40 protein-coding genes, 2 pseudogenes, 3 riboswitches and 2 other annotated features (1 of these 47 running past the window's edge) are annotated in these 57,671 nt (G+C 29.1%); of the genes and pseudogenes, 32 read left to right on the top strand and 10 right to left on the bottom strand.

Annotation, left to right across the window (positions count from 1 at the left end; translation table 11 throughout):
• The 16 genes from BUA90_RS05705 to ybaK form a co-directional block, all read left to right on the top strand.
• A protein-coding gene (locus BUA90_RS05705) for a vWA domain-containing protein (RefSeq protein ID WP_072966528.1) crosses the window boundary here: on the top strand, positions 1-362 show its end. Its footprint begins 1,339 nt before the window's first position; only the last 362 of its 1,701 coding nucleotides appear in the window; its start codon lies beyond the left edge, outside the window; its stop codon occupies positions 360-362.
• The gene (locus tag BUA90_RS05700; RefSeq protein ID WP_072966526.1) at positions 352-2,874 is read left to right on the top strand and encodes a VWA domain-containing protein; all 2,523 of its coding nucleotides are present in this window, start codon (positions 352-354) and stop codon (positions 2,872-2,874) included. The genes BUA90_RS05705 and BUA90_RS05700 overlap by 11 nt, the downstream gene beginning before the upstream one ends.
• 23 nt (positions 2,875-2,897) lie before the next feature.
• Positions 2,898-4,514, top strand: a complete 1,617-nt coding sequence (locus tag BUA90_RS05695) for an S-layer homology domain-containing protein (protein WP_159430003.1) — start codon at positions 2,898-2,900, stop codon at positions 4,512-4,514.
• A 256-nt stretch (positions 4,515-4,770) separates the two neighbouring features.
• Positions 4,771-4,963: riboswitch (cobalamin riboswitch) on the top strand.
• A 139-nt stretch (positions 4,964-5,102) separates the two neighbouring features.
• Positions 5,103-5,264, top strand: a complete 162-nt coding sequence (locus BUA90_RS05690) for a DUF2292 domain-containing protein (protein WP_072966522.1) — start codon at positions 5,103-5,105, stop codon at positions 5,262-5,264.
• Between the two features lie 158 nt (positions 5,265-5,422).
• Positions 5,423-6,190: a DUF4430 domain-containing protein gene (locus BUA90_RS05685; protein ID WP_072966520.1), complete on the top strand. Its 768-nt coding sequence runs from the start codon at positions 5,423-5,425 to the stop codon at positions 6,188-6,190.
• Positions 6,191-6,352: 162 nt separating this feature from the next.
• Positions 6,353-13,348 (top strand): S-layer homology domain-containing protein, encoded by a 6,996-nt coding sequence (locus tag BUA90_RS12260; protein ID WP_072966519.1) that lies wholly within the window; start codon positions 6,353-6,355, stop codon positions 13,346-13,348.
• A 108-nt stretch (positions 13,349-13,456) separates the two neighbouring features.
• A riboswitch (cobalamin riboswitch) is annotated at positions 13,457-13,642 on the top strand.
• Between the two features lie 148 nt (positions 13,643-13,790).
• Positions 13,791-16,331: an S-layer homology domain-containing protein gene (locus tag BUA90_RS05675; protein WP_072966517.1), complete on the top strand. Its 2,541-nt coding sequence runs from the start codon at positions 13,791-13,793 to the stop codon at positions 16,329-16,331.
• 83 nt (positions 16,332-16,414) lie between these two features.
• A complete protein-coding gene (locus tag BUA90_RS05670) occupies positions 16,415-17,368 on the top strand; it encodes a DUF4430 domain-containing protein (RefSeq protein WP_072966516.1) in 954 nt (317 codons plus the stop codon).
• Positions 17,369-17,387: 19 nt separating this feature from the next.
• Positions 17,388-18,302: an energy-coupling factor transporter transmembrane component T family protein gene (locus BUA90_RS05665; RefSeq protein WP_072966514.1), complete on the top strand. Its 915-nt coding sequence runs from the start codon at positions 17,388-17,390 to the stop codon at positions 18,300-18,302.
• The gene (locus BUA90_RS05660) at positions 18,275-19,942 is read left to right on the top strand and encodes an ABC transporter ATP-binding protein (protein ID WP_072966513.1); all 1,668 of its coding nucleotides are present in this window, start codon (positions 18,275-18,277) and stop codon (positions 19,940-19,942) included. Before BUA90_RS05665 ends, BUA90_RS05660 begins: the two co-directional genes overlap by 28 nt.
• A gap of 29 nt (positions 19,943-19,971) precedes the next feature.
• A complete protein-coding gene (locus BUA90_RS05655) occupies positions 19,972-21,501 on the top strand; it encodes an S-layer homology domain-containing protein (protein ID WP_072966511.1) in 1,530 nt (509 codons plus the stop codon).
• Between the two features lie 16 nt (positions 21,502-21,517).
• The gene (locus BUA90_RS05650; protein ID WP_072966509.1) at positions 21,518-22,198 is read left to right on the top strand and encodes an ECF transporter S component; all 681 of its coding nucleotides are present in this window, start codon (positions 21,518-21,520) and stop codon (positions 22,196-22,198) included.
• Between the two features lie 140 nt (positions 22,199-22,338).
• On the top strand, positions 22,339-22,689 hold the full coding sequence (locus tag BUA90_RS05645; protein WP_072966507.1) for a hypothetical protein: 351 nt from the start codon (positions 22,339-22,341) through the stop codon (positions 22,687-22,689).
• A complete protein-coding gene (locus BUA90_RS05640) occupies positions 22,686-23,546 on the top strand; it encodes a GGDEF domain-containing protein (protein WP_072966505.1) in 861 nt (286 codons plus the stop codon). Before BUA90_RS05645 ends, BUA90_RS05640 begins: the two co-directional genes overlap by 4 nt.
• Before the next feature lie 105 nt (positions 23,547-23,651).
• Entirely contained in the window at positions 23,652-24,599 is a 948-nt protein-coding gene (locus tag BUA90_RS05635) for a metal ABC transporter substrate-binding protein (RefSeq protein ID WP_072966504.1), read from the top strand.
• A gap of 59 nt (positions 24,600-24,658) precedes the next feature.
• Positions 24,659-25,129: a Cys-tRNA(Pro) deacylase gene (gene ybaK, locus BUA90_RS05630; protein ID WP_408608441.1), complete on the top strand. Its 471-nt coding sequence runs from the start codon at positions 24,659-24,661 to the stop codon at positions 25,127-25,129.
• 45 nt (positions 25,130-25,174) lie between these two features.
• Here the strand turns inward: ybaK and prxU are convergent.
• Both prxU and BUA90_RS05620 read right to left on the bottom strand, forming a co-directional pair.
• Positions 25,175-25,759 (bottom strand): annotated as a pseudogene (gene prxU, locus BUA90_RS05625) (thioredoxin-dependent peroxiredoxin); the annotation flags it as partial.
• A gap of 186 nt (positions 25,760-25,945) precedes the next feature.
• Positions 25,946-27,517 (bottom strand): Na+/H+ antiporter NhaC family protein, encoded by a 1,572-nt coding sequence (locus tag BUA90_RS05620; RefSeq protein WP_072966501.1) that lies wholly within the window; start codon positions 27,515-27,517, stop codon positions 25,946-25,948.
• Between the two features lie 142 nt (positions 27,518-27,659).
• Positions 27,660-27,846, bottom strand: a riboswitch (Lysine riboswitch).
• A 185-nt stretch (positions 27,847-28,031) separates the two neighbouring features.
• Here BUA90_RS05620 and BUA90_RS05615 point away from each other — a divergent pair.
• The 3 genes from BUA90_RS05615 to BUA90_RS05605 all read left to right on the top strand — a co-directional run bounded on the left by BUA90_RS05615 (position 28,032) and on the right by BUA90_RS05605 (position 31,028).
• Entirely contained in the window at positions 28,032-28,721 is a 690-nt protein-coding gene (locus BUA90_RS05615) for a response regulator transcription factor (protein WP_072966499.1), read from the top strand.
• A 4-nt stretch (positions 28,722-28,725) separates the two neighbouring features.
• On the top strand, positions 28,726-30,141 hold the full coding sequence (locus BUA90_RS05610; RefSeq protein ID WP_072966497.1) for a sensor histidine kinase: 1,416 nt from the start codon (positions 28,726-28,728) through the stop codon (positions 30,139-30,141).
• A gap of 137 nt (positions 30,142-30,278) precedes the next feature.
• Positions 30,279-31,028, top strand: coding sequence for an SIMPL domain-containing protein (locus BUA90_RS05605; protein WP_094756752.1), 750 nt, complete (start codon positions 30,279-30,281; stop codon positions 31,026-31,028).
• Between the two features lie 84 nt (positions 31,029-31,112).
• Here BUA90_RS05605 and BUA90_RS05600 read toward each other — a convergent pair whose 3' ends face one another.
• On the bottom strand, positions 31,113-31,289 hold the full coding sequence (locus tag BUA90_RS05600; protein WP_072966495.1) for a small, acid-soluble spore protein, alpha/beta type: 177 nt from the start codon (positions 31,287-31,289) through the stop codon (positions 31,113-31,115).
• A gap of 322 nt (positions 31,290-31,611) precedes the next feature.
• Between BUA90_RS05600 and BUA90_RS05595 the strand changes: the two genes are divergently transcribed.
• Positions 31,612-33,012 carry a rhodanese-like domain-containing protein gene (locus BUA90_RS05595; RefSeq protein ID WP_072966494.1) on the top strand — a complete coding sequence of 467 codons (1,401 nt, stop codon included), beginning with the start codon at positions 31,612-31,614 and terminating at the stop codon, positions 33,010-33,012.
• 53 nt (positions 33,013-33,065) lie between these two features.
• Here the strand turns inward: BUA90_RS05595 and BUA90_RS05590 are convergent, their stop codons facing one another.
• Both BUA90_RS05590 and gpmI read right to left on the bottom strand, forming a co-directional pair.
• On the bottom strand, positions 33,066-34,046 hold the full coding sequence (locus BUA90_RS05590) for a YeiH family protein (protein ID WP_072966493.1): 981 nt from the start codon (positions 34,044-34,046) through the stop codon (positions 33,066-33,068).
• Positions 34,047-34,311: 265 nt separating this feature from the next.
• Complete coding sequence (gene gpmI, locus BUA90_RS05585) at positions 34,312-35,874, bottom strand: 2,3-bisphosphoglycerate-independent phosphoglycerate mutase (RefSeq protein ID WP_072966492.1); 1,563 nt, start codon at positions 35,872-35,874, stop codon at positions 34,312-34,314.
• 174 nt (positions 35,875-36,048) lie between these two features.
• On the opposite strand from gpmI, the gene BUA90_RS05580 reads away from it, so the two are divergent.
• Entirely contained in the window at positions 36,049-37,008 is a 960-nt protein-coding gene (locus BUA90_RS05580) for a 3'-5' exoribonuclease YhaM family protein (RefSeq protein WP_072966491.1), read from the top strand.
• A gap of 11 nt (positions 37,009-37,019) precedes the next feature.
• Here the strand turns inward: BUA90_RS05580 and BUA90_RS05575 are convergent, their stop codons facing one another.
• Positions 37,020-37,253, bottom strand: coding sequence for an alpha/beta-type small acid-soluble spore protein (locus BUA90_RS05575; protein WP_072966490.1), 234 nt, complete (start codon positions 37,251-37,253; stop codon positions 37,020-37,022).
• A 176-nt stretch (positions 37,254-37,429) separates the two neighbouring features.
• Here BUA90_RS05575 and BUA90_RS05570 point away from each other — a divergent pair, with 176 nt between their 5' ends.
• From BUA90_RS05570 to ileS, 4 genes are all read left to right on the top strand, one after another.
• Complete coding sequence (locus tag BUA90_RS05570; RefSeq protein WP_072966489.1) at positions 37,430-38,215, top strand: threonine/serine exporter family protein; 786 nt, start codon at positions 37,430-37,432, stop codon at positions 38,213-38,215.
• Positions 38,202-38,651, top strand: coding sequence for a threonine/serine exporter family protein (locus BUA90_RS05565; RefSeq protein WP_072966488.1), 450 nt, complete (start codon positions 38,202-38,204; stop codon positions 38,649-38,651). The genes BUA90_RS05570 and BUA90_RS05565 overlap by 14 nt, the downstream gene beginning before the upstream one ends.
• A 79-nt stretch (positions 38,652-38,730) precedes the next feature.
• Positions 38,731-38,980: a binding site (T-box leader), on the top strand.
• A 179-nt stretch (positions 38,981-39,159) separates the two neighbouring features.
• A complete protein-coding gene (asnS, locus tag BUA90_RS05560; RefSeq protein WP_072966487.1) occupies positions 39,160-40,551 on the top strand; it encodes an asparagine--tRNA ligase in 1,392 nt (463 codons plus the stop codon).
• A 57-nt stretch (positions 40,552-40,608) separates the two neighbouring features.
• Positions 40,609-40,826: a binding site (T-box leader), on the top strand.
• Between the two features lie 89 nt (positions 40,827-40,915).
• Positions 40,916-44,026, top strand: a complete 3,111-nt coding sequence (ileS, locus tag BUA90_RS05555; protein WP_072966486.1) for an isoleucine--tRNA ligase — start codon at positions 40,916-40,918, stop codon at positions 44,024-44,026.
• Between the two features lie 129 nt (positions 44,027-44,155).
• Here ileS and BUA90_RS05550 read toward each other — a convergent pair whose 3' ends face one another.
• The 3 genes from BUA90_RS05550 to BUA90_RS05540 form a co-directional block, all read right to left on the bottom strand.
• Positions 44,156-45,193: a dipeptidase gene (locus BUA90_RS05550; RefSeq protein ID WP_072966485.1), complete on the bottom strand. Its 1,038-nt coding sequence runs from the start codon at positions 45,191-45,193 to the stop codon at positions 44,156-44,158.
• A 39-nt stretch (positions 45,194-45,232) separates the two neighbouring features.
• Positions 45,233-46,279 carry a DmpA family aminopeptidase gene (locus BUA90_RS05545; RefSeq protein ID WP_072966484.1) on the bottom strand — a complete coding sequence of 349 codons (1,047 nt, stop codon included), beginning with the start codon at positions 46,277-46,279 and terminating at the stop codon, positions 45,233-45,235.
• 376 nt (positions 46,280-46,655) lie between these two features.
• Entirely contained in the window at positions 46,656-48,374 is a 1,719-nt protein-coding gene (locus tag BUA90_RS05540) for a methyl-accepting chemotaxis protein (RefSeq protein WP_072966482.1), read from the bottom strand.
• A gap of 484 nt (positions 48,375-48,858) precedes the next feature.
• Between BUA90_RS05540 and BUA90_RS05535 the strand changes: the two genes are divergently transcribed.
• The 7 genes from BUA90_RS05535 to BUA90_RS05505 all read left to right on the top strand — a co-directional run bounded on the left by BUA90_RS05535 (position 48,859) and on the right by BUA90_RS05505 (position 57,273).
• Entirely contained in the window at positions 48,859-50,130 is a 1,272-nt protein-coding gene (locus tag BUA90_RS05535) for an efflux RND transporter periplasmic adaptor subunit (RefSeq protein ID WP_072966480.1), read from the top strand.
• A gap of 2 nt (positions 50,131-50,132) precedes the next feature.
• Positions 50,133-53,234: an efflux RND transporter permease subunit gene (locus BUA90_RS05530; RefSeq protein WP_072966478.1), complete on the top strand. Its 3,102-nt coding sequence runs from the start codon at positions 50,133-50,135 to the stop codon at positions 53,232-53,234.
• Between the two features lie 120 nt (positions 53,235-53,354).
• Positions 53,355-54,032, top strand: coding sequence for a Crp/Fnr family transcriptional regulator (locus tag BUA90_RS05525; protein WP_072966476.1), 678 nt, complete (start codon positions 53,355-53,357; stop codon positions 54,030-54,032).
• 361 nt (positions 54,033-54,393) lie between these two features.
• Positions 54,394-55,245, top strand: a complete 852-nt coding sequence (locus BUA90_RS05520) for a transporter substrate-binding domain-containing protein (protein WP_072966475.1) — start codon at positions 54,394-54,396, stop codon at positions 55,243-55,245.
• A 69-nt stretch (positions 55,246-55,314) separates the two neighbouring features.
• Complete coding sequence (locus BUA90_RS05515) at positions 55,315-55,965, top strand: amino acid ABC transporter permease (RefSeq protein WP_072966473.1); 651 nt, start codon at positions 55,315-55,317, stop codon at positions 55,963-55,965.
• The gene (locus tag BUA90_RS05510) at positions 55,949-56,671 is read left to right on the top strand and encodes an amino acid ABC transporter ATP-binding protein (RefSeq protein WP_072966471.1); all 723 of its coding nucleotides are present in this window, start codon (positions 55,949-55,951) and stop codon (positions 56,669-56,671) included. The genes BUA90_RS05515 and BUA90_RS05510 overlap by 17 nt, the downstream gene beginning before the upstream one ends.
• A 188-nt stretch (positions 56,672-56,859) precedes the next feature.
• Positions 56,860-57,273, top strand: coding sequence for a bacteriohemerythrin (locus BUA90_RS05505; RefSeq protein ID WP_072966469.1), 414 nt, complete (start codon positions 56,860-56,862; stop codon positions 57,271-57,273).
• A gap of 187 nt (positions 57,274-57,460) precedes the next feature.
• Here the strand turns inward: BUA90_RS05505 and BUA90_RS05500 are convergent.
• Positions 57,461-57,671, bottom strand: a pseudogene (locus tag BUA90_RS05500) (hypothetical protein); the annotation flags it as partial.

Raw genomic sequence — 57,671 nt, 5'->3', positions numbered from 1 at the left:
CTATAGAATGGCTGCTTGATGGTTACAATAGAAGTTATATTTCGGGAGATAAAATATATTTTACAAATGATAAATATAAGAAAGCAGACTTGTTTTTATGGAATAAAAAAATAGCTGAAATAAAGCCAAATATTCCCTATATTTTAAATGAAATAGGAATATATACCTTGAAAAATCAAAATGAAGAAATACAGTCATTTGTTGTAAATATACCAAGCAAATTCATATTTGGAGAAGAAGTTAGATTTGAAAGTAAAAATAAGAGCATGAAATATGGGATAAAAGATTTAAGCAATATATTTATATTATTAGCCCTTTTTCTATTGGTGATTGAGTGGGAGGTATATAAGCGTGGCTATTGATAGTGAAATAAATATTATAAATATATTTATTTGTTTTTGTATAGTAGTTTATTTTTTAATACAGTTTAATAGACATTTTAATACTTTTTCTAAGAAAAAATTTGTCATGTGGATATGTATTAGACTTACTATTATAGCCTGTCTTATATGTGCATTTTTTAATGTAAAATGGATAGCAACTCCTCATTATACTACAACAGTATTTCTCGTTGATATGTCGTTAAGTGCAGAAGAACATAAAAAAGAGATAGAAGATTATATCAATCGACAGTTATTAAAGAAAAAGGCAAGAGATAAAATTGCAGTTATAACATTTGGAAAAGAGCCTATGATTGAAGTTCCAATTTCAAAGGATATAAAAGAAGTTAGATTAGAAACAAAGCCAAATCCTTTATTTACGAATATTGAAGAGGCATTATCTTTTACAGCAGATTATTTTCCACTTAATACCAATAAGAGAATAGTATTATTTACAGATGGATATGAAAATATGGGAAATGTTTATGAGGAAGTTTTAAAGCTGAAAAGTCAAAATATCAATTTATATATTTATCCCTTAAAAAATAAGTTGAATGCAGATTTTCAGATTACTGCAATTAATATGCCTCATTATGTATATAGGGGTGCAAGAGTTAGTGCAGAAGTAGTTATAGATGCGACTTCAGATGGAGAAGGTTTATTTCGCTTGTATTCTTCTGGAAATAAAATAATAGAAAAGCACATTAAAGTTCAAAGGGGTAAGAATACTTTTTTATTTAAAGTATTAATGCAAGATGTTGGAAATATAAAATATACGGGGGAAATAGAGTTTAAAGAAGATACTAATCCTGAAAATAATTTTATTAATGTAAGTACAATGGTGATAGATGATAAACCAAATGTATTAATAGTAGGCAACAGAGAAGATGCTAAAAATGTTGAAAATTTGCTAGATAGTTTACATATACATAAAGAATGTTATACTCCATCAAGGGTACCTTCAAGTATAGATTTTTTATCTGGATTTCAAGAAATAATATTAGTCAATGTAGATCATAAGTATATATCAAGTGAATTAGAAAAGAATATTGAACGTTGTGTAAGAGAACAGGGAATAGGTTTGATTGTAATAGGTGGTGAAAATACATTTGCTTTAGGAGGATATGAAAATACTACTTTGGAAAAAATGCTTCCAGTTAGATGTAAAATGAGAGGAAATAAAAAACAGCCCAATACTGGTTTAATTCTTATAATTGATTGTTCTGGGAGTATGGAAGATGAAAGTGGTGGAGTAAAGAAAATAGAAATGGCAAAAGAAGCTGCAATTAAGTCAATAGAAATTCTTGAAGATAAAGATTATATAGGGGTTTTAGGGTTTTCAGACAGGTTAGAGTGGATTATACCATTTCAGCAAATAAAAGATAAAGAAAAAATAAAATACAATATAGGAAAACTTAGAGCCAAAGGTGGAACATTAATTTTACCTGCACTTAAAGAAGCTGAAAAAGCTTTTAAAAGAGCAGATGTAAAGATAAAACATATTATTCTGTTAAGTGATGGGCAAGGGGAGAGAGAAGGCTTTAAAGAAGTAGTTTCAAATATGAAAATACAAAATATTACTCTATCAAGTGTTGCGGTAGGACAGGATGCAGAGAAAAAACTTTTAAAGACGGTCAGTAAGTTTACTGGTGGAAGGAGCTATGAAGTTGTCAATTATTATGAAATACCAGATATATTTGCTAGAGAGACTTATCTGATTACTAAAAAATATTTAAATAATTATGTATTTGTACCTGAAATAGTCAGTAAAAAAGATTATTTTGAGAAACAAAATTTACCTGCTTTAAGGGGATATTTAGGCACAGGTATAAAAGATGGAGCAGATATTATTCTTCAGAGTGATAAAGAAGACCCAATTCTTGCAGTGTGGAATTATTATCTAGGCAAAGTAATAGTATGGACTTCTGATTTATCTGGGAAATGGAGCAGTGACTGGATAAATTGGGGTGAATTTCAAAGGCAGTGGGGCAAAATAATTAATGAAGCTTTAAATATTTACAGATATAAAGATGTGAAGGTTCAAATCCTGCAAGATGGCTGTAAAGTTTTTATTTATTTAGATTCAGGTAAAAAGAAAGAAAAAATGTCTGCACAAGTAGTGATTCAAGGACCAGAAGACGTGCAGAAAAAAATAAATCTTAAACAAATAAGATTGGGTGAGTTTCAAGGACAAATAGTTTTAGATAGATTAGGTGATTATGTATTGACATTTCATATATATCATGGTGATAAAGAGGTAAATAGAACTGTTCGTACAATATATTTAGATTATTCTCCTGAGTATGATATTAATCAAGATATAAACGTTAAAAATATTTTATTAACGAATTTTGCCAATATATTAGATGAGAATTTGAATATATTTGATTTACCTATTACTTTATTGAACAAGTCAAAAAAGTCTTTAAAATATCTTTTTATACCATTAGCTTTATTTTTATTTATTGCGGATATATGGATAAGAAAAAATTAAATTTAAAAGGGGTGTATAAGAAAATGAAGATGAAAAGGAAAGGGATTATACGATTTTTAACTCTATTTTTTACTCTTGTAATGATTATTAATAATACGGTATTAAATGTCTATGGAATTCAAACTAATTTTACTAGAAAAGATTTATACAAGGCAGCTCAAAAGACAATAAAATATTATTATGACAATTATAAGGATAAGGAATTTAGAGGATTGTTAGATTGGCCTGCTTTGGGATTGTTTGGATTTGGGGAAGATGTAAGCGGACCTAAGTGGACTGTAAATGGTAAAAATGCTGCATATTGGAGAGAAATGGAAGTAAGGAAAGGTATTAGACTTTCTAAAGTAAAGAATACAGATTTTCAGAGAACTATTATAGGTGTATGTGCGGCTGGAAAAGATCCGAGAGATTTTGGAGGGCTAAATTTAGTTGAGATAGAAAAGAGTACTATGCTGCCAAATGGGCATTTTGCAGATTCAGTTGCAGATAACAAGACGGGAAAACCAATTGGAGAAGATTTGATAAATGCTCATATTTTTGGAGTTATTTCACTTCACTGTGCAGGGGAGCCTATTCCAAATAGAGATAAATGTTTAGAATGGCTTGAAAAACAACAGCATTCTGATGGAGGATTTACTTGGGATGTAAAGTATTTTGATGACCCGGAAGATTATAAATTAGTTGAATCAGATGTAGATATGACTGCAGCTGCTCTTATGGCTTTTGCAATATTAGGAGAAGATGAGTCAAATCCTGTAGTAGCAAGAGCACTTCAATTTTTACATGACAGACAGCTTGATAATGGAGGATTTCATTCTTGGGGGACAGAAAATCCAGAAAGTTGTTCATGGGTTATTTTAGCACTTACACTATTAGGACAAGATCCTATGGGAAAAGAATGGACAAAACCAGGTGGGGGTAATCCTGTAACAGCTATGATGAGATTTCAGCTTAAAGATGGAAGTTTTACTCATGTTTTAAATGAAGAAGATATGCTTCCAATATATGATAATGGAATGTCAACAGAACAAGCATTGTATGGTATGGCAAGTGCATATCATAATAAGTGTGTATTTGATATGCTTCATGAAAAATATAGACCTGAGGCTGAAAAAAAATTATTTAGCGATTATAAACCGGGGCAGTTTGCTTTTAAAGAAACTATGGATTTAGTATATGATTATGTATTATCAGGTTATCCAGATGGGACTTTCAGACCAAATAAACCTGTAACAAGAGCTGAGTTTACATCAATTTTAGTTAATGCTTTAGGATTAAAAAGGGAAAAGAAAAAATATAGGGCTTCTAATAAATTTAATGATATTGATGAAAATCATTGGGCAAATGGAAGTATAGGTGTTTGTGCAAGTAGAGGTTTTGTAAAAGGAGTTTCAGAAAAAAGTTTTTCACCTGACAGTTATATTACAGGAGAACAGTTGATGACTATATTAGTAAAGGCAGCAGGACTTGAAAATGAAGCACGAAAGAAAAAGGTAAAAGGTAAAGGTTGGGCTTTTGGATATATTCAAGTTGCAAAGGAAAAAGGACTTTTGTTTAAAGGATTTAATTCTAAAAAAGCAGTAAATAGAGCACAATGTGCATGGTGCATTGCAAAGTTTAGAAACCTATTAAAAAAATAATGTTATAAAAGTATAAAAAGTTAGAATTCTTTTGGATTAAAAAGAATTCTAGCTTTTTATATTTTTATATCATACATATTTTGGAAATCTGCTATGAATAAAAAATTATATGTAGAGGAAAAAATAAAAAGTTTAGATTTAAATTATATGCGAAAATAACGAAAAGTGTCGAAAATTGAAGGAAGAATGTAATGCTGCATATATTGATAAAAATATGTATATATTGTACAATAAAATAAAAATAAAATATATTTATATGTATAATAAAGGTTTTGGTTCTTTGGCTTATACAGCCAAAGGTTAAAAGGGAATCGGGTGAAAATCCCGAGCGGACCGGCCACTGTGAATGGGGAGAACCTTTCGGTAAGACCACTGGAAATGACTTCTGGGAAGGTGAAAGGATTTGATGATCCATGAGCCAGGAGACCTGCCAAAACCGTTAAGTATAGACCTAACCAGGGATAAGGGATATACTTAAAAAATATTTTAAAGTTGTTATGTTATGGAAAAAAATCCTTGATTCCCTGTAAAAGGTCAAGGATTTTTATGATTTATAAAACTTTATTTGCGAAATGGAGATGAAGGGGTATGGAACGTATAAGAAAGGAAAGTATGATTATCAATGTAAATGAGAGGGAAAAAAAGCTAATTGAGATGATTCGGGACACAGGATATGGGGAAATAAAAATTATTGTACAAGATAAGCAGCCGATAAGAGTTGAGGAGTTAAAAAGGTCAATAAAATTATAAATAAAAGGAAGAGCTGACCAGAAAACTGGAGGCACTACCACATAAATATATGTTTATGGTAGTGTTCTTTTTTTGAATAATAAAAATGTTATTATAGGAAAATTTAAATGTTTATTTATAACAGTGGGATAATTTAAATTATAAAGGGGGATTTAAAAATGAAAAAATTTCTAAGAATAGGAATATTGAGTTTTATATTGGTATTTGTTCTTTCTATATCTGTTTTTGCAGATTCGGCAACAGTTACTTATAGAATAATGAGTACTTCAGATCATGGTGGGATAATATTTGATGAAGAAGTAAACACTGATACTAGTAAGACGTATTTTGATGTTTTGAAAGATATTTGTGATAATGATTCAAGTTTATTGCTAAAATATGTAGGCTCTGGTGCAAGTACATATGTTCAGGGGATTGGAAAAGGTTCATCTGAAAAAGATATTCAAATGGAAAAAAGATATTTGCCAAATGAAAAATATTATTCAGGATGGATGTATAGAGTGAACAATGAATTGCCTAATTATTCAGCTGGAGATACTAATAAAGCAAAAGTTTCAGATGGAGATGTAATAACTTGGTATTACTGCTGTCCAGCATACACATATTTTCCTAAATTAGAATCAAATGATATTACTCAAGATGATGAAGAACTTGTAGTAAATGTTAAAGCCGAGAAATTTAAAGATGTATGGACATGGCAGATGGAGACAGTAGATTTAAATGAAGGAAAAGTAGTGCTGGAATATGATGGGGAGTCAATTGAAGCAGATATTGTAAATGGACAAGCTATTTTTGATGATGTAAGTAATTATAGAGGAAAAACTGTAAATATTTATGTAAAAGAGCAGTATTATGAAGAAAATGAAGATCCTGATCATTGTTTGAAAATAGTTAAATCTCAAGAAGTTAAATTTAATATTAATTAAATATAAAAAAATCCCACTGTTATATAACTGGGCAAACATATATATGTTTGCCCAATAAAATATTATCTTATTTATCGAGAGTAGAAAATATTAGTGTAGAATTTAAATTTATTATTTTGGTAGATTTTATAGAGAAATTTTAAATTAAAGGGGAGATGTTATATGAATAAACTAAAGAAGATAATTTCTGTAGTTCTTGTTTTAGCACTATTAGTACCTAATATAGGTTTTAATTTATCTTTGACGGTACATGCTTTTGATGACAGTCAAAAGTCGAATAAAACAGTACAAGATACAGTATATGAAGATGAAACTGTACAAATTTCTGTATATGGAGATAAGACAGTACAGGGGACTGTATATGGAGAAATATATTTTTCTGGTTTATCGGCAAAAGAAGTTGAAATTAGTTTTTGGGATAATTATGAAGACGATATAATAAGAGATATAGATTCTAAATATGTAAATACATTTAAAATTAATTTAAATAGTGAAGGCAGGGGGTACTATAGTTTTTCTATTCCTAAAAATATAGTTTCTAACTGTGTAAATGATAATAAGTTAACATTAGATTTTAATTTTAAAGACAGCAGTTTACAAACTATATATAGAAAGAAGAAAACTATAGAAGTAGATTATAGTAAAATAGTCAATTATGATAAAGATATGGTTTTAATATACAATGAAAGTAAAAAATTTGCTAATGACAGTATTACTGCTAATTTACATATAACTGAACATAAAAATGAAAAAGGTATAGTGGGGCTTATAAATCCAAATACCAGAGAGTATAGAGAGATGGAAAATATTATATTAGATGGAGATGGCAGAGGCAGTGTAAATATTGCAATTCCTGAAGACATAAGATGGATTAAGGCACTTTTGGTTGTTAAATTTGATTCAGATGAGTATGTACTACCATTTCCATTAAATAAAATAGTAAGTTTTGATAAATATAAAGGATTAAATGTTGGAGATGATTTAAAAATATCAATAGATGCTGATAAATCTGACAATTTACTTTATTATGTAAAACTCAAGGATTCTTCAAGTTGGGACAGTATATACATAAGTAAAGAGAAATTTTATAAAGTTGAATTAGATGCAAACGGAGATTATACAGAAACTGTCAAGATACCAGATGAAACAGTGCTTTATAATAATCCTCTATTATATGTCTATGTAAAGCCATCAAAAAATAGATATTATGTTCCTTTTATTAGAATAAAGAATCCTATAAAAGAATTTGATATAGATAAAAAATTAGTATATGTAAATGAAGATAATTTAAATGTTAATATAAATGCTCCAGATTTAAGAAATAAAGAGTTTAATATAATTTTAGCATCTAAGAAAACTAAAAAAGTAAATTACAATAAAAAACATATTTTTGATAATGAAGGTAGAGCATCAATAAGTATACCTATAACAGGAGAAAATGTAGATTTAAATAAGGCAGAAGAAGAAGGAGAAATATTTGAAGTAAAGATAGAAGTAGATGGAGTAGTATATAAAAAGAATTATATAAAAATTGCATACAGACCTATACTTTTTGAAGCAGAAGAAGATAAGTTAGATATTAACATAAAGCAAGGAAAGTTATATTTTGGTTCTTTTAAAAAGGAAGATGATTACGGTTATAAACCAATTGATTATTATAAAATGGCATATGGCAAAGATGTACATATTGTTGGAAAAATAAATATAGGAAAAAGAGAAGTAAAAAATATAAAACTTAAAGTAGAAGATTCAAAATGTTATGGGGCTCTAGAAGGTTTTAAAGAAATAGAAGTAAATGCAAAAACAAATGAACAAGGTATAGCAAGTATAGAGTTTACCATACCAAAGGATATAGCAATAAAAAGAGATCATGGTAGAACAAATTTAAAAGTTATGGTATATGATGAAAATGGCGAATATATAAATGCTGTTAGTTTATTTATAGACATGGGAGGAGCTTTAATAAGATTTTTAGAGTCAGAAAATAAATTGAATGTTAAAATAGATGCTCCCGGATGGCCAAATGGTGAAGTAGAATTATCTATGATTCATGAGGCAAGTGGTAAACCATTTAAGTTTAATGGAGAAGAAAGTTTAGTTGTAATATTAGATGAAAATGGTAAATATGAGGAGAATTTTGATTTACCTGAGAATATTGATGCTGGAAAGTATATATGTGTATATGGTTTTGGAACATTAGTAAGAGGAGAAGCTGAAGATGATTACGATTCAGAAATAGCTGTAAGATGCTACAGCAGAGATGTATTTAAAGAAACAAAGTTTTTTGTAACTCTAACTGCAAATAATGATAAGTATGTTGGAAAAACATATGAAATTAAAGTTTATGATTATATAAACAATAAATATCCTAAAATAGACGGAAAAGATGTAGTATTATCAAAAGGAACACTTAATTCTAGTTACATGAGTAATGTAGAATTGGATATGAGTTTGTTAAACAAACTTGAAAATGGATTATATGCACTTGAATTGAATATAGAAGGTAAGAAAGTTTATGCTTATTTCAATTTACTAGATAAATTTGCTTTAAACAAAAAATATATAGTAGAAAATAAAGGGGAAACTATAAAGTATACGATAGGAATAAAGGGAGCACCTTATGATCCTAATACATATAGAGGCAGTTATAAATTATATTTATGGGATGTTTCTAATAATAGAAAGTATAGAGATAAAGACGGAAAAGAAGTAAATGTAGAAGGAATATACTATCAGTATCAATCATCTGTAACAGGAAATATTGCAATACCGGCTTTGCCTAAGGGAATTTATGAAGTAAGACTTAAAATAAATGGGGATGAAAAAGTATATAAAACACCTTTAGTAGTTGCAGATAGCATATTAAGTGAAGTCAAGGATACAATAAATTCATTGTCAAAAGTTGTATTAGATAGCCACTATAGTATGGATTGGGTTGCTGTAGGATTAAATAGAGCAGGAAAAGAAATACCTAGTACGTATTTACCAGCTCTTGAAAGAAAGATTATTGCTAAAAAAGGTAATTTTGCTAAGGTAACAGATTATGAAAGAATGACATTAGGTATAGTTGCGGCAGGAGGCGACCCTACTAATATTGGCGGATACAATCTTATAGAAAAAATATACAATAGAGAAGACCTAGATAGTCAAGGTAATAATGCAGTTATATTTGGATTGATAGCAGTAGATACACTTAAATTTGATATACCAAAAGAAGCAAAATGGAATAGACAACGAATGATACAGTATATATTAGATCATCAATGTAGTGATGGTGGTTGGGTATTATCTGGAAAAGCAGATGTTTCAGACCCTGATATGACAGGTATGGCAATGACTGCTCTTGCACCATATAATAATGAAAAATATCCAGAGGTACAAGCAGCAATAAAGAGAGCGGTGCAGTGTTTATCAAAACTTCAGCTTGAAAATGGCGGATATAATTCATGGGGAAGTGTAAATAGTGAATCATGTTCACAAGTTATTATGGGGCTTTGTTCAAATGGAATAGACCCTACAGGAGAAGCATTTACTAAGCCGGGTGGAAATGTAGTTGAAGCATTATTGAGATTTAGAGCTATAGATGGTGGAATAGCCCATACTATAGATGAAGATGGAAAAATAGCGTCAAATGGAATGGCATCTGAACAGGCACTTTATGCTTTAGATCAATATGTATTTTATGTAGAAGGAAAAGGACCAATTTATCTGTGGGGAGAGCATCAAAATAATATAGATACAGTAAAACCAGAAATTATAACAGACTTGCAAAATAAAGTTATACAGACACCTGTGTTGAATTTTAAAGCGAGAGCAGTAGATGATAAAGATGGAAATATTCAAGTAACAGTTTTATTAAATGGAAGAGAAATATTAGGAAATAATGGGAATTATACTTTAAAATTAAATAATGGAGAAAATATAGTAGTATTAAAAGCAAAAGATAGTTCAGGAAATAAGATTGAAAAATCATATACAATAACATTAACAGAATTATTAGATTTGGAAAGAGAAGTAGCAATTGAACAAAGTAAAAAGTTGTATTTTAAAGGCGGAATAGGAATAGATTTAGAAAAAGCAGTAGTAGAAAAAAATGCAAAATTAAAAATAACAGATGTTTCTTTAAATGATAAATATAAGCCTTCAAAAGAGATGGGATTAAAGGTTGCAGGAAAGATATTAGATTTCAAATTAACGGGAATAACAGTAGATAAAAATCATACTGTAAAAATAGTTTTACCTGTTGATGAAAATGTGAATATAAATAAAGCGTCTGTATATTATTTTAATGAAAAGTCAAATAAATGGGAATATCAAGAATGTAAAAGAGAAGACGGAAATTTAGTATTTGAAGCAAAACATTTTTCAGTATATGGAGTTTTAGAAGATAATACAGTTCCTACTGATGTAAAAGTAGAGAGTAAATTGATTTCATCAGATAAGGTGATATTAGTATTTTCAGCGCAAGATAATTCAGGAATAAGAGAATATCGAATATACAGAAACAATTTTGAAGGAAATCCAATAAAAATATGTAAGTATAATACATTTACTGATGAAGGGCTTAAAGCAGATACTACTTATAAATATAAGATTAAAGCAGTTGATTTTTTGGGAAATGTTTCAGAATTTAGTAAAATACTTGAAGTGAAAACTTTAAAAGGGACAAGTTCTGGTGGAGGTGCAGGTGGTGCTGTACCAAAGGATGAGTCAAAAACAGTATATATAAGAGTTGAAGGATATGACCATACAATTATACCTAGGACAAAAATAACTGTACCATTATTTTCATTAGATGAATATCTAGGGGAAGCTGATGGTTCATCAGCAACACCTTCTTCAGGCTGGGGGAAAGATAGATTTAAAGCTCCTACAAATGCTCATGCAATAGTAAAAGTATTAGAAGATTATGGTATAAGATATGATTTCCAAGATTATGGCTGGGGACTTTATATAGCCATGATTGATGGTGATAGAGAATTTGACCATGGTGGAATGTCTGGTTGGATGTATAGAGTAAATGATAGAATGCCTAATGTGGGTTCAAATGGAAAATATCTAAAAGATGGCGATGATATTGTATGGTATTATGGTGCATATGGATTTGATACTGTGTATACTAAGATGAGAGTTGATAAGACATCAGTAAAAGTTGGAGAGGAAATCAGAGTACACGTAGATGGGTATCCTAAAGGATTTTTATTCGAAAGAGAAGACGTAGAAGGAGCTATTATTTTAGTAAATGGAGAACCATTTGAAATAGATGGAAAAGTAGTAAAAACAGATAAAAATGGAAATGCAACTTTAAAGTTTGATAGAGATGGAACATATACGATTTCTCTGATAAGATACAAAAAGAATAGAGGAAATTATATAGATATTGTAAGACCTGTACCGATAACTATTAAAGTAGGAACAGGAAAATTAAGTGATGATGAACAAGCTGTAAAAAATCCAGAATATAGTAATGAAGATAAGATTGTCAGTGATAAAAATGCTAAAGAAAGTGAGCTAGTAAAGGCAATAAAAAGTGTTGCCGATAAACTAGGTAATAAGATAGATGGATTGAAGACAGAAACAGAAGCAGTAAAAGCAGTAAATGATGCAAAAGATGTTTTAAGTATTATGAAAAAAGCCTCAGAAAAAATTAAAACAGAAAAAGGAGCAAAAGAAATAGCAGATAATAATGTAAAAGTAATGAAACAGTTAATAAAGCTGGTAGAAAAGATAAAGAAAGAAGAAGAGAAAAAAGAAATAAACAAAGTAGCAGCAGATAATGTAGAAATAACATTAAAAGTAGTAGAAAAGATTAAAGATGTAGAAGAAATTAACAGAGTAGTAGAAAATGTTATAGAAACATCTGTAGAACTTATAAAGAAAATAGGAAGAGAGAGAGCAATAGATATAAAAGATAAAGTAGTAAAGTTAATAGAAAAAGTATTAGAAAAAGCAAGTGAAAAGGAATTAGGTGGAAAAGAAGTAAAAATAGAAGAGGAAAAAGCAATAGCAGTAGTAGATATTAAAATTATTAAAGAAATAGCAGAAAATACAGTAAATACAGTAAAAATGATAAAAGAAAAATTAGACAGAGATATAGTAGAAAAAGGGCTAGAAAAGAAGATAACTATAAAAATACCAGAGGTGAATAAAAAGGAAATACAAGCAAAGCTTCCAGTTAATATGGTGAAAATATTAAAAGAAAATGGAATAGAAAAAGCAGTAGTAAAGACAGAAAATGTAGTATTTGAAATAACATCAAATACATTTAAAGAAAAAGATAAAGAAGTAATATTAAGTGTGAAAACTATTGATAGAAATGATTTAACTCCACTTGAAAGAAATAAAATACCAAGTGAAAGTATAGTAGTGCAATTAGAAGCAAAAGCAGGAAAGGAAAAAATAAATAGTTTTAAAGAACCAATGGCAGTAAGTATACCATATAACGGAGAGGTAAAAGATAGTGAAACAGTACAAGTATTTCTATTGAAAGATAATGGAATAGTAGAAAATATTGGCGGGAAGTATGATAAAAATACAAATATGGTAACTTTTACGACACCACATTTTAGTAAATATTTTGCAAAGAAAGTAGATAAGAATGAAATAAAAATAACATTTAAAGATTTAAGTGGATATGAATGGGCAAGAAAGGCAATAGAATCTATTGCAAGTAAAGGAATAATAAGAGGAAGAGGGGAAGGAATATTTGACCCGGCAGCTAAAATAACGAGGGCAGAATTTGCAACTTTAGTAACAAAACTGATGGGATATACTGCAGAGGATATTGAATTATCATTTAAAGATGTAGCAAAAGATGCTTGGTATTATAAGAGCATAGCAGCTGCATATAAAAATGGATTAATTAAGGGTAAAAGCAAAAGTGTATTTGACCCAAATGGAAATATTACAAGAGAAGAAATGTCATTAATAATAGCAAAAGCGTTAAGGCAAAGAGGGTTTAAAAATGCAATGCCAGATGAATTAAATATTTTTACAGATAGAGATGAAATATCAGTATGGGCAAGAGATGCAGTAAGTATGTGTGTAAGAGAGAGTATTATAAAAGGTATGGAAGATGGAAGATTTGTACCAAGAGATAAAGCAAACAGAGCACAAGCTGCAGTTATGCTTTACAGATTATATCAATTAATTAAATAAGAATGAAAATAGACTGCTGTCTTAGTGGAGATGGCAGTCTATTTTTTTACTTAGATATTGTTATGTTGCTAATGATTAATCTTTTTGTTATAATTTAAGTCAGAAAATTTAATAAAAATTAATTTAGGTTCTCTATTTAGAGATTAAAAGGGAAAGAGGTGGAAATCCTCTGCAGCCCCCGCTACTGTAATGGTGGACGAAATCTGGTATATAACACTGTGACTTATGTCATGGGAAGTTCAGAAAGTAGGAAGAAGCCAGAGCCAGGAGACCTGCCTAAATAAAAAATCTTCGGAGGGAAGATGTTGCTCAATGATATGATATTAAAACATTATGTTGCGTTGAACAACATAATGTTTTTCTTTGTTACAGTATAAAAAAGAAACCTGAGAAAAGTTATCAGGTTTTATATATATTTATTATTTAAAAGGGGTGTGAGTACATGGAAAAATTTGCTACAAGAAATCTGAAAATTATTGCAAAATTGATGATAATTGCTATGCTCATTTTTGGCATAACTCCAATTATGCCAGTAGTTGAGAAGCATTACATTAGTAATGCTGTATCTAAGGAAAAGTCTGTGTTTGAAGTTGTATATAAAGCCGTATATTATCATTATGATAAATATACGACTGGAACTCCAGTAGATGCAGGTTATGGAAAATTTGGAGCATATGAAGCATATATACTTACAAAAGCAGGAGAAACAGTATCAGAGTGGGTGTATAACGGTTCAAATTTAAAAGAAGACGTAATAAAACTAATGGACGATACAATAAAAAATTCAGATAAGAAAAAGAAAGATTGGACTGGAAAAGAAGTTTATGCAAAATCGTCAAAGAGAGCAGCACAAGAGTATTTGGCAGCAAAGGAATGGGGAGAAAAGGATAGAGCAGAAGCTTTACTGAATATATTAAAGCAGAGACAAGAAAGAAATGAAGATGGTTCATTAGATGGAAATCCATATTCAGATATACCAGCATATGAACTTTTAGGAAGAGCAGGGGATATAGAAAAAATAGATGTTTCAAAAGCAATAGAATACATATTAAAAAGTCAAGACAGCAGTACAGGAGCATGGAGTAATAGTTATAATGATTTTATGCTTACAGCTCAGGCAGTAAGAGCTTTAGCATATTTAAAAGATTATGCGGGAAGTAAAGTAAATGAAGTAGAAAATGCTATAAATAGCGGATTAAAATGGTTAAAGAGTAAACAGCAGTCAGATGGTGGATTTAAAAGTAGTCCTTATGATGATGTAGCAGTGGATACTGTAGAAGTAATATTGACATTAGATGTACTAAATATAAATTTAGATAGTTGGACAAGCAGTGAAGGAAAATCTCCAGTAGATTATTTAAGAGAAAAGACATTAAATAGCGATGGAAGTTTTGGGACATATAGAAATTTAGTAGATGCTACATGGGTATTAGATGCTTATACCAGATTGAATTTGTTATCAGTAAAAGAAAATGATAGTAGTGATGATGGAGAAAATGTTCAGCCTTCTGATTCTACTATTAAAGTATATATAGCGATAATTGGAAAAGATGGAGAAATAATATGTTTTCCAAGGACAGTAATTTTATCAAAAGATAATAAATATGGTTTGACAGCTTTAGGAGCTTTAGATGCTGCTGGAGTAGATTATAGAATAAGTAAAGAGTGGGATGGATTTGTTGAAGAGATAGAGGGAATAAGAAATAAAGGTATGAATGGTTGGATGTATGCAGTTAATGGAAGTATACCATCAGTTTTAGCAGCAGATAAAAGAGTTAAATCTTCTGATAAAATATTGTGGTGGTATAGTGAAGATTCTATGGGAAAAGCTCCAAGCTGGCCAAGTGATAATTCATCATCAGCTCAAACTGTTATAAGTAAAGAAAAGGCAGAAAAAATAGAAAAAAAATTAAAAGAATATGATAAAAAACTTTCAGATATAAAAAATAAAACTATTATACTTAAAACTGAAAAAATAATGGATTTGGAAAAAGCTAAAAAATTAAAAGAACAATTAGATAATAACAAAGTAAAATTAAGTTTAAAAATAGGAAAAGATGGAGGAATAATAGCTGATACAAAAGTGGAAGAAGTATCTTTATTAGTGCCAGAAAGGGCATTGACTAAAAATAAAAATATTAGTATTGAAGAAATGAATAAAAACAGTAAAAAACCAAAACAATATGCTGTAAAGATTAATTCATCTATTTATGAATTTAAACCAAGTGGAATTAAGTTTGATAAACCAGTTACTATTAGTATCAAACTTCCTGTAACTAAAGATATGAACTTAGATAGATTGACTCCTGCATGGTATGATGAAGAAAATAAGAAGTGGATACCTATATCAGGAGTAATAGATGCTGAGGAAGGAATAGCAGTATTTAAAGTGAATCATTTTACTAAATTTGCAGTAATTGAAATGCCAAAGAGAGTATTTTTTAAAGATGTTAATGAAAATGTTGGCTGGGCTAAAGATGCCATTGAAATTTTAGCAGGACAAAATATTATAAAAGGTACTGGCAATGGCAGATATGAACCACAAAGAGCTATAACTCGTGCTGAATTTGTTAATTTGATTGTTAATGCATTAAATTTATCATCAAATAAAGATAGTGATATAATATTTAAAGATGTAAAGGATACAGATTGGTTTAGCAAAGCAGTAAAAATTGCATATGAAAACAATATAATTCTTGGAGATGAAGAAGGCAGATTTAGACCAAATGATAAGATAACTAGAAATGAAATGGCAGCGATTTTTTATAGATTGAACAAATCTGATGCAGATGTAAAAGATTATAAATTAAATATAAAAGATAAATCTCAAATTCCTATATGGGCATTAAATGGAGTTAAGTATGTATATAAAAAGGGCTTAATGATAGGATATAAAGATAATACATTTAGAGGGGACAAACTCTTTTCAAGAGCAGAGGTAGCAGTAGTTATTTACAGGTATTTAAATGATAATAATAATTAAATAAGCTGTATAAAGGGGAGAATAGTTTCTCTCCTTTAGCTGTTTAATAAATGTTTATATATATTCAGACGAGGTGTTTAAATATGAAGATAAAAAATTTTTCTAAGATATTTTTTATAATAGTTTTAATTTCTTTAGTTATAAGTGGGTGTGGAAGTAAGAATGGAAGTAGTTTAAATGGTCAAGCTGTATTAGTAGTAACGAAGAATTATGGAAAAGATGTTATATTTGATAAAAAAGTTAAGATAGATAAAAATTATACTGTTATGGATATATTAGAAGAAAATTTACAAGTAGGAACTAAATGGGGTGGAGATTTTGTATCAGAAATAAATGGTATAAAAAGTGATAATGGAGGAGTAAGTGGAAAACGTCAAGATTGGTTTTATTTTGTAAATGGGGTTTGTGCAGATACGGGAGCTTCAGAATACGAAGTAAAAAGTCAGGATATTGTGTGGTGGGATTATCATCCTTGGGAAAATATGAACTCTGCTAATTCTGCTGTTATAGGGTGTTTTCCAGAGCCTTTTATTCATGGGTATAGAAATAAGCCTAATAAAGTTATAATAATGGCTTCAACAGATAATTTAGATTTAGCAAATTCTTTAAAGGATTCTATTTTATCTAAAGGAGCTGAAAATATTGAAGTTAAAAAGTTAGATGAAAATTTAATAAAAGATAGATTAGGACCTACTATTGTTATTGGACAGTGGGATGAAATAAAAAAATTAAATTACATAAATAACTTAAATGAAGAATATAAAAAATCTGGAATAAATGTACATTTTAAAGATGAAAAAATAGAGTTATTAAAGTATGATGGGACTGCTGTAAAAAAAATCAAAGAAAATGCAGGAGTAATTACTGCAGTTGGTGAAGGTTTAGGCGATGATAAGCCTTTGTGGCTCATTGTAGGAATTGATTCTAAAGGGCTGGATAAAGCAGTTAATTTGTTAGTTAATAATCCAGAAAAAATCAAAAATATGTACAGTGCTGTTGTTACATCAGAAGAAATTATAAGTTTACCAATACAATAAAAAAGGAAGAGATTTGATTATGTTAATGTATAGAGAGAAAAATAATTTATTTTATAAATTACATCCTCTTACTAATTTGTTGTACATATCTTTGATTTTATTTTTTTCATTTATTTTTTCAAGTCCTATATATTTACTTGGATTATTTATATCAGTAGGATTAGTTATTATTTCGTCAGAAAATTTGTCTGAATGGAGAGGATATTTGAAATTTTCTTTAATATTGATTGCTATAATAATAGTGGTAAACGTTATCATTGTTAAAGCTGGTTCTACTGTACTTTATAGAGGACCTAGACTGCCTGTATTAGGAAGGATAAGAATAACTATGGAGGCACTTATATATGCTGTGGGTATGGGAATAAGACTTCTTGTTGTAATTAGTATATTTTGTTTTTATACATATGGAATACATCCAGATAAGTTGTTAAAACTTTTCAGCAGATGGGGAAATAAATCGGTATTAGTCATTACACTTTCTACAAGATTATTTCCGCTTATGATTAGTGATTACAAGAGAATTTCAGAAGTTCAAAGGTGTAGAGGAGTAAAACTAAATACTGGTAGTTTGTGGAATAAAGCTAAAAATATGATTCCAATTTATAATGTGCTCTTGTTATCTTCTTTGGAAAGGTCTTTTCAAATAGCTGAATCTATGTATGCAAGAGGATATGGAAGTGGAAAAAGAAGTATTTATAAAAGAGAATTATTTAGACCTAGAGATTTTTTAATTATAATTTCATTATTTTTGGCTTTTGTAGTAGGTGTATTTGTTTTTTTAAGAGGATGGAGTAGTTATATATATTATCCTAAATTACAAAGTTTTAGTTTAAAGGAAACAATGGGTGCTTTTGTTGTTAGTTTTATATTGACATTTCCTGCTTTATTAAATTGGGGGTGGCAAAGATGCAAGATATTAAAATTAAAAATTTAAACTATTGTTATCCAGAGATGAAGACCCCAGCTTTAAAAAATATAAATTTAGAAATACCGCAGGGACAATTTGTACTGCTTGTTGGTGGTTCAGGTAGTGGTAAATCTACACTGCTTCGGTCGATTTGTGGATTAATTCCAAATTTTTATGGAGGAGTATACAGCGGTGAAATTTATATAGGTAGTGATGAAATACATCAAATTAATCGTAGAGAATTAACTCAGAGAATAGGCATGGTATTTCAAGACCCAGAAAGTCAATTAGTTATGACAAATGTAGAAGAAGAAATAGCTTTTGGACTAGAAAATTTAAATTTACCTAATTCTTTAATGAAAAGAAGAGTTATGGAAGTAAGTAGTGCTCTTTCTTTGTCAAGTTATTTAAACAATTTTATTCCAGAGTTATCTGGTGGACAAAAGCAGAAAACAGCTTTAGGAGCTGTTTTAGCTATGCAGCCAGATATAATACTTTTAGATGAGCCTACATCACAGCTTGACCCCATAGCTGGAGAAGATATTCTCACAATGATTAGAAGATTAAATGAAGAAAATGGTATTACTGTAATACTTACGGAACAGAGATTAGAGAGATGTTTTCATTTAGCTGATAGAATTTTAGTTATGGATAAAGGAGAAATCATATTCGACAATACATCACCTAAGGAAATAGCTAAGTGGGCAGTTAAAACTAAAAGGTCATTTGTACCGCCGCTTTCAAAGTTATTTGCAGAAATAGAGTTTTATGATATACCGATAACTGTAAAGGAAGGTAGAAGAATAATTAGAGATGTTTGTAACAATGAAGAAAATTTAAACAATGAGTATTTATTTGACTGTGAAAAAGAAAGTAGCAGTCCAGTAATTGAAATAGAAAATCTTTGGTTTACTTATCCAAATGGTAAAGAAGTTTTAAAGGATATTAGTTTTAATATAAGTAGTGGAGATTTTATAGTTTTAATGGGTGAAAATGGTGGGGGAAAGACGACATTACTTAAAAACTTAAATGGTCTTCTTAAACCGTCTAGAGGGAAAGTAAAGATAATGGGTAAGGATACACGAAAAATAGATGTAGAACAAATAGCTCATGAAGTAGGATATTTATCGCAGGATCCAAATGATTATTTGTTTTTGCCTAGTGTAGAAGAAGAAATATTATTTACAATGAAAAATTTAGGAATAGATGATGATGGAATATTAGATGAAATTATAGATAGATTACAGTTAAGGTCGTTAAAAGATAAAAATCCAAGAGATTTAAGTACAGGAGAAAGGCAGCGTGTGGCTCTGGCTTCTATATTGATTACAAGACCTAAAATATTACTATTAGATGAACCTACGAGAGGATTAGATTATGAACTTAAGGAGAAATTGGGAAAGATTTTATTGGAGTTAAAATCTGAAGGAACAGCTATTTTTATGGTTGCACATGATGTAGAATTTGCTGCAGAATATGCAGATAAGATAATATTATTAGATAGAGGTAGTATAATTGGTTTTGGAGATAAGCATGAAATGCTTACTAATTCAACTTTTTATTCACCTCAAATAAGTAAGTTGTTTTATGGTTTAGCAGATAATATAGTTACTAAAGAAGAAGGAAAGAAAATATTGAAAGCTATTATGGGGAATAAAAACATTTAGATAAAAAAATTATGGGAGGGCAAAGAGAAATGAGCAAAAGAAAATCTATTATTTCAGTAATTCTTTGTTTATCTATATTTTTTACAATTTTTAGTATTAGTTTTGCTGATATTGAATATATAAAAGTTAGTAGAGATAGAAGCATAGATAAAGCTATTGAATATCTTCATAAGGTTCAAAATGATGATGGAGGGTTTCCATCAAAAAAAGGGAAAAAGAGCAGTGTAGCTGTAACATGTTGGACGATTATGGCTTTATCTGCTGCTGGTGAGAAAATTACAGATTCATCATGGAGGTCTAAAGGTAAAAGTCCTATAGATTATATAAAGGAATCAAAAATAAATTTAGAAGAAACTATAGACTATGCTCGTATGTTATTAACTCTTTCATCGGTTAATGAGGATTATACTTATAATGGAGAGAACTTATTAAATAAAATTATTTCTTTTCAGCAAGAAGATGGAGAATTTTGTCAAATTAAAAAAGGTGAAAAAGGTATGATTAATGCTCATATGTGGTCTATTTTAGCTATAGCTTCTACGGGGCATAATGTACCTAATAGTGAAAAAGCTAAAAAATGGCTTGTTTCTAGACAAAATGAAGATGGAGGTTTTGGTTGGGCTGAAGGAATTCAGAGTGACTTGGACGATACAGCAATAGCTATTCAAACTTTAATAATATTGGGAGAAAATCCAAAAACATCATACGTTGTAAAGAAGGCATTAGAATATATGAAGAATCAAATGCAAAAAGATGGAGGGTTTAGTGCAGGTGAATGGATGGGGAAAGATTCAAATTCAGCGTCTGATTCTTGGGGTATACAAGCTTTAATAGCAGCAGGAGAAGATTTGTTTGCTAAAAAATGGCTACAAAATGGAGAAAATCCTATTACTCATCTTATAAAACTGCAAAGTAAAGAAGGATTTTTTTATTGGAAAAAAAGAGTAAATTCTTCACCTGTACAAATGACTGCTTATGCAATAATAGCATTGTGTCAGAAGCCTTTTCCTGTCAATTTAGATTATAAAAGTTATAAATTAAAAGATAGAGTATTTTCAGATTTAAAAAATGATTACTGGGCATATGATGAAATAATGAAATTGGTTAGGGAAAATGTATTATCTGGCTATCCTGATAATACATTTAAACCAGAAAATTTAGTTACGAGAGCTGAATTTACAAAGTATGTTGTTGCAGGATTAGGATTAAAAGATATGATGTATAGTGATAATTTGAAATTTGATGATATATCTAAAAATCATTGGGCGTATGATTTTATTTGTATTGGAGTAAATAAAGGATTTATAAAAGGACGATCAGAAAGTAAATTTGACCCTAATGGGAAAATTACTGGAGCAGAAATTGCTACTATGTTAGTAAGATGTCTACCTAAAGAAAAAATAATTAATCTTAAAAGAGGACCTTATTGGTATTCTGGTTATGTAGAAATTGCTAAGAAAAGAAATATTTTATATCCTAATTTTAATCCTGAAAAAGCTGCTACAAGGGCTCAATGTGCATATAGCGTAATGAAGCTACAAAATATTTTACAAGATTAAAGAGGGGAATTTTTCTATGAAAAATAGCTTTATAATAATTATTTTGATAATAATTTTAATATTGGCAATAAGTGTAATACCTGAAAATCCCTTTTATAATATATTTAGTTGGCCAATATTATCAGCTGTAATTATTGGATTAATAATGTTAACTTTTTTCTGGAAATTTGAAAAAAAAGAAATGAATTCAAAGGAAGTTCCACTAATATCAACTATGGCAACTCTTGCTGCTATAAGTAGAATACCATTTGCTGCTTTAATGAGTGTACAGCCTACTACATTTATAGTAATGATTACAGGATATGTTTTTGGCATGCAGATAGGTTTTATGGTTGGAGCAGTAGCAGCTTTAGTTTCAAATTTTTTCTTAGGGCAGGGACCTTGGACTCCGTGGCAGATGTTTTGCTGGGGACTTTGTGGCGTTTTAGCAGCAATATTGGGAAAAAGAAAGCGAGAATTTAATTTAAAACAGTTTGCTGTATTATCTGGAATATGTGGATATTTATTTGGTTGGATAATGAATATTTGGCATTGGATTGGTTTTGTATATCCCCTTACATTAAAAACTTTTATAAGTACATATATTGCTAGTATACCATTTGATACATTACATGCAGTTGGAAATGTTATTTTTTCAATTTTATTTGGTAAATCTTTCTATTATATTTTGACTAGATTTAAGAAGCGAATATGTTAAATATTGCAATTAATATGATATTATGGTTTTAATATTATTAAAAGAAAAATTATGTAAAAAAATAGAAAGATTTGACGATTTATGATAAAATAATATTGATTATTTAATGGGGGGTTTAGAATTGAGAAAGGTGGATTAATATGGGGACTTATATAGAGAATTCTAAAAAAGCAGAAATAACTATGCGATTATCTGAATTTGAGATGCCTCCGATGCAAGATGTTTTGATAGTATGTAAGAATGCACCTATTGGACCTGAAGCAGCACGAAGAATGGTAGATATACTATCGCCAGAACAATATGAAATTATAAAGGTAAATCATGTTTTTATTGAAGCCATTGTCATAAGAAAATCACTGTTAAATATTTTGCCTAAAGAAAAACTTGTCAATTTAATAATAGAGGAAGGAGGCAAGATTGCTAACGAATCTATGATAATAAAAGCTCAAATAGATATTACTATTCAAGTTAGCAAATCTATTGACCTATGATAAGAAAAGTTTCAAATATTATGGTTAGGGATTTTACTGTAGTTGATGTCCTTAATGGAGTAAGATTTATTAAGGAACTTGCTTTAAAAAAAGATATAGATAATTTTTTAGTAGCAGAAAATAATGAAATTGTTGGTATAATTACTAAAAAACAACTTATAGCTGCCCATCCAAATAGGATTGCTGCTGATGTTATGTTGAATAATTTTGTTTGTGTGAGTATAGATACATCTATATGGAAAGTTAAAGAGATATTTAATAAAAATGATATAGATATTTCTTTAGTGAAAAATGGAGAAAATATTGAAGGGTTTATAACTGAAGAAATATTGAATGTTGAGTTGGGAAAACATATAGATTTGCTTACCGGTCTTTATAAAAGTGACTACATATTTTATAAAGCTATAGAGCTAGTAGAAAATAATAGAGAAATGTCTTTGATATTTATAGATGTTAACAAATTTGGTTATATTAATAAGGAATATGGACATGTTTGTGGAGATATGATATTAAAAGACATTGCTGATTTATTAAAGGAGTTTACAGCACCAGATTTGCATGTTTGTAGATTCGGAGGCGATGAATTTATTGTATTGACTCCCTATTATATTGATAAAAGTGAAATTAAGGCTAGAGAAATATTAAAAGCAGTTAATGAATATGAATTTGTAAACCGTATACCTGTTACAATTTCAGCTGGAATAGCAGGTAAAACAGATTTTATGAATAAAGATACTGATATAAATTCTGTCATTTTAAAACTTGTAAATACAGCTAGTTTAGCTTCTACTAAAGCAAAAAAGGATAAAAGAGGGCTGTTTGTAGTATGTGATGAAAATATAGACCAAATTGCTTAGATTAGATATATATATTAAATAGAGATAAATAATAAAGAAATTAGTCATAATATAAGTCCTAAATGGGGCTTTTTATTTATGAATTAGGGAGGGAGTATAATCAAGATGATAAAAAAATTTTTTAGTATTATAGTTGCTGTACTGATGTTATTGACAACTGCATGCAGTACACAATCTAAAACACAATCGAACATAGAAAAAAATACAGATAAATTAATAGTATATGCAAGTATATATCCTATGTATGATTTTGCTAAAAAAATAGGAAAAGATAAAGTTGATGTAAAATTAATGGTTCCGCCGGGAGCAGAACCACATCAGTGGGAGCCAACAGCAAAGCTCATGTCAAAGCTAGAAAAGGCAGATGTATTTATTTACAATGGAGTAAATATGGAAATGTGGGCAGATAAATTAGTAAATTCTTTAAATAATGATAAATTAATAGTTGTTGAAGCATCAAGAGGAATTGAGCTTAGAAAATTTGAAAGAAATGATGAACATGCAAATGCAGAAAATAAACATCATCATGGAATATATGACCCACACATATGGTTAGACCCTATAAGAGCAATTAAACAAGCAGAAAATATTAAAAATGCTTTTATAAAGGCAGATGAAAAAAATAAAGAATTTTATGAAGAAAATTTTAAAGAATTTGCTGATGAGTTAAGACAATTAGATGAGAAATATAAAAAAGAATTAAAAGATAGAAAATTAGATTATATTGTAGTTTCTCATGCTGCTTTTGGTTATATGGCAGATAGATATGGATTAAAACAAATTAGTATTTCAGGATTATCACCTCAAGAAGAACCGAGTGCAGCGAAGATGGCTAAAATTAGCAAACTAGTAGATGAGTACGGAATAAAATATATATTTTTTGAAACTTTAGCAAGTCCAAAACTAGCTAAGGTTATAGCTGTTGAAACTGGAGCAAAGACGGCTGTGCTAAATCCTATAGGAGGTATGACCAAAGAGGATATGGAGAAAGGTAAAGATTATATATCTGTTATGTATGAGAATTTAGAAGTTCTCAAAAAGGCTGTACATTAATTTAATGATTAAATGATTAAATGTAGATAGTTAAATGGGGAAGTGTGTAGAATATGAAAATTAAAAAGACAAATGCCATGCGAATTTTAGAACAAAAAAAGATAAATTATAATATGATTACTTATGATAATAATGATGGAAAGATAGATGGAATGTCTGTTGCTAAGAAAATCGGTAAAGAGCCAGATGTTGTATATAAGACACTTGTAGTAAAGGGAAATAGTAAGAATATATATGTTTTTATAGTACCTGTAAATACAGAGCTAGACTTGAAGAAAGCAGCAAAGGCAGCTGGAGAAAAGAAAGTAGAGTTGGTATCAGTTAAAGATATTTTAAAGCTTACAGGATATATAAGAGGTGGTTGTTCACCAATAGGAATGAAAAAACATTATAAAACTTTTATAGATTTAAGTGCTTTAAATATAGAAAAGATTATAGTTAGTGGTGGAAAAATAGGAATTCAAATTGAACTTGAAGTAGATGAATTGGCAAAAGTTACTGGTGCTGAATTTGTAGATATAATAAAATAAGGAGATAGATGAACTTATCTATCTCCTATTTAATCTATTTAATGTTTATTTTTCTGGCTTCCACTGTTCCCAAACTTTACCAGCTAATTCAGTAGATGGTTTTAGTGTTTTTTCTCCTTCAGTCCATCCAGAAGGCATTACTTCATTAGTATTAAAATGATGCTGATATGCTTTGATTTGTCTTATTAATTCTTCAGGATTTCTTCCAACTGGAGGAGTTAATATTTCAGCAGCTTGAATAATTCCATTTGGGTCTATTAAAAATCTGCCCCTTATATCTACTCCGATTTCTTCATCATATACTCCATATAATTTTCCTATATTTCCTCCTTGGTCAGAAAGCATAGGATAAGGAATACCACCATCTACCATTTTAGATAATTCAGTTTCATTCCAAACTTTGTGAGAAAAGACGCTGTCAACACTTACTGCAAGTACTTCTACATTTAAATTTCTTAATTCGTTATAGCGAACTGCTATGCTTGATAATTCTGTAGGTCAAACAAATGTAAAGTCTCCGGGATAGAAACATAATACTACCCATTTGTCTTTAAAATCTTCTAAACTTATTTCTTTAATTTCACCATTGATAAAAGCTTTTGTTTTAAAATTAGGTGCTTTTTTTCCAACTAACATAAAGAAAAAACCTCCTTAAAAATTTTTATTAAATTTACAATTATAAAATACCCAATTACGTAATATATAAACATAGTTTTAATATTTTGAACTATTCAGAATATAGTTTTGATGCAAATTTAAAAGACAAAACATCCAATATTAATTTAGGATGTTTTGTCTTTTAAATTTATTTATACTTTATTTGTTTGTACTTTGAATGGGAATCATAGATAATCTTTTTTCATCTGTAGGTTTTACACCAATTAAATTGACTAATGCTATTAAAGTTACAATTCCTAAAATTAATGAAATATAAGGATTGAAACCAAATCCAGCAGGTATAAAACCTATTAAAATAGAAACTATTCCTACTGCCATAGCATAAGGCATTTGAGTTTTAACATGAGCTATGTGGTCACATGCACTAGCCATTGAAGACATAATGGTAGTATCTGAAATAGGTGAACAGTGGTCTCCGAGTACTGCACCAGTTAAAACAGAACCTATTGTTGGGATTAACATATCTATGCCACCAATTTGATATGCTAAATTTATAGCAAGAGGCATTACAATAGAATTTGCACCCCATGATGAACCTGTTGCAAAAGCAACAATAGCTGGAATTATAAACATTACAACTGGTAGTAAATAATGAGGTAGAGAACCTTTAGTAATATCTACAATAAATTGAGAAGTACCAAGTTTGTCATTTACAGAACCTAAAGCCCATGCTAGTACTAGTATTATTGAAGCTACTGTCATTGATTTAAGTCCGGCAACCCATGCTTCCATAATTTCTTTTAAAGAAAGTATTCTTTGAGCAAGGCTCATTAAAGCTGCAACAATAGTTCCACCAAATGAAGCCCAAAGCAATACAACACTTGCATCAGCATTTCCAAATGCATCTTTTAAACTTGCACCTTTCAGTCCTCCACCATTTATATACAATCCTATAATAGTAATTATTATAACAGAAAGAATTGGAATTACGGCATTATACCATCTTTCTACACTTGTATTTGATTCTAGTGAGGAAACTTCATCAGACACTAAAGGGGTTGCATTATCGTCTAAAACTTTTCCCGTTAAATAAGTTCTTCTTTCAGCTCTAGCCATTGGTCCGAAGTCTTTGCCAATGAATATAATTATAAGAACAAATGCAAGAGTTAATAAACTATAAAATCTGTATGGAATTGTCTGTAAAAATACAGTATAAGCATTTAAGTCTACATTTATGCTTGAAAGCCCATCTTTAATTAAACCTGTTTCAAATCCTACCCATGTTGAAATGAGTGCTATACTTGAAACGGGAGCAGCTGTTGAGTCTACTATATAAGCTAATTTTTCTCTAGAAACTTTCATTTTATCGGTAATGCTTCTCATTGTACTTCCAACGATTAGTGAATTAGCGTAATCATCAAAGAATATAAGCATCCCCATAAGCCATGTAGAAAATAATGTAGATTTACTATTTTTAGCTTTGGAAACTATAAGATTTGAAATACCTTTTGTACCTCCATTTTTACTTAATATTCCAATAAGTCCTCCTATTGAAAGGCAGAAAATTAATATTGAAACATTCCAAGAATCAGTTAAAGAACCTACTATATAAGTATTTAATGTATCAGTGAAACCTGTTAAAGGATTATGAGTAATAATAGTAGCTCCTACAAGTACTCCTATAAATAGAGATAAGAAAACTTCTTTAGTAATCAATGACAAAAGTATTGTTAATATTGGTGGAATAATTGATAGCCATCTATAATGCATTTTTATAGCCTCCTTAATTTTTACATGATTTATAATGAAAATTAATTACTTATTTTTGGCAATAAAAAACACCTGACAGGTGTGTCAGGTGCAAAATGTGCACAACAAAAAAGCAGACATACCTATCCCTCCTTTTAGCCCAGCGTGAGATAGCTCTCCATCAGGATAATGGGCTTTTTTTATCCTGATGACAGTCCTACACCTATTCGATGCAGGCCCAGCCTTAGACTTTGGGTGCCTAAGACTTCGGCGATGGCTCCTTTCCCTATACTTCTTAGGTTTCCGACCTCCATATAGGTACTATTAGACATCGCGCCTCTACCTCACCTCGTGGAGAGATGAGGTAATACTTATTAAATTATAATCAATAATTTAGCACAATTTAATGATAATGTCAAATAAAAATAAAATATTTAAAAAAGTAATACATTTAATTAAAAATTTTTTATTCATAATTTCTTCATAAAAATGGTATATAATATATCTAACTATAAATAGGCGTTGGGGTGGTTTTATGAATAAAGAAAAAGAGACTATATTAGTAGTAGATGATGAGCAGCAAATAGTAAGTGTTGTTAAAGCATATTTAGAAAAAGATGGATATACAGTTTATAGTGCTTTTGATGGTAAAGAAGCTTTAAATATATTTGAAAATAAAGATATAGATTTAATAGTATTAGACCTTATGCTTCCAGATATCTCAGGTGAAGAAATATGTAAAAAAATTAGGATTAAGTCTAAAGTTCCTATACTCATGTTGACAGCAAAAGTAGAGGAAGATGATAGGGTTATGGGTTTAAATATAGGGGCAGATGATTACATGATAAAGCCATTTAGTCCAAAGGAGCTTGTAGCTAGAATAAATGCTATTTTAAGGAGAACAAGACAAGATGAAGTAAAGGCAGATATAATAGAAATTAATAATGGAGATTTAGAAATAGATTTAAAAAAGATGGAAGTAAAGAAAAAAGGTAAAGTTGTAAAGTTGACACCTACGGAATTTGATATACTAGCTTTATTTATTAGAAATATTGGCAGAGTATTTAGCAGAGAAGAACTTGTTACGAAGATTTTAGGGTTTGACTATGAAGGATATGATAGGACAATCGATGTACATATAAAAAATATAAGACATAAAATTGATGATGAACAGTTTAAGTATATAAAAACCGTTTATGGTATAGGATATAAATTTGTAGGGTGATAATATGTTTAATAAACTTAGAACGAGGTTAACATTATTTATTTTAATTGGAACGATATTTTCTATAGCTATTGTTAGTATAATAACAAATATTACTTTATTTCAAAAGTTTGATTATTATTTGAAAAGCGAGCAGGAAAATAGAATAAATCAAATAGTTAGACATGTTAAAGAGTCCTATCGAGTTAATGGAGGTTGGAATGAAGAAAGCTTTTTAAATATCGAAGCATCGCCTTTTATAAGTAATTTTGACTTAACTATTAAGGATAATAATGGAAATATAATATTTACCCATCATATGAAAAGAAATATGATGAAAATGCATATGAAGATGATGGGCAGAATGGGCAAAGGCTTTATGAGCAGAAGAAATTTAAATAAAAATTTTAATATAAATAATGGGGAATATAAAATAAAAAGCTTTGAGTTAAAAGATAAAGGTAAAATAGTAGGATATATTGAGATAGGATATATTGGTCCATTTATGGTATCCGAAAGGGAAGTAGAATTTACAAAAGATATTAATAAAGCAATAATGTATGCTGCATTCTTTTCAATTGTAGTGGCAATTATTTTAGGGATTTATTTTTCAAAACTGTTTACAAGACCTATTTTAAAAATAATAGAGGCTTCAAATGCTATAAGTAATGGTAATTTAGATATAAAAATTGAAGAAGAAAATAAGATAGAGGAACTTTCGGAACTTTCAAAATCGATAAATCATTTATCTAAATCTTTAAAAGAACAGCAAAAACTTAGAAAAAGACTTACTACAGATATTGCTCATGAGTTAAGAACGCCTCTTACAATATTAAAAAGTCATGTTGAAGCCATAATAGACGGTGTATGGCAGCCGACTAAGGAAAGAATGATAATATTTAAAAATGAAGTAGATAGATTGATGAAATTAGTAAAGCAGCTTAAGTATCTTGTTGATATAGAAAGTCATGAGATAATTTTAGATGTGAAGGAATTTGAAATATCAAAGTTATTAAGGGAAATTATAGAAGGATTTAGATATGAATTTGATAAAAAAAATATTGTAATCAAAGATGATATTAAAGAAAATATTTTTATAAATGGAGATAGAGATAAAATTAGTCAAGTAATAATAAATCTTTTATCAAATGCATTAAAATTTACTGAAGCTGGTGGAACAGTTAAAGTAGTTTTAAAGGATGAGAGCGATAATATAATTATTAGTGTTGAAGATAATGGTATAGGTATACCGGAAAAAGATTTGCCATATATATTTGAAAGGCTTTATCGAAGTGAAAAATCTAGGAGTCGAAAGACGGGTGGAGCAGGTATTGGACTTACTATAGCGAAGATGCTTATAAAGGCTCATGATGGAGAGATAACTGTGCAAAGTGAAGAAGGAAAAGGTACAAAATTTACTATAAGATTGCCAAAATATTAAATCAAGTCCCCTTTAAATTAAGGGGCTTATTACTTTTTTTGAAAAAACAATTATTTTCTATAATATTTTAGAGATATTTTAGGAATTACATGAATAATATTGCTATAAGGACAATTAACTGAGAGGTGATTTGGATTATGTTTAAAAAAACATCGGCAAAGTATTCTTATGATTATTCATATAAAAATCCATTTAAAAAACATGATGTCAAGAGATATGAAAAAGAAAAGATGAAAAAAGAAATAAAAGAAAGTAAAGAAGAAAAAAGATGTAGTTATATTTTAGAATTGGAAGGTAAGGGAACTGTTAAAGTAAAGCCAGATGTTGCTACTGTTACTTTAGGAGTTATAACAGAAAATGAAGAATTAGAAGTTGCCAAAATTGAAAATTCTAGAAAGGTTGAAAGAGTACTTGAGGTATTAAAAGAAATGGGAATTGATGATGATGATTTACAGACAGAAACTTTTTCGATAGAACCTCAATATGATTATGAAGGAGGAAAGAAAGTTTTTAGAGGATTTAAAGTAACTAATAAACTTACAATAACGATAAGGAATTTAGAAAAAATTGGAGAAATTATAGATACAGCAATAGATAGCGGTGCAAACATTGTGGAAAGTATTAAATTTAGTATAGCACAGCCAGATACATATTATAATGAGGCTTTAAATCTTGCTATATTAAATACGATTGAAAAAGCTAGAAGTATAGAACATACTTTAAAAGTTAAAGTTAATATGATACCAATTAAAATAACAGAAGAAAGTTATGGTTATGCATATCCTGTTGAACGTACATATATGGAAGCAGTAGATACGACTACTATTATACAATCAGGTTTAATAGAAATAACGGCAAGGGTAAATACTGTATTTGATTATGAATAAAACAAAGACAAGAATACCATTTAGCAAGGTATTCTTGTTTTTTTAAAATTTTTTTTAGGTAGTGAAATGATAATCTTTTTAATGTTATTTTAGTTTCTTTTCTAAAGCTTTTTTTACAATATTTCCACAATTTCTTGAAGAAACTTCTCCCCAACCGTGTTTTTTGACAGTATCATAGACTCCCAATTCTCTAGCTATTTCTTCTTTTAACTGTTGAAAAGCCATACGTGCTTCAGGAGAAACATTATTTCTTTTAGCCATAATAACAACTCCTTATAAACTTAATTGGTATAAATAGTTTTTGTATTATTAATTTTTTTAAACTGGTTGTTTTTGTAAAAATGATTTTGAAATTTGCGATTTGGAATATACCAAGTTGGACTAATATTATATTTGTTTTAGTTTTAAATTAGTTAAATAAAGTTATGAATTTTTGAGAAAAAATTTTATATTGCAAATAGCATTATAAAATAAATTTATAGGTATTAAAAAGTTATAAAATATATTTATTTGAATCTAGCTAATCCCTTTGTTAGTATTAATGATGAAAAATTAACATAATCATGATTGGAGGCAATAAGAAATGAACAAGAGATTTAAATTAATTGCTTTAACAGTAGTTTTGTTACTTATGTTTGGTTTGTTAAGCGGATGTAGTAATGGTAAATATGAAAAAACAGTTGACAAGTCTAATACAAATTTAAAATCAGAAGAAGTCAAAAATACTATAAATGTTAAAGAATTATCAGAAAGATTAGGAGAAAAAGGTTTAGTTATAGTAGATATACGTAGTATAGCAGAATATAATGGATGGAAATTAAATGGGGAGAAAAGGGGAGGTCATATTAAAGGAGCAGTAGATTTTCCATTTTCTTGGATTTTTAATGATGAAGGAAAGAGAATAAATGATGATGAATTGAAAAATCTTTTAAAATCAAAAGGGATTACTTCTGATAAAACTATTTTACTTTATGATGCAAAAGGAGAAAAAGTTAGTGAAATGGTTGAGATTTTAAGAGAATTAGGATATAAAAAAGTACTATATTTAGAAGGTGGATTATTAGCATGGGCTTTAGATGAAAGTCTACCAATGGATAGATTAGCAAACTATGAAAAATTAGTATATGCTGGTTGGATAAATGATTTGATAAATGGTAAAAAACCAGAAACTTATCGAGGAAAAAGGTATAAAATTTTTGAAGTGAGTTGGGGAAAGCCAAAAGATTATAATAAGGGACATATACCGGGAGCAATACATTTAGATACTAATGAAATTGAAAAAGAGCCTTTATGGAATAAAGTTTCAGATGAAGATATTGAAAAAATGTTATTGCGAAATGGTATTACTTATGATACAACGGTGATATTGTACGGTGCTGATAATATGGCAGCAGCTCGTGCAGCTTCTATTATGATGTATGCCGGAGTTAAAGATGTAAGGCTTTTAGATGGTGGTTTTAAAGCATGGTTAGATGCAGGTTTTGAAATAGAAACTAAAACTAATAAACCAACTCCTGTAAAAGAGTTTGGTGTAAAAGTTCCTGCTAAACCGGAATATATAATTGATATTCAAAAAGTAAAATCAATTCTTGCAGATAAAAATGCAGTACTTGTAAGTGTACGTAGTTGGGAAGAATATATAGGAAAAACAAAAGGGTATAGCTATATTAAACCAAAGGGACATATAGCTGGAGCAGTATGGGGACATGCTGGTTCAGACCCATATCACATGGAGGATTATAGAAATATTGATAATACAATGCGTAATTTCCACGAAATAGCAAAAAATTGGGAAGAATGGGGAATTACTCCTGACAAAAAAGTTGTATTTTATTGTGGTACAGGCTGGAGGGCAAGTGAAGCATTTTTTGCTGCTTATTTAATGGGCTGGAAAGATATTGCTGTATATGACGGTGGATGGTATGAATGGAGTATGGATAAGTCTAATCCAATAGAGGTTGGAGAACCTAAAAATAATAAATAAAAATGAAATTAAAAAGCAAGGAATATGATTTGAAAATTCCTTGCTTTTGTTGTTTATAAAACTTTTAAAATTGAAAAAAGACTTATACTTGAAAGTATACTAAAGAGCAAAGTTGCAGCTATTAAAGCTTTCATACCTTTATTTAATATATTTTTGAAATTAACTGAAAGCCCCATGGCAGTCATAGCCATTAATATTAATAGAGAGCTTGTTTTGGTTAAAATTTTAATTATATTTATAGGTATTATGCCAATAGAATTAATGATTCCAGCTAAAATGAAATATAAAACATAAATAGGAAATTTAGCTTTTTGACCGTTACCATCTTTGTTAAAAAAGAAGCTTAAGGTCAATGAAACAGGTACAATCATAAGTACTCTTGTCATTTTTACGAAAGTCCCGATTTCACCTGAAGTATCTCCTAAAGCAAATGCAGCAGCTAGAGCATGTGCAACTCCATGAAGAGTTAGTCCAGACCAAGCACCGTATTGGATGGCAGTTAAATTCATTCCACTAGCAGCAATAGCTGAATAAATTAAAACTCCTATTGCACCTAAAAAGCTAACTATTGATACAGCAATTACTGAATCATCTTCATCAGCTTTTATACAAGGCGATAAAGCAACTACAGCAGATGCACCACAAATACAAGAACCAACACCTATCAAAGTAGATAATTTTTTATTTACTTTTAATATATTTCCTATAAATATTGATAAAATTAAGGCTGTTGGAACATAAATTATTACCATAGTAATTATTTTAGGACCAAGTTTTAAAATTGCATAAATATTTAGTTTAAAACCTAATAGTACAATTCCAATTTTAAGTAGTTTTTTTAAAGAAAAATTAACTCCTTCTTTGAAAATATCTTGAGTTTTAATAGTATTATTATAAAAAATACCTATAATAATTGCTATGGTAAGAGCTTCAAGGTTAATAAAATCTTTCAATAAATTATTTACAAAAATAGATAAAATAGCTATAAATAAGACAAAAATAATTCCGGGTATGTATTTCTTGATAGAATTCATAAAATCACCTCTAGTAATTTTATATTTGCAAAGTTAATTATAACATAATTATAGTTATTAGATTAACAATACAGATAAAGGAAAAATTGTAATTTAAAAAATTAAGTTTGATAAAAGTATGTATAAAAGTTATTTTATTGTGTTATTATGTACGGCTAAATATATAAAAAATTAAAAATGTACTCCTATAAAGCATTTTTTGTTTACTTACTTTATAGAGTACATTTTTAATTAAATCTACATTCAAAAATTTTTGTTTTTTAAATTATGCAGTAACTTCTTCAGTAGCATATGCAGGTTCAAGTAGTAGTGATTTACCTGTCATTTCTTCAGGTTTAGGAATTCCCATTAAATGAAGTAATGTTGGTGCTATATCACATAATTTACCTTCAGCAAGTGAAAAATTTTCAGCTGCATTTATAAGTATGATAGGTACAGGATTTGTAGAATGAGCAGTAATGACATTACCTTCTTCATCAAGCATTTCATCAGAATTTCCATGGTCAGCAGTAATAAGTATCTGTCCATCTTTTTCTAATACAGTATCAACAACTTTTCCTACACATTCATCTACAACTTCTATAGCCTTTATAGCAGCTTCTAGATTTCCAGTATGACCAACCATATCAGGATTTGCATAGTTTACAATGATTACATCATATATATCCTTATTAATTTCTTCGATGAGTCTTTCAGTTACTTCATAAGCACTCATTTCAGGTTTCATATCATAAGTCGCAACCTTTGGTGAAGGGATTAATATTCTTGTTTCGTTTTTATTAGGTTCTTCAACTCCTCCATTAAAGAAGAAAGTAACATGAGCATATTTTTCAGTTTCAGCGATTCTAAGTTGTTTTAACCCTTTATTAGCAATATATTCACCAAAAGTATTTTTTAATTTTTGTGGTGGATAGGCTATGAAGACATTTGGCATTGAAGCATCATATTGAGTCATACATACATAATGTATAGGGAAAAATCCTTTGCTTCTATCAAAACCATCAAATTCAGGGTCTACAAAAGCTCTTGTAATTTGTCTAGCTCTGTCTGGTCTAAAGTTAAACATGATTACTGAATCGTTAGGTAATACAGTTGCAATGGGGCAGTTATTTTCCATAATAACTGTTGGCTTTACAAATTCATCTACTACGTTTTGAGCATAAGAATTTTTTACAGCTTCTATGGCTGAATTAGCCTTTTCACCTTGACCTAATACCAGTGCATCATAAGCAAGTTTAGTTCTTTCCCATCTTTTATCGCGGTCCATTGCATAGTAACGTCCTGAAACAGTTGCAATCTTTCCTATACCGATTTCTTTCATTTTTGCTTCTAATTCTTCAATATATTTTACAGCACTTGAAGGCGGAACATCACGACCGTCTAAAAATCCGTGTACATATACTTTTTCAATTCCATTGTCCTTTGCAAGTTGTAATAATGCATAAAGGTGTGTATTGTGACTGTGAACACCTCCATCAGATAAAAGCCCCCAAAGGTGAAGAGTTGAATCGTGTTTTTTTACATTTTCCAATGCTTCAAGTAAGACTTCATTTTTAAAGAAATCTCCATCTTTTATAGATTTGCTTATACGAGTAAAATCTTGATAAACGATTCTTCCAGCACCTATATTCAAATGACCTACTTCAGAGTTTCCCATTTGTCCTTCTGGAAGTCCAACGTTCATACCGCTAGCATGAATTATATTATTAGGATATTTTTCAAAATATCTATCAAGATTTGGTGTGTTAGCTTGTTTAATTGCATTGCCATAACTTTTTTCGTTTAAGCCAAATCCGTCTAAAATCATAAGTACCGTAGGCTTTTTCATGTATATCCTCCTTTTTGATAATTTGATGAATATATAAGAATTATATATTAAATTATTATCAAACTGAAGATGATAACGTTTTCAAATTTAAAAAATAATATTATTTACTACTTTATATGTATTTACAAGATGTTATAATATAAAATGATTATAAATTAAATGGAGAGATATATTATGGAAATAAAAAAAATAATAGAATTTCAAAATGGAGATTATATAGAAGGATTTTTCTTAATAAAATCTGTAGAAGTTAAAACTTCTAGTAATAATAAAAATTACATGGATTTTACATTGATTGACAATACAGGGGAGATTAATGCAAAATTATGGGAATGTACGAAAGAAGATGAAGAAAAGTATTTACAATACCAACTGATAAAAGTTAGGGGAAATGTAATAGAGTGGCAAGGTCGATTACAGCTTAAAATAGTAAAAATTAGACATGCAACGAAAGAAGATAATCTAAATATTGAAGATTATGTTTTATGTGCACCTCAAAATCCGCAGTATATGTTTGATGAAGTAGTTAAATATATTGAAAAAATAGAAAATCAAGATATAAAGAAGATAGTTGAAAGTATTATTTATGAAAGTAAAGATAAACTTTTATTTTATCCTGCTGCAAAGATAAATCATCATGCAGTTAGAAGTGGACTCTTATACCATATACTTACAATGCTTAAATCAGCTGAAAGATTGAGTGAAGTGTATACTCATCTTAATACTGACTTGTTGTTTGCAGGAGTAATACTTCATGATATAGCAAAGGTTGATGAAATGGAAGCTAATAAACTTGGAATAGTATCGGATTATTCAAGTGAAGGACAACTTTTAGGACATATAATACAGGGAATAAAAAAGATAGATAGAGTAGCAACTAAAATAGGAGCTGATGAAGAAATATCTATGCTTTTACAACATATGGTTCTTTCTCATCACTATGAGCCAGAATTTGGAAGTCCTAAAAGACCAATGATACCAGAGGCAGAATTACTTCATTACTTAGATATAATAGATGCAAGAATGTTTGATATGCAAAAAGCTATAGAAGGAATTAATTCTGGAGATTTTTCAGATAAAATTTGGATACTTCATAACAGAAAAGTTTATAATTCAAATTTAAAAAAAGGGTAGAAAAATTTTTTCTACCCTTTTACACTATTTTGTGAATTTTTGTTTACAAGCTCTTTTTCAGCCATTTCTATAAGTCTTCGTGTCATTTGACCTCCAACATGTCCAGCAAATAAGACATTTGAACCTGAATTAAAAGTTTTTCGATTTTTTTCCATATCATCTATAATACCTAATTCATGAGCTATTTCATATTTCATTTCATTAAGTGCTTTTGCTGCATTAGGTTCTATAGGTCCTTTAGGCATATTATCACCTCTTTTTTTATAAAAGGTTGATATAGATATATTTTTTGTATATTTTATTTGTAAATACATAGTAAAAAAAGGATGGAATAATTTAAAAATTAATTCTTGTCAGCATCATTAGTATGTGATTTAATATAATAATCGAAAATAATTATATTTAGAATGGGGTTGTTTAAATGAGCGAAAAAGATAAAAAAATGATTTTAAGGATAGCTTTATATGCTGGTGAAATATTGCTTAAAAATGGTGCAGAAACTTATAGAACGGAAGATACAATTAAAATAATATGTAAATCTAGAAATTTAAAGTATGTAAGCTCTTTTGTGACACCTACTGGAATATTTATATCTGAGAATAGATTTGATGGGATAACTTTTATAAAAAGAATAAAAAATAGAACGATAAATCTTAGTAAAATATCTAAAGTAAATAATTTTGCAAGAGAATTTGTAAATAGTGATATGAGTTTAGATGAAGCTTTAGAAATTTTAAAAGAAATAGATCAAGATAAAAAATATCCCATTTATATAAGAAGATTTTTTACAGGAATAGCTTCTGCTTTTTTTGCACTGTTATTTGGAGCAGAATTTGTTGATTTTGTTTTAGCTTTTTTAGTATCAATTATTGGAATAATTGTAAATGAAAAAATTGAAAAATTAAGTGAGACATCTTTTTTGGCTAATGCAACTAGTGGTGCTTTAATATCTTTACTTGCAATTTTATCAAAAATTATTGGACTTGGAGAAAATATAGATATGATAATTGTTGGAGCTATAATGCCTCTTGTACCGGGAGTAGCACTTACAAATGGTTTAAGGGATTTTATATCTGGAGAGCTTATTGCAGGAGTATCTAGAGTTGGAGAAGCAATAATAATCGCAATATCAATAGCTGTAGGAGTAGGTACTGTTCTTAAACTTTGGATTTATATGAATGGAGGGGTGTTTAATGCTTTACTTTAAAGATTTTATTTTTGCTTTTATTTCAACTGTCGGATTTTCAGTATTTTTTAATGTTCCTAAAAAATCTATTTTTTATGCAGGAATAACTGGAGCTGTGGGATGGACTGTTTATTTGCTTATTAAAAATATAACTCAATCTATGACCTTTGCAAATTTTATTGGTGCTATTAGTATAGGGGTTTTAGGTGAAATATTTGCAAGATTAGATAAAAAACCAGTAACAACTTTTGTTATTCCGGGTATAGTTCCACTTGTACCGGGCTATGGAATATATCTTTCAATGGAGAAACTTATAAATCAAGATTTTTATAAAGCTGTAGAAATAGGAACAGAAGCAATATTTATAGGAGGAGCTATTTCTGTTGGAATTATTCTAGTCTCTTCAGTGGCTAAAGTATTAAAGAAACGTAAATTAAGAGTAGGAGTGAATAAATAAATTTTTTTTGGAAAAAATGATATAAACCCTTTGATAATTTTAGATAAAGATGATATAATACCTATAAAAAATATACTGCAAAATGACGACGATGAGAAGAGTAGATATAGGAGGTAGTATAAGCGAGTCGGTGGTGGTGGGAGGCCGATACGAAACCTATATTGAAGAACATCTCTGAGTCGCTAACCGAAATCCATTTATTGGAGAGTAGGCTTAGACGGAGCCAAACCGTTATCTATTGGACAGTATTAATTTTAGTACTGGTTAAAGTTGGTCATTTCATATGACAATGAGGGTGGCACCGCGGAATGTAACCTTTCGTCCCTTTTTGGGATGAAAGGTTTTTATATTTATAAATCAGATTAAGGTTAAATAGCTTAGAAATGTGATTTTACGATATTGATAAAATTTAGTTTTAATTTGGTTTATTAGGTGTTAGTAAGGCTTAAATTTAATTAAAGTATATTATATTTAATGTTTACAAAAAAATAAGGAGGAGGTATATATTATGAAATCAGTTTTAGTAAAAGATATTTATAGAGAAACTGAAAAGTATATAGACAAAGATATAGTAGTATCTGGATGGATTAGAACAGTAAGGGCATCAAAATCTTTTGGCTTTATAGAGCTTAATGACGGAACTTTTTTTAAAAACATACAAATAGTATTTGAAGATAACTTAGATAATTTTAAAGAGGTATCAAAATTTGGAATTAGTTCGGCAATTATTGTAGAAGGAAAACTTGTTGCTACTCCAGAAGCAAAGCAACCATTTGAAGTTAAGGCTTCAAAGATAATTTTAGAAGCTAGTTGTGAAAAAGATTATCCTTTGCAAAAGAAAAGACATTCTTTTGAGTTTTTGAGAGAAATAGCTCATTTAAGACCAAGAAGTAATACTTTTTCAGCAGTATTTAGAGTTCGTTCACTAGCGGCGTATGCAATTCATAAATTTTTCCAAGATAGAGGTTTTGTTTACGTTCATACTCCCATAATAACAGGAAGTGACTGTGAAGGTGCAGGGGAAATGTTCAGAGTAACGACAGTGGATTTGAATAACATACCAAGAGATAAAGAAGGAAAGATAGATTTTTCAAAAGATTTTTTTGGAAAGGAAACTAATTTAACTGTAAGTGGACAATTAGAAGCTGAAATATATGCTCTTGCCTTTAGAAATGTATATACTTTTGGACCTACATTTAGAGCTGAAAATTCTAATACTGCAAGACATGCTTCAGAATTCTGGATGATTGAGCCAGAAATAGCTTTTGCAGATTTAAATGATGATATGGAACTTGCAGAAGATATGGTTAAATATATTATTAAATACGTTATGGAAAATGCTCCTGAAGAAATAGAATTTTTTAATAAATTTATAGATAAAGGTTTAGTAGATAGATTAAATAATGTTGTAAATTCTGAATTTGGAAGAGTTTCTTATACTGAAGCTATAGATATATTAAAAAATGCAGATAAGAAATTTGAGTATCCTGTAGAGTGGGGATGTGACCTCCAAACAGAGCACGAAAGATATTTAACTGAAGAAGTATTTAAAAAGCCTGTGTTTGTTACTGACTATCCAAAGGATATAAAGGCATTTTACATGAGAATTAATGATGATGGAAAAACAGTTGCAGCTATGGATTTACTTGTACCGGGAGTAGGAGAATTAATTGGAGGAAGTCAAAGGGAAGAGAGATTAGATGTACTTGAAAAGAGAATGGAAGAGATGGGATTAAATAAAGAAGATTATTGGTGGTATTTAGAACTTAGAAAATATGGTGGAGTTAAGCATGCTGGTTATGGTTTAGGATTTGAAAGAATGATAATGTATTTGACAGGCATGGCAAATATCAGAGATGTAATACCATTCCCTAGAACACCAAGAAATGCAGAATTTTAAAAAAAATTTTTGACAAATGGGTATATTTTGATATATTATTATTAAAAATAAATATTGTTAATGGCAGTGAAGAGGAGAGTAGTAAAGGATAGTCGCTTACAGAGAGATAATCAGTTGGTGAGAGATTATCAGCGTACGCCTTTATGAAAATCACCTCAGAGCTAGATACCTGAAATAATAGTAGGGTATCTCGCAGATATGCGTTAAATTCTAATGAGTGATAGGAAATTTATCCTATAATTTGGGTGGTACCGCGGAAAAAATCCGTCCCTAAGTCTTTGTGGCTTAGGGATTTTTATTTTACAACTTATAATTTCTAGTTTGTAATTTAAAACTAATAATGTAGAAAGGAAGGGCAGAGCGAATGAAAAAATTTGAAGAATTATCAAATCTTTCTGTCAGTGAAAATGAAAAGAAAATATCTGAATTTTGGGATGAAATTGATATTTTAAAGAAAAGTGTAGAAATTCGTGAAGACAGTCCATCATTTGTATTTTATGAAGGACCGCCAACTGCAAATGGTAGACCGGGTATACATCATGTTATATCAAGAACTCTTAAAGATTCCGTTTGTAGATATAAAACTATGAAGGGGTATAAGGTAAAGAGAAAAGCTGGTTGGGATACTCACGGACTTCCTGTTGAAATCGAAGTGGAAAAAGAATTAAACTTAAAAAATAAGCAGGACATTGAAAACTACGGAATAGATAAGTTCAATCAAAAATGTAGAGAGTCAGTATTTAAATATGAAAGTTTATGGAGAGAAATGACTAAGAGAATGGCTTATGCCATTGACCTTGAGAATGCTTATATTACATTAGATAATGATTATATTGAAACTATTTGGTGGATTCTCGATAAATTCTATAAAGAAGGATTAATATATGAAGGACATAAGATACTTCCATATTGTACTAGATGTGGTACGGGACTTGCGAGCCACGAAGTTGCACAAGGTTATCAAGAAATAAAGAGTAATACAGTAGTTGTTAAATTTAAAGTAAAAGGTAAAGATGAATACTTTTTAGTATGGACTACTACTCCTTGGACTTTAGCTTCTAACGTTGCATTGACAGTAAATCCAGATGAAATATATATAAAGGTAAAATCTGAGAAAACTGGAGAGATATATTATGTTTCAAAAACTTTAGCACCTGATGTAATAGAAGGTGAGTATGAAGTACTAGAAGAATTTAAAGGTAAAGACTTAGAATATATGGAATATGAGCAATTAATGCCATTTGTAAAACCTGATAAAAAAGCCTTTTTTGTAACTTGTGCAGATTATGTAACTACTGAAGATGGTACAGGTATAGTTCATACTGCACCTGCTTTTGGTGAAGATGACTACAATACTGGTAAAAGATATAACTTACCTGTACTTCAACCAGTGAATGAAGATGGTAAATATACTGCTACTCCTTGGGAAGGTATGTTTGTATTAGATGCAGATATAGAAATTATCAAATGGCTTCATGCAGAGGGTAAGCTTTATAAAAAGCAAAAAATGGCTCATAATTATCCTCACTGCTGGAGATGTAAGACACCGCTTTTATATTATGCTAAGCCAAGCTGGTATATTGAAATGACAAAGCTTAAAGATAAACTTATTGAAAATAATAATACAGTAGAGTGGTATCCAAGTTATGTAGGAGAAAAGCGTTTTGGAAACTGGCTTGAGAATTTGAATGACTGGGCTATTTCTAGAAGCAGATATTGGGGTACTCCACTTAATTTATGGAGATGTGAATGTGGTCATGTAGAAAGTATAGGTTCTAGGAAGGAATTAGTTGAAAAGGCAATTGAAGATATAGATGAATCTATAGAGCTTCATAGACCATATGTAGATGAAATTCACATCAAATGTGAAAAATGTGGTGGAGTAATGACAAGGGTAACTGATGTTATCGACTGTTGGTTTGACAGCGGTTCAATGCCATTTGCACAGCATCATTATCCATTTGAAAATAAAGAAAACTTCTTTGATGAATTATTCCCGGCAGACTTTATTTGTGAAGGTATAGACCAGACTAGAGGTTGGTTCTATTCACTACTTGCAGTATCAACATTTGTAACAGGAAAATCACCATATAAGAGAGTTTTAGTTAATGACCTTATATTAGACAAAGAAGGAAGAAAGATGTCTAAGTCTAGAGGTAATACAGTAGACCCATTTGAATTATTTGATAAATATGGTGCAGACGTACTTAGATGGTATCTTCTTTATGTATCTCCTGCATGGACGCCAACTAAATTTGATGAAGAAGGATTAAAGGAAGTTCAAAGTAAATTTTTCAGTACGATTAAAAATGTATATAATTTCTTTACTTTATATGCAAATACAGATGAGTTAGACCCAAGAGAATTTTTTGTAGAATACAAAGATAGACCAGAACTTGACAGATGGATTTTATCTAAGTATAACAGTCTTCTTAAGGCTGTAATGCAAGATTTAGAAGTATTTGATTTAACTAAAGCTGTTAGAAAGATTCAAGAATTTGTAAATGAGGATTTATCAAACTGGTATATTAGACGTTCTCGTAGACGTTTCTGGGCTACAGAGCTTACAGAAGATAAAAAGTCGGTTTATAATACGACATTTGAAATATTAGTAGGAGTATGTCAAATGGTTGCTCCATTTGCACCGTATTTATCAGAAGAAATTTATAAAAAATTAACTGGAGAGTTATCTGTACATTTAAGCGATTATCCAGTGGCAAATGAGGAGCTTATAGATTTAAAACTTGAGGAAAAAATGGATTTAGTAAGAGATTTAGTAGGACTTGGTAGAGCAGCAAGAGAATCAGTAAAGATAAAAGTTCGTCAGCCAATCGCAAAAGTTATGATAGACGGTAAATATGAACAAATAATTTCAGATTTAGTTCCTCTTATTAAAGAAGAATTAAATGTTAAAGAAGTAGTATTTGCTAAAGACTTAAAGGAATTTATGAATTTTAGTTTAAAACCAAACTTTAGAGAAGCTGGACCTAAGCTTGGAGCAAAGATTAAGTTGTTTGGCAAAGCACTAGCTGAATTAGATGGTTCAAAAGTGGCACCTAAAATTGAAGCTGGTGAAAGTGTTACAGTAAATCTTGATGGAGAAGATATTGAAGTGACTAAAGACCTTGTGCAAATTACTATTTCAGCTAAAGAAGGCTTTACAGTTGAAATGGCAAACAATCTATTTGTTATTCTTGATACAACTCTTACACCAGAGCTTATAAATGAAGGATATGCTAGAGAATTTATATCAAAAGTACAGCAAATGAGAAAAAATAATGGATATGAGATGATGGATAATATCAAAATATTCTTTGATGGAGATGACGAAATAGCTAATGCAGTAGAAATTCATAAAAAATACATTATGGAAGAAACTTTAGCAGTAAGTATTGAAAGAGTATCTGATAATAGCTTTGAAAAACAAGATTTAAATGGTCATGAAACTGGAATAAAATTAGAAAAAGTTGAATAAGAAAGAAAGACCAGACGTTGTTAATAAGTCTGGTCTTTTTTCAATCATAAAAGTAAGTTAAAAAGTTATTTATTACTATTTAGTAAAATATTTCTTATCAGATTATAGTATTTTAAATACATTTAAGTTTTAAAATATATTTTTATAAATTCTCAAAAAGTTTCGACCTAAAATAAGTTCAATCTCATCGTCATTGTATCCATGTTTTATTAATGCTTCTGTAAATTCTCTAATATTCTTATGTCCTTTTATTATATCAAAAGTTTTGCGTTTTGGTTTTTCAGCTTTTTCAGGTTGTTTAGCTCTTATGAAATCACAAAAGTCAAATCCTAATCCAACGTGTTCTATACCGGCAATTTTTACTATATTGTCCACATGATTGACTAAATGGTCTGCATCACATTCTTCATCATTATCTGATACAAATGCATTACACACATTCATTCCAATAACTCCGCCTTTAGCTGTAAGTGCTTTTATTTGTTCATCATCAAGATTTCTCATACTATTTGCTAATGTTCTTGAATTTGAATGAGAAGCTATTATTGGATTTTTAGCTATATTTATAACATCCCAAAAACCTTCATCATTTAAATGACTTACATCTATTAACATGCCTAATTTTTCTGCTTCTTTTATAAGTTCCACTCCAAAACTAGTAAGTCCACCTTTTTTTCCTTCTTCTTTTTTTGAGAAATAACAACCATCAGCGGCGTAATTTCTTCTACTCCAAACTAGACCGATTATTCTTACGCCAAGCTCATAAAAAATTCTAAGTAGTTTTAAATCATTGCCTATTGGTTCAACTCCTTCAAAAGATAATAAAATTCCTAACTTATTTTCTTTCACAGATTTCATTATGTCATCATAACTTTTACATAATACTATTTTATCTTTTGATTCTTCAATTTCTTCATATAAAGCACTTATTTGGTCTAAAGCTCTTCTTAAGGCCATTTCTGGTAAAAAAATATCTTCTATGAATATTGAAGAGACAATTATGTTTATCCCACCTTCAATAAAATTAGGTAAATGCTCTCTTTCAATAACTTTTTTAAATCCAAGTTCTCTTTTTTCTAATACATCCATCAATAAATCAAAATGTCCATCAATAATCACAAAATTTTTATGAATCTTATCAATTCTTTCTCTTATTTCTTCATACATACTACTTTCCTCCTAGTTTATTGGAATATCTATATAATCTTAAATTATCTTTTCAATATAATTTTTCAACGAATACCTTATATTTCCATCTCTGCCTTCTGTTGTTTCTGCACATATAAGAGAATTTAATATTGCTTCTTCAACTGCCTCGACTGCACCTCTAAAAGCAATATCTATCATATTATCATTTAATATTTTAATACTTATTTCACCATCTTGCTCGTAATGATTAATCTTATTTTTAGTAGTAAATGCAATTATAATATCTCCGCTCCCATTTCCTAGGTAAGAACCTGTCCTAATAATTCCTGCTCCTCCCCTTTTACACAACCTCTTTAATTGTCTTTCAGACATTGGAGCATCAGTTGCAAGTATGACTATTATTGAGCCTTTTTCTTTTTGACTTTCAGTCCTTTTATCTATTTTTTTAATTAATTCCCCTGCTTTTCTTCCATCAAGCAGGAAATCTTCCTTAACACCAAAATTTGATAAAACAAGCGCACCTATTATATACTCTTTATCTTTTATATAGAACCTTCTTGAAGCTGAACCTATGCCACCCTTAAGTGAAAAGCAGCTCATACCTGTTCCAGCACCGACAGCTCCCTCTTCAAAATTTTCACATGCATTATTAATAGCCTCGAAAATATGTTCTTTTTTAATATGCATTCCTCTTATATCATTTAAAAAACCATCATTACATTCACATACTACAGGATTTATAGTTCCTGTTGTATATCCTATATCTTTGTTATTTTTAAGCATATATTCAATTAATGCTTCAGCAGCTATTCCTATGCTTAATGTATTTGTTAATATTATCGGTGTTTCGATAGTACCAAGTTCATTTATTTGAATAGTACCTATCGTTTTACCAAATCCATTTAAAACATAACTTGCTGCTATAACTTTTTCTTTGAATAAATTACCATCATGAGGTAGAATTGCTGTAACTCCAGTTTTAATATTTCCATGATTTAAGGTTACATGTCCAACTTTGATTCCCTTCACATCAGTTATTTTGTTTTTTTCACCTGTTTTAAGTCTTCCAATTCTTATACCGTAGTCTCTTATTCTTTTAACCATGGTTATCCCTCCTAAATATGTTTAGCCTTGCAGCTATTTAGTTTTGTAGCTACCTATTTACATATAAATAAATTTTGTATATGTTGTATAAAAATAGATACTTTAAAACTTTCTATTTTCTATGATTATTTCTAAATATCATTTAGATAGATTAACTGTACTTTTTTGTTTCTATATTTATACAATAAATCCTTTTTTTTATAAAAATTAGACGTTTCATTTGCTTTAAATTATGTTTCATATGAGTTTTATTATGTAAATAATGAAAAAGATGAAATTGTAGGATTTTATATAAAGAAAACCACCCGTTATGCGGGTGGTACTGATTATATTTGCAGTTTTAAAATTTTTTTAAATAGATTTAGGATAAAATCGTTTAAATTTTAAATTTTGAAGTTAATTTTCTTAAGTTTTCTATGTAAATTGAATTGTTTTCTGCTAAATTTTTTACATGATTAATTTTTTCAGCAATATTTGCTGTCATATATGCAATGTTATCTACTCCTTCAGCACCCTCGTTAGAAGCTTTAGAAATTTCATTAATAGTTTCGGCTATATTAGTAATAGAAGCACTTAATTCTTCTGAAGTAGCACTAAAATCCATCATAATGCTATTAAATGTTTCTGCATCTTTATTATATTGATCTGCAATTTTAATTAATTTTGTATAATCTTCTAGAACATCTTTGTCTATAAATTCTAGTATTTGCTGTGCACTATCAGCTAAATTTGATACGGAAGAATTAACAATTTCAACTGTTTTTTGAATGTCAGTAACTGTTTTAGAAGATTGTTCAGCTAATTTTCTAATTTCATCTGCCACAACGGCAAAACCCCTTCCAGCTTCTCCTGCTCTTGCTGCTTCAATAGCTGCATTTAAAGCAAGTAAATTAGTTTGAGCAGTAATTTCTAATATAGAATTTGAAAGTATATTAATTTGCTCAACTGATTTTGATTTATCAATTGCAGATTCTAGTTTTTCTTTTACTTCTTTATATATGTTATTAACTTTTTTACTTGAATTGACGGCATCTTGTTTTAAATTATTTGCTCGTTTACTTATATCGCCTGATGTCAATGCACCTTCTGTTGCTCTTGCAGCTATTGAGTCAATAGCATGTTTTATTTCTTCAATAGTATAATTTACTTCATGAGTTGAGGCAGCTGTTTCTTCCATTACTGCTGCAAGCCCTTCTGTAATTTCTGAAGCTTTTTTTGCACTTACATTTAAATCATTTGTATAATTTTCTGTTTTTTCAGCACTGTCATTTATGACATCTGACGTTTGTTGTATATTTTCTATAATAGTTTTTAAACTAATTATTACGTTATTAAATTCTTTACTTATAGAACCAAGTTCATCTTTTTGTTCAATATCAATTAATTCTGTAAAATCGTATTTTGAAAATTTGTTTGTGTGTATAAGTATTTTTTTAAGGGTTTTATTTAGTGGAATAATTATAATTCCTACAAATACAATTGAAAGAATAAATATGATTGAAGATATAATTATTATTTTATTAATAATTCCTGACTGTATTTCTTTTAAATCATCAATATAAATTCCTGTACCTATAACCCATTGCCAAGGTTTAAATCCTTTAACATATGACATTTTAGGTTGAGGTTCTTCTTTTCCTGGTTTAGACCACTTATAAATTATAAATCCTGAGCCATTTTTCTTAACAATTTCTACCATGTCTTTTATAAATTTCTTGCCATCGGGGTCTTCAAGATTACTTAAATTTTTTCCTATTAGTTCAGGTTTTGTAGGATGCATTAACATGATGGAATTATAATCATTTATCCAAAAATAGTCTTTTTCATTATATCTCAGTTCTTTTATACTATTTATAGCCAGTTCTTTTGCTTCTTTTTCAGTTATTTTTCCTTGTTTATATTCTTGATAATATTTTTCTACAATGCTGTAAGGTAATTCGACTAAATTTTCTAATTTTTTTGCTGTTTGTTCTTTTATTGATTTGGTAACTACAGGTATAATATAAATTCCTATTAAACCAGAATATACAAATATTAAAAAAGCTGCTAAAATTATTATTTTGTTTTTAAGTTTGAAATTTTGTAAAATATTCATAATTTCATCTCCCTTCATTGGAAATCCAAATTATTGTAGAAACTTTGTCCCTTTTTAATGGACATATGCATAATGTTTTAACATTATCCTTTCTACTTTTAATTTTTTAAATTAATACCCATATGATTTTTTATAAAACAAATATGGACAGTTTTTATCATTTTTTATACTTAAGGGAGTTTTATAATTTTCGCTATGATTTATAAAATCTATCTTAAGCTATAAATCGAAATATTCTGTTTTATTTTGTATAGTTTACAAAATTTTATAGTTATACAGCCTGTCAAAAGACATACAGCACCAGTAGATAAGCAACAACTTAAATTTGGTAATAATTATTACGGAATTTATTATTAAAAAAAGCTATAATTTAGATAAATTTAGAAGATGGATAATTTATTAATATATTGGGTATTTATTTGTTTAGATATAGATAAATGTATTTTTAAAGAATGAAATTATTAAGTTTATTGGAGGGTTAAAAATGAAGAGGAAGAAAACTATTGTCATATTTGTGCTAGCAATAAGTATTGTTATGATGCTTTTTTCTATTATTGCTGGAAAGAATATAAATAAAACCGATTCAGAAGATGTTTATGATAAAAGTTTGGGAATAGCTACGGAGTTAATTACGGCCCAAAGGGGTAAGTTGATTGAAGAAATAAAGTATATTGGAACAATTGATTCTGAAAAATCTATAATTTTATCTCCAATAATCAGTTCAGATGTTAGTTTACTAAATGTTAAAGAAGGGGATAGAGTAGAAAAAGGTGATTTGATAGCAAAGTTGGATGATAGTAGTCTTATTCAAAAATTAGAAACGAATTTAAAAAAACTAGAAACGGCAAAAGAAAATTTTAATTATTTAAATAAAGAAGTTAGCCAATATTTTGAATTTGATCCTATTATAAAAGAAATTGAAAAAATGAAATTAGACTTTAAATATTTAAGTGAAGATGAAGAAGAATATCGAATTTTGCTTGAAAACGGTGCTATATCTAAAAATGACTACGATAAAATTAAACATGAAAAAGATAGACTGGAGATACAAATAAAGGAATTAGAAGCAAGTTCTAGGGATAAATTCAATAAATTAGAACATGAAAGAGATATAAGTCAAATGCAATTAAAAGAGTTGCAGGCTATGATAAATGAAATTAAAAAAGAGATTGAGGAAACAGAAATAATAGCTCCTAGGGCGGGTATTATTAGAAAACTTTATTATGAAGAAGGTGATTTAGCTATTGCTGGAAAACCATTTGCAGTTATAGATGAAAATAGTTTTGTAGCGAAGGTAAATATTACTGAGACTGATTTAAAAAAAATTAGTAATGAGACGAAAGTTATATTGCAATTGGCAGATGATAGGAAAGTTGAAGCAAGAATTAGTAAATTTCCAACTATTATTAATCCGAGTACAAGAATCTGTGAAGTTGAAATTAAAATTCCTGAAATTGAGGAAAACCAGAATATTATAATAGGTTCAAGTATTGAAGTAGATTTTATTATAAATGAAGTAGAAGGGAATATTATTCTACCAAAGGAAGCAATCAAGAAATTGGGTAATAAAAATATAGTATATGTTTTTGAAGATGGTAAAGTAAGAGAACAAGCTATTGAAATAGGTATTGAAGTTGATGATAAAGTCCAAGTTCTTTCAGGAATTGATGTCAATGAAAAAATTGCCTATAAAAATTTAACGAAGTTATATAATGGTGCAAAAGTATATATTTTCAAAGGGAGAGGAGATAACTAAATATGAACTTGGGTGAATTTTCTTTAAAAAATAAATATCTTATTTTCTCCTTAACAATAGCAATAGTATTATTTGGGATTTATTCAAGAATCACAATTAAAACACAACTATCACCCGATACAGCTTCGCCTATGGCGACAGTAATTACACAGTATCCGGGGGCATCAGCACAGGATGTTGTAAAAGACATCATAGAGCCTATGGAAGACGAGTTTGGAAAATTGGAAGGTATATCAAAAATTAAATCTACAGCTCAAGATAATAGGGCAATTATACAGTTAGAATTTGAATATGGAGTAAATATTGATGAAGCGACAATAGATATTCAAAACAGTATTAATCGAATAAAAGGGTTGTTACCTAGTAGTATGAAAGAACCAAAGATTTTAAAGATTAGTTCTGCAGATAAACCTATTATGACCTTAAGTTTAAGTAGTGATTCTTTGAATTTGGAGATGATACGAGAAATAGCTGAAAATAAGCTCAGTTATGTTTTACAATCTACAGAGGGTGTAGCTTCTGTTGATATATTTGGAGGTTATAAATCAGAGATTCAAATAAAATTAGATAAAAATAAGATAAATGCCTATGGTCTTACAATAGAGAAAGTGGCTTCTTTACTATCATTAAATAATATACAGTCTCCTGGCGGTAAAATTATAGATAAAAATAAGGAGATTATAATAAGAATTGATGAAAGATTTAAATCGATTGATGATATAAAAAGGTTTAGAATTAATTTAAAGGATGGAAATTTTATTTATCTTGACGAAATAGCAGATATTAAATTGTCCATAGAGGAATTAAAAAGTACATATCGATTAAATGGTGAAGAAGCTATCGCATTAATGATCATAAAAAAAAGTAATGCAAATACAGTAGAAACTATAAATAATTTAAAAATAGAGATTGAAAAATTAAAGTTAAAGTATCCGCATATTAAATTTAAAATAGCCCAAGATGATTCAATTTTTACAAACCAAATGGTTGATAACATGATTTCGAGTGTTCTTATAGCTATAATATTAACCATACTTATTATTATTTTGTTTATTTCAAAATTAAGTGAGTCTTTTGTTGTTTCAATCTCTATGCCCTTGGTTTTTTTAAGTACATTGGGATTAATGAAAGTATTTGGAATGAAACTTGACTTAGTAACACTTTCGGCTTTAATCTTAAGTATAGGTATAGTTGTTGATGATTCTATCGTTGTTGTTGAAAATGTCATTAGACATTATGATGAATTTAATAAAGACATTGTTAGAGCAACTATTGACGCTACAGGTGAAATAACACTAGCAACTATGGCAGGCACATCGACTACATTGATTGTATTAATTCCACTGTTGTTTATTGAAGGATTTGTAGGTCAGATGTTTGGACCATTGTCGACAACTTTAATTTTTGCATTGCTGACATCAGTAGCAATATCACTTACGATTGTTCCTTTGTTTATAGCTATATTTAACAAATTTAAATTTGTCAAATTAGAAAGAAAGATTAAAATTGTCACTGATAAATTTGGAAGATTAATGGATAAACTTCTTGATTTTTATGTCAAATTATTGAGAAAAGCTATAAATTATAAAATAAAAACATATATCATTATTATAATTTTAATGATTGTCAGTGTAGGAGCTTTATTTAATAAAGGGATTGAAATGTTACCAAAGTTTGATAGTGGAGTTACGTATATTTCAATTGAAATGGTTCCAGGTACAACACTTGAAGAAACCCAAATGGCTGTGGCATATATTGAGGATATACTTAGTGAAGAAAAAAATGTTATCAATTTTGATACACAAATTGGATATGAAGAAGATAGTAGCATACTGAGTGATTTCGGGGTAATGGGAACTAACCAAGCATTAATTACTGTAAATTTGAACACAAGAAAGGAACGTAAAGAATCTATTTGGGAATTTCAAGAGAGAATTAGAAAAAAGATAGCTGTAATTCCCAATATACAAAGATTTGTTGTCAAGGAACAGGGTGCAACGGCAAGTAGTAGTTCACAGGCACCGATAGATGTAAGAATCAGTGGACCAGATCAAGAAATCTTATATCATTTTGCAAGTGAATTTGAATGTAAACTAAAAAATGTTGAAGGAATTACAAATATTTACAAGAGTTTTAATATGGATAATCTTCAGTTGAACATAGAAATGAATAAGGAAAGAATCCAAGAATTGGGACTTAGTAGTGTAGAAGTATCAAAGCAGATTATGAATGCTATAGATGGTATGAAAGCCACATCCATGGATATTGGAGAGTTGAATGATGTTGATATTAGAGTAGAGTATATGGACCAATATAATCAATCAATAGAAGATCTAATGGATATGCATATTAATACACCAATGGGGGTTAAGGTGCCGATTAGAGATATTGCAGCGATAAATATTAGTAAAAGAGCTAATGTCGTTACAAAAGAAGATTTAGAGTATACTATAGATATTTTAGCTTATACCCATGATAGAGCTTTTAGTAAAATTGTAAAAGACATCAATAAATTGATAGCGAATTTTCCATTGCCAGAAGAATATGAAATTGAGCTTACAGGAGATCAAGAATCTTTATCAGAATCAATGAGAGATATGATTTTTTTATTGGCATTATCAATTATTTTTGTGTATCTATTACTTGTACCGCAGTTTAAATCTTTTATTCATCCAATAACTATTATGGCGGCAATTCCATTGGTATTTATTGGAGTAGCTCCTGCTTTGATATTAACCGGCAAATATATTTCGATGCCAGTACTATTAGGATTTATTTTACTTGCAGGGACAGTAATTAATAACTCAATTCTGCTTATTGATAAAATAATTGTAAATAGAAATAATTCTATACCAATTGAAGAAGCTGTTGTATTAGCTGTAAAATCTAGATACAGGGCAATTATGATGACAGCACTTTCTGATGTTGCAGGTATGCTTCCATTGGCATTACAGCTTGCATTGGGCTCTGAAAGATTTTCACCACTCGCAATTACTGTTATTGGAGGAATAATATCAGCAACTTTTATGACTATGGTTATCATTCCATTAATCTATATCAGTTTTGAAAGTATTAAAGTGAAAATCCGTTGTAAGTTTGAATGATTTGATTTTAATTATGTATAGATTTAAAAAGATAAATTTGATAGATAGGCATTGTTATATTATCCGAAGTAATAATTTATTATAGGTTGATATAACACATTAGAATATATGGAGGGAGCTATGAATAGTTTGGTTCAAAAATTAAAAAAAAGCAAATTATTTACATCTTTTAATGATGAAAAACTATCCATTTTATTAGATTCTATTAGTTATGAAATAAAAATATATAATAAAAATCAAATTATTGCTTTTGAAGGGGAACCTATTTCTAAAATAGGCATTATTTTAAAAGGTTGTGTTGATGTTCAAAAATCTTATCCTTCTGGAAAATTAGTAAGTGTGAAGAGGTTATATGAAGGTGATACTTTTGGAGATGTAATTGTATTTTCCAAAAAAGAAGAGTATCCCTCTACATTGTTATCAATGGACGGAACGGAAATTATTTTTATATCGAAAGAAGTAATCATAGAACTTTGTTATGAAAACAAAGAATTTCTTATTAAGTTTATTGAAGAAATTTCGAATCAAGTGGTTTATTTAAGTGATAAGCTAAAAAATATATCTTATTATACAATACGAAGAAAAATAGCAAATTATCTTATTGAAGAATATAAAAAACAGGGGACTTTGAAATTACAAATAGATATTTCGAGAAAAGAAATGGCAGAAAAATTTTGTGTAACAAGACCAGCTCTTTCAAATGAATTAATGCAAATGCGAAAAAATGGCTGGATTAGTTATGATCGAAAAAGCATAACTATTAAAGATATATTTATTATTGAATCTTTGTTAACTTAAGGATGATATCAAAAAGATAACATCGGGATGTTTTATTTGTCATATTCATAAGTTGAATTATGGAATTAGGTATAAAAAAAAACGAAATGTCCTCGTGATACGGATACATGGAGAAATTTGAATAAATATAAAAAAGATTAGACTTTATTGCAAAAGTTTAATCTTTTTTATTTTAAATGTAATATAGGTTAAATTGATTGAAAAATCAAGATATTACGAATTTTTGTTAATAAAATGCTAATTTATAATAAAAAAATAAAGTAAAAAAACAAAAAAAGTGTTGCATAAATATTAAAATAAGTGTATAATATTTTGCATAAATATAAAGAGATAAGAATAATCATAAGAAAGGGGAATGATGATGTTGAAAAAGATAGGAAAAAAATTCATTACAGTATTACTTATTGGTGTGATGCTTTTTAGTTTTACTGCTTGTCAAAAAGGAGTAAGTAGTGAAAATAATTCTGATAAAGAAGTTAAAAAAGTTTCTAAACTTGAAACTATAAAGAAAGCAGGAAAACTTGTAGTTGGTACTAGTGCTGACTATCCTCCATATGAGTTTCATTATGTAAATAATGGAAAAGATGAAATTGTAGGATTTGATATAGCTATTGCAAATGAAATAGCAAAAGATTTAGGGGTAGAGTTAGAAATAGAAGATATAGGATTTGATGGTCTATTAGCTGCATTAAAAGGCGATAAGGTGGATATTGTTATTGCAGGTATGACACCTACAGAAGAGAGAAAAAAGAGTGTAGATTTTTCAAAAGTATATTATAAAGCAGTTCAAAGTGTATTAGTTGGTTCTAAAGATGTAGATAAATTTAAAACAATTGATGACTTAACAGGTAAAGTTATTGGAGTACAAAAAGGAACTATACAGGAAGAATTAGCAAAGACACAAATAAAAGATGCAAAGATAGAGTCACTTACATCTATAGCTGATTTAATTTTACAGTTAAAGAATGGCAAAGTAGATGCTGTGATTGCTGAAGCTCCTGTTGCTAAGGCATATGCTAAAAATATTGACGGTATAGAGGTTTCAAGTATACAATTAGAAACTGATGATAACGGTTCAGCTGTAGCTGTTAATAAAGGTAATGAAGATTTGGTAGAAGCTATAAATAAAACGTTAGATAAACTTATGAGTGAAAATAAAATAGAAGAATTTGTTTTGGAAGCTATTAAGTTATCAGAAGAAAATCAACAATAAAAATAGCGGAGGATTTATTCTTCCGCTACTAATTTGCAGTTTGGAATTAATATTTTAGAGGTGAAGTAGATGAAACTTAGTATTTTGATGAAGTATCATATGTTTTACTTAATTGGTGTAAAAAATACAATACTGCTTGCAGTATTTTCAGTAACTTTTGGACTTATAATAGGTATTATTTTATCTCTTATGAAAATATCAAATAATAAATTTTTAAATGCTATATCAACAGCATATATAGAATTTTTTAGGGGGACACCACTTTTAGTTCAAGTATATATTATCTTTTATGGGTTGCCTATTGATTTACCTAAATTTACAGCAGGTATTTTAGCACTGTCATTAAATAGCGGTGCTTATGTATCAGAAATTTTTAGAAGTGGTATACAAGCCATAGATAAAGGACAGATGGAAGCTGCAAGGTCATTAGGTATGAGTTATAAGATGGCCATGAGATATATAATTATTCCTCAGGCTATAAAGAATGTACTGCCAGCACTTGGTAATGAATTTATAGTGGTAATAAAAGAATCTGCAATAGTTTCTGTAATAGGTATTCATGAACTTATGTATAATGCTCAAACTGTAAGGGGCAACACATATAGTCCTTTCCTACCACTGTTTTTTGCTGCGCTGATATATCTATTTATGACATCTATTTTGTCAAAGTTAATGAGCAGATTGGAAAGGAGGTTGCGTGCAGGTGATAAAGGTATTTAATTTGGATAAAAAATTTGGGGATTTACATGTTTTAAAGGGAATAAATGAACATATAAAAAAAGGTGAAGTAGTAGTTATAATAGGACCTAGCGGTTCAGGAAAGAGTACTTTTTTAAGATGTCTTAATCTTTTAGAAGAACCTACTGGTGGAGAAATATTATTTGAAGGAGTTTCAATTACGGATAATAATAAAGATATTAATAAATTGAGACAAAAAATGGGAATGGTTTTTCAAGATTTTAATCTTTTTCCACATATGACGGTACTAGAAAATATAACTTTAGCACCTATAAAAGTAAAAAAAATGCAGAAAGAAGAAGCGGAAAAAATTGCATTTGATTTGCTTGAGAGAGTTGGTTTAAAGGATAAAGCTTTTAGTTATCCTAAACAATTGTCAGGAGGTCAAAAACAGAGAATTGCTATAGCTAGAGCTTTAGCAATGTCTCCAGATGTTATGCTGTTTGATGAACCAACATCAGCTCTTGACCCTGAAATGGTTGGAGAAGTTTTAGAAGTAATGAAAGATTTAGTTGCTGAGGGAATGACTATGGTAGTAGTTACTCATGAAATGGGATTTGCTAGAGAAGTTGCTACAAGGGTTTTATTTATGGATAAAGGACAAGTTATTGAACAAGGATGTCCTAAAAAAATATTTAACAATCCAGAACATTCTAGGACAAAAGAATTTTTAGCAAAGATATTATAGTTATTTGTGAATGAGAATGAATGGGCATTAATCTTTTTAAATGATTAATGCCTTGTTTTTATTGTGTGTAAAACCAATATATGTTAAAATTGTGGATAGGACATTTAATTTTGAAATAGTGATTTATTATTTCAAAGTGGTTTATATTTATGATGACTTAAATGTAAAAGTATATAGGAGGGTAAGGTATGTTTAAATGGAAGGATGCCTTTAGTGTAAATGTAGCTGAAATTGATAAACAACATAAAAAATTAATTGAAATTGGTTCAAAATTAGCTCATATTCTTTCTTTAAAGGATGATATTGACCATTATGATGAAATAATGGAAATACTTGAAAATTTAAAAGAATATACAGTATATCATTTCAATTATGAAGAAGAACTTATGAAAAAATATGGTTTTGAAGGATTAAAAGCACATGAAAGAGAACATCAGGCTTTTGTGGATAAAATAATTGAATTAACAACTAAAGATATAGATGATAATCAAAAGAAAGTAACAATGGACATGCTCATATTTATAGCTGATTGGATAGAAAATCATATTTTAAAGACAGACCATAAATATAAAGACTTTTTTAATGAAAAAGGAATTTTTTAATAAATTTTAGCTGTTATAATTTAATTGATAATTTTTTTATTTATTGGTTATTTTAAATTAAAAAGTTAGCCCTGCGTATGGAGCCTACTGAAAAACCATCGTATTTTCAGAAACAATGTTCTAACAATTAAAAAACCACATTCAAATTAGGATAATTTTCCCAAAAATCGAATGTGGTTTTCTCTTTTTATTGAAAGCTAGGAGTATTTTCTCCATATTTTTTCTTTAACAATGTCAATATTCGTTTGATATTCACATTGAATATTGATATTGCTCCTTGTATTCGCATACCAAATAAGCCCGACGATATGGCAATATCATAGCCGTGCTGATTTTTGAGTTCGCTGTTCTTTGCTTCAATCATGTATCGTTGTCGGTAACGTTGTTTAAAATATTTG

It is taken from the genome of Caminicella sporogenes DSM 14501, assembly GCF_900142285.1.
GTDB classification, from domain to species: Bacteria; Bacillota; Clostridia; order Peptostreptococcales; family Caminicellaceae; genus Caminicella; species Caminicella sporogenes.
Note: the sequence above shows the minus strand (reverse complement) of the source record. Positions and strands in the feature narration are given on the sequence as shown.

Excerpts from the sequence above, each read along its gene's own strand:
- BUA90_RS05530 (WP_072966478.1), top strand. The coding sequence starts at position 50,133 with ATGAACTTGGGTGAATTTTCTTTAAAAAATAAATATCTTATTTTCTCC.
- BUA90_RS05570 (WP_072966489.1), top strand. The coding sequence starts at position 37,430 with ATGAGCGAAAAAGATAAAAAAATGATTTTAAGGATAGCTTTATATGCT.
- BUA90_RS05650 (WP_072966509.1), top strand. The coding sequence starts at position 21,518 with ATGAAAAATAGCTTTATAATAATTATTTTGATAATAATTTTAATATTG.
- BUA90_RS05505 (WP_072966469.1), top strand. The coding sequence starts at position 56,860 with ATGTTTAAATGGAAGGATGCCTTTAGTGTAAATGTAGCTGAAATTGAT.
- BUA90_RS05600 (WP_072966495.1), bottom strand. The coding sequence starts at position 31,289 with ATGGCTAAAAGAAATAATGTTTCTCCTGAAGCACGTATGGCTTTTCAA.
- BUA90_RS05545 (WP_072966484.1), bottom strand. The coding sequence starts at position 46,279 with ATGGTTAAAAGAATAAGAGACTACGGTATAAGAATTGGAAGACTTAAA.
- BUA90_RS05595 (WP_072966494.1), top strand. The coding sequence starts at position 31,612 with ATGAACAAGAGATTTAAATTAATTGCTTTAACAGTAGTTTTGTTACTT.
- BUA90_RS05695 (WP_159430003.1), top strand. The coding sequence starts at position 2,898 with ATGAAGATGAAAAGGAAAGGGATTATACGATTTTTAACTCTATTTTTT.
- ileS (WP_072966486.1), top strand. The coding sequence starts at position 40,916 with ATGAAAAAATTTGAAGAATTATCAAATCTTTCTGTCAGTGAAAATGAA.
- BUA90_RS05670 (WP_072966516.1), top strand. The coding sequence starts at position 16,415 with ATGAAGATAAAAAATTTTTCTAAGATATTTTTTATAATAGTTTTAATT.
- BUA90_RS05605 (WP_094756752.1), top strand. The coding sequence starts at position 30,279 with ATGTTTAAAAAAACATCGGCAAAGTATTCTTATGATTATTCATATAAA.
- BUA90_RS05535 (WP_072966480.1), top strand. The coding sequence starts at position 48,859 with ATGAAGAGGAAGAAAACTATTGTCATATTTGTGCTAGCAATAAGTATT.
- BUA90_RS05590 (WP_072966493.1), bottom strand. The coding sequence starts at position 34,046 with ATGAATTCTATCAAGAAATACATACCCGGAATTATTTTTGTCTTATTT.
- BUA90_RS05640 (WP_072966505.1), top strand. The coding sequence starts at position 22,686 with ATGATAAGAAAAGTTTCAAATATTATGGTTAGGGATTTTACTGTAGTT.
- BUA90_RS05675 (WP_072966517.1), top strand. The coding sequence starts at position 13,791 with ATGGAAAAATTTGCTACAAGAAATCTGAAAATTATTGCAAAATTGATG.
- BUA90_RS05515 (WP_072966473.1), top strand. The coding sequence starts at position 55,315 with ATGAAACTTAGTATTTTGATGAAGTATCATATGTTTTACTTAATTGGT.
- BUA90_RS05615 (WP_072966499.1), top strand. The coding sequence starts at position 28,032 with ATGAATAAAGAAAAAGAGACTATATTAGTAGTAGATGATGAGCAGCAA.
- BUA90_RS05685 (WP_072966520.1), top strand. The coding sequence starts at position 5,423 with ATGAAAAAATTTCTAAGAATAGGAATATTGAGTTTTATATTGGTATTT.
- BUA90_RS05565 (WP_072966488.1), top strand. The coding sequence starts at position 38,202 with ATGCTTTACTTTAAAGATTTTATTTTTGCTTTTATTTCAACTGTCGGA.
- BUA90_RS05610 (WP_072966497.1), top strand. The coding sequence starts at position 28,726 with ATGTTTAATAAACTTAGAACGAGGTTAACATTATTTATTTTAATTGGA.
- BUA90_RS05575 (WP_072966490.1), bottom strand. The coding sequence starts at position 37,253 with ATGCCTAAAGGACCTATAGAACCTAATGCAGCAAAAGCACTTAATGAA.
- BUA90_RS05550 (WP_072966485.1), bottom strand. The coding sequence starts at position 45,193 with ATGTATGAAGAAATAAGAGAAAGAATTGATAAGATTCATAAAAATTTT.
- BUA90_RS05660 (WP_072966513.1), top strand. The coding sequence starts at position 18,275 with ATGCAAGATATTAAAATTAAAAATTTAAACTATTGTTATCCAGAGATG.
- gpmI (WP_072966492.1), bottom strand. The coding sequence starts at position 35,874 with ATGAAAAAGCCTACGGTACTTATGATTTTAGACGGATTTGGCTTAAAC.
- BUA90_RS05540 (WP_072966482.1), bottom strand. The coding sequence starts at position 48,374 with ATGAATATTTTACAAAATTTCAAACTTAAAAACAAAATAATAATTTTA.
- BUA90_RS05635 (WP_072966504.1), top strand. The coding sequence starts at position 23,652 with ATGATAAAAAAATTTTTTAGTATTATAGTTGCTGTACTGATGTTATTG.
- BUA90_RS05525 (WP_072966476.1), top strand. The coding sequence starts at position 53,355 with ATGAATAGTTTGGTTCAAAAATTAAAAAAAAGCAAATTATTTACATCT.
- BUA90_RS05665 (WP_072966514.1), top strand. The coding sequence starts at position 17,388 with ATGTTAATGTATAGAGAGAAAAATAATTTATTTTATAAATTACATCCT.
- BUA90_RS05690 (WP_072966522.1), top strand. The coding sequence starts at position 5,103 with ATGGAACGTATAAGAAAGGAAAGTATGATTATCAATGTAAATGAGAGG.
- BUA90_RS05520 (WP_072966475.1), top strand. The coding sequence starts at position 54,394 with ATGTTGAAAAAGATAGGAAAAAAATTCATTACAGTATTACTTATTGGT.
- asnS (WP_072966487.1), top strand. The coding sequence starts at position 39,160 with ATGAAATCAGTTTTAGTAAAAGATATTTATAGAGAAACTGAAAAGTAT.
- BUA90_RS05580 (WP_072966491.1), top strand. The coding sequence starts at position 36,049 with ATGGAAATAAAAAAAATAATAGAATTTCAAAATGGAGATTATATAGAA.
- BUA90_RS05655 (WP_072966511.1), top strand. The coding sequence starts at position 19,972 with ATGAGCAAAAGAAAATCTATTATTTCAGTAATTCTTTGTTTATCTATA.
- BUA90_RS12260 (WP_072966519.1), top strand. The coding sequence starts at position 6,353 with ATGAATAAACTAAAGAAGATAATTTCTGTAGTTCTTGTTTTAGCACTA.
- BUA90_RS05620 (WP_072966501.1), bottom strand. The coding sequence starts at position 27,517 with ATGCATTATAGATGGCTATCAATTATTCCACCAATATTAACAATACTT.
- BUA90_RS05645 (WP_072966507.1), top strand. The coding sequence starts at position 22,339 with ATGGGGACTTATATAGAGAATTCTAAAAAAGCAGAAATAACTATGCGA.